At 72.7% G+C, this 57,671-nt stretch carries 51 protein-coding genes (1 of these 51 running past the window's edge); 23 read left to right on the top strand and 28 right to left on the bottom strand.

What is annotated here, in order from left to right; genetic code table 11:
- Positions 1–349 precede the first annotated feature (349 nt).
- From VF202_10030 to VF202_10050, 5 genes are all read left to right on the top strand, one after another.
- Positions 350–1,930 (top strand): hypothetical protein, encoded by a 1,581-nt coding sequence (locus VF202_10030; protein HEX7040441.1) that lies wholly within the window; start codon positions 350–352, stop codon positions 1,928–1,930.
- 250 nt (positions 1,931–2,180) lie between these two features.
- On the top strand, positions 2,181–3,824 hold the full coding sequence (locus VF202_10035; protein HEX7040442.1) for a carboxypeptidase-like regulatory domain-containing protein: 1,644 nt from the start codon (positions 2,181–2,183) through the stop codon (positions 3,822–3,824).
- A gap of 112 nt (positions 3,825–3,936) precedes the next feature.
- Positions 3,937–5,517, top strand: coding sequence for a hypothetical protein (locus tag VF202_10040; protein ID HEX7040443.1), 1,581 nt, complete (start codon positions 3,937–3,939; stop codon positions 5,515–5,517).
- Between the two features lie 105 nt (positions 5,518–5,622).
- Positions 5,623–5,790: a hypothetical protein gene (locus VF202_10045; protein ID HEX7040444.1), complete on the top strand. Its 168-nt coding sequence runs from the start codon at positions 5,623–5,625 to the stop codon at positions 5,788–5,790.
- Between the two features lie 60 nt (positions 5,791–5,850).
- Positions 5,851–6,273, top strand: a complete 423-nt coding sequence (locus tag VF202_10050; GenBank protein HEX7040445.1) for a carboxypeptidase-like regulatory domain-containing protein — start codon at positions 5,851–5,853, stop codon at positions 6,271–6,273.
- Between the two features lie 173 nt (positions 6,274–6,446).
- Here VF202_10050 and clpB read toward each other — a convergent pair whose 3' ends face one another.
- From clpB to VF202_10070, 4 genes are all read right to left on the bottom strand, one after another.
- On the bottom strand, positions 6,447–9,026 hold the full coding sequence (gene clpB / locus VF202_10055; protein HEX7040446.1) for an ATP-dependent chaperone ClpB: 2,580 nt from the start codon (positions 9,024–9,026) through the stop codon (positions 6,447–6,449).
- 74 nt (positions 9,027–9,100) lie between these two features.
- The gene (locus VF202_10060; GenBank protein ID HEX7040447.1) at positions 9,101–10,474 is read right to left on the bottom strand and encodes an NAD(P)(+) transhydrogenase (Re/Si-specific) subunit beta; all 1,374 of its coding nucleotides are present in this window, start codon (positions 10,472–10,474) and stop codon (positions 9,101–9,103) included.
- Between the two features lie 2 nt (positions 10,475–10,476).
- Positions 10,477–10,761 carry an NAD(P) transhydrogenase subunit alpha gene (locus VF202_10065; protein HEX7040448.1) on the bottom strand — a complete coding sequence of 95 codons (285 nt, stop codon included), beginning with the start codon at positions 10,759–10,761 and terminating at the stop codon, positions 10,477–10,479.
- Positions 10,758–11,900, bottom strand: coding sequence for an NAD(P) transhydrogenase subunit alpha (locus VF202_10070; GenBank protein HEX7040449.1), 1,143 nt, complete (start codon positions 11,898–11,900; stop codon positions 10,758–10,760). The genes VF202_10065 and VF202_10070 overlap by 4 nt, the downstream gene beginning before the upstream one ends.
- Before the next feature lie 81 nt (positions 11,901–11,981).
- Between VF202_10070 and pfkA the strand changes: the two genes are divergently transcribed.
- Positions 11,982–12,950 (top strand): 6-phosphofructokinase, encoded by a 969-nt coding sequence (gene pfkA, locus VF202_10075; protein HEX7040450.1) that lies wholly within the window; start codon positions 11,982–11,984, stop codon positions 12,948–12,950.
- Between the two features lie 158 nt (positions 12,951–13,108).
- Here pfkA and tyrS read toward each other — a convergent pair whose 3' ends face one another.
- The 7 genes from tyrS to VF202_10110 all read right to left on the bottom strand — a co-directional run bounded on the left by tyrS (position 13,109) and on the right by VF202_10110 (position 21,123).
- Positions 13,109–14,323: a tyrosine--tRNA ligase gene (tyrS, locus tag VF202_10080; protein ID HEX7040451.1), complete on the bottom strand. Its 1,215-nt coding sequence runs from the start codon at positions 14,321–14,323 to the stop codon at positions 13,109–13,111.
- 13 nt (positions 14,324–14,336) lie between these two features.
- On the bottom strand, positions 14,337–15,353 hold the full coding sequence (locus tag VF202_10085) for a hypothetical protein (GenBank protein ID HEX7040452.1): 1,017 nt from the start codon (positions 15,351–15,353) through the stop codon (positions 14,337–14,339).
- A gap of 103 nt (positions 15,354–15,456) precedes the next feature.
- Positions 15,457–16,437 carry an ABC transporter permease gene (locus tag VF202_10090; protein ID HEX7040453.1) on the bottom strand — a complete coding sequence of 327 codons (981 nt, stop codon included), beginning with the start codon at positions 16,435–16,437 and terminating at the stop codon, positions 15,457–15,459.
- Positions 16,434–17,414, bottom strand: a complete 981-nt coding sequence (locus VF202_10095; protein ID HEX7040454.1) for an ABC transporter permease — start codon at positions 17,412–17,414, stop codon at positions 16,434–16,436. Before VF202_10095 ends, VF202_10090 begins: the two co-directional genes overlap by 4 nt.
- Complete coding sequence (locus VF202_10100; protein HEX7040455.1) at positions 17,411–19,090, bottom strand: sugar ABC transporter ATP-binding protein; 1,680 nt, start codon at positions 19,088–19,090, stop codon at positions 17,411–17,413. The genes VF202_10095 and VF202_10100 overlap by 4 nt, the downstream gene beginning before the upstream one ends.
- Positions 19,091–19,093: 3 nt before the next feature.
- Positions 19,094–20,131, bottom strand: coding sequence for a substrate-binding domain-containing protein (locus VF202_10105; GenBank protein HEX7040456.1), 1,038 nt, complete (start codon positions 20,129–20,131; stop codon positions 19,094–19,096).
- 71 nt (positions 20,132–20,202) lie between these two features.
- Entirely contained in the window at positions 20,203–21,123 is a 921-nt protein-coding gene (locus VF202_10110; protein HEX7040457.1) for a sugar phosphate isomerase/epimerase, read from the bottom strand.
- Positions 21,124–21,352: 229 nt separating this feature from the next.
- Between VF202_10110 and rocF the strand changes: the two genes are divergently transcribed.
- Positions 21,353–22,255, top strand: a complete 903-nt coding sequence (rocF, locus tag VF202_10115) for an arginase (protein ID HEX7040458.1) — start codon at positions 21,353–21,355, stop codon at positions 22,253–22,255.
- A gap of 76 nt (positions 22,256–22,331) precedes the next feature.
- On the opposite strand, the gene VF202_10120 is transcribed toward rocF, so the two are convergent.
- Positions 22,332–23,276, bottom strand: coding sequence for a patatin-like phospholipase family protein (locus VF202_10120; GenBank protein ID HEX7040459.1), 945 nt, complete (start codon positions 23,274–23,276; stop codon positions 22,332–22,334).
- A 60-nt stretch (positions 23,277–23,336) separates the two neighbouring features.
- Here VF202_10120 and VF202_10125 point away from each other — a divergent pair, with 60 nt between their 5' ends.
- The 12 genes from VF202_10125 to VF202_10180 all read left to right on the top strand — a co-directional run bounded on the left by VF202_10125 (position 23,337) and on the right by VF202_10180 (position 34,958).
- Positions 23,337–24,326 (top strand): hypothetical protein, encoded by a 990-nt coding sequence (locus VF202_10125; GenBank protein ID HEX7040460.1) that lies wholly within the window; start codon positions 23,337–23,339, stop codon positions 24,324–24,326.
- Between the two features lie 22 nt (positions 24,327–24,348).
- A complete protein-coding gene (locus VF202_10130; protein HEX7040461.1) occupies positions 24,349–25,305 on the top strand; it encodes a hypothetical protein in 957 nt (318 codons plus the stop codon).
- 79 nt (positions 25,306–25,384) lie between these two features.
- A complete protein-coding gene (gene phoU, locus VF202_10135) occupies positions 25,385–26,032 on the top strand; it encodes a phosphate signaling complex protein PhoU (protein ID HEX7040462.1) in 648 nt (215 codons plus the stop codon).
- Positions 26,029–26,832: an N-acetylmuramoyl-L-alanine amidase gene (locus VF202_10140; GenBank protein ID HEX7040463.1), complete on the top strand. Its 804-nt coding sequence runs from the start codon at positions 26,029–26,031 to the stop codon at positions 26,830–26,832. The genes phoU and VF202_10140 overlap by 4 nt, the downstream gene beginning before the upstream one ends.
- Before the next feature lie 156 nt (positions 26,833–26,988).
- Complete coding sequence (locus VF202_10145) at positions 26,989–27,423, top strand: FixH family protein (GenBank protein ID HEX7040464.1); 435 nt, start codon at positions 26,989–26,991, stop codon at positions 27,421–27,423.
- Entirely contained in the window at positions 27,420–28,988 is a 1,569-nt protein-coding gene (locus VF202_10150) for a hypothetical protein (GenBank protein ID HEX7040465.1), read from the top strand. The genes VF202_10145 and VF202_10150 overlap by 4 nt, the downstream gene beginning before the upstream one ends.
- Positions 28,989–29,041: 53 nt before the next feature.
- Positions 29,042–29,788: a M15 family metallopeptidase gene (locus VF202_10155; protein ID HEX7040466.1), complete on the top strand. Its 747-nt coding sequence runs from the start codon at positions 29,042–29,044 to the stop codon at positions 29,786–29,788.
- Entirely contained in the window at positions 29,785–30,426 is a 642-nt protein-coding gene (locus VF202_10160; GenBank protein HEX7040467.1) for a hypothetical protein, read from the top strand. Before VF202_10155 ends, VF202_10160 begins: the two co-directional genes overlap by 4 nt.
- A complete protein-coding gene (locus VF202_10165) occupies positions 30,423–31,154 on the top strand; it encodes a DUF554 domain-containing protein (protein HEX7040468.1) in 732 nt (243 codons plus the stop codon). The genes VF202_10160 and VF202_10165 overlap by 4 nt, the downstream gene beginning before the upstream one ends.
- A 100-nt stretch (positions 31,155–31,254) precedes the next feature.
- The gene (gene gatC, locus VF202_10170; GenBank protein ID HEX7040469.1) at positions 31,255–31,557 is read left to right on the top strand and encodes an Asp-tRNA(Asn)/Glu-tRNA(Gln) amidotransferase subunit GatC; all 303 of its coding nucleotides are present in this window, start codon (positions 31,255–31,257) and stop codon (positions 31,555–31,557) included.
- An 85-nt stretch (positions 31,558–31,642) separates the two neighbouring features.
- The gene (locus tag VF202_10175) at positions 31,643–32,944 is read left to right on the top strand and encodes a hemolysin family protein (GenBank protein HEX7040470.1); all 1,302 of its coding nucleotides are present in this window, start codon (positions 31,643–31,645) and stop codon (positions 32,942–32,944) included.
- 10 nt (positions 32,945–32,954) lie between these two features.
- Positions 32,955–34,958, top strand: coding sequence for a chloride channel protein (locus VF202_10180; protein ID HEX7040471.1), 2,004 nt, complete (start codon positions 32,955–32,957; stop codon positions 34,956–34,958).
- 70 nt (positions 34,959–35,028) lie between these two features.
- Here the strand turns inward: VF202_10180 and serS are convergent, their stop codons facing one another.
- The gene (gene serS, locus VF202_10185) at positions 35,029–36,306 is read right to left on the bottom strand and encodes a serine--tRNA ligase (protein ID HEX7040472.1); all 1,278 of its coding nucleotides are present in this window, start codon (positions 36,304–36,306) and stop codon (positions 35,029–35,031) included.
- A gap of 97 nt (positions 36,307–36,403) precedes the next feature.
- On the opposite strand from serS, the gene VF202_10190 reads away from it, so the two are divergent.
- Genes VF202_10190 through rimO form a run of 4 tightly spaced genes read left to right on the top strand, consistent with a single transcriptional unit; the run spans position 36,404 to position 40,849 of the window.
- Positions 36,404–37,501, top strand: coding sequence for an HD domain-containing phosphohydrolase (locus tag VF202_10190; protein HEX7040473.1), 1,098 nt, complete (start codon positions 36,404–36,406; stop codon positions 37,499–37,501).
- Between the two features lie 44 nt (positions 37,502–37,545).
- Positions 37,546–38,232 carry a DUF3108 domain-containing protein gene (locus VF202_10195; GenBank protein HEX7040474.1) on the top strand — a complete coding sequence of 229 codons (687 nt, stop codon included), beginning with the start codon at positions 37,546–37,548 and terminating at the stop codon, positions 38,230–38,232.
- A 50-nt stretch (positions 38,233–38,282) separates the two neighbouring features.
- Positions 38,283–39,431 carry a Mur ligase family protein gene (locus VF202_10200; GenBank protein ID HEX7040475.1) on the top strand — a complete coding sequence of 383 codons (1,149 nt, stop codon included), beginning with the start codon at positions 38,283–38,285 and terminating at the stop codon, positions 39,429–39,431.
- Positions 39,419–40,849, top strand: coding sequence for a 30S ribosomal protein S12 methylthiotransferase RimO (gene rimO, locus VF202_10205; GenBank protein ID HEX7040476.1), 1,431 nt, complete (start codon positions 39,419–39,421; stop codon positions 40,847–40,849). The genes VF202_10200 and rimO overlap by 13 nt, the downstream gene beginning before the upstream one ends.
- 91 nt (positions 40,850–40,940) lie before the next feature.
- On the opposite strand, the gene VF202_10210 is transcribed toward rimO, so the two are convergent.
- From VF202_10210 to dnaG, 15 genes are all read right to left on the bottom strand, one after another.
- Positions 40,941–42,101, bottom strand: coding sequence for a PilT/PilU family type 4a pilus ATPase (locus VF202_10210; GenBank protein ID HEX7040477.1), 1,161 nt, complete (start codon positions 42,099–42,101; stop codon positions 40,941–40,943).
- Between the two features lie 141 nt (positions 42,102–42,242).
- Positions 42,243–43,025, bottom strand: a complete 783-nt coding sequence (locus tag VF202_10215; protein HEX7040478.1) for an amino acid ABC transporter ATP-binding protein — start codon at positions 43,023–43,025, stop codon at positions 42,243–42,245.
- A gap of 52 nt (positions 43,026–43,077) precedes the next feature.
- Entirely contained in the window at positions 43,078–44,292 is a 1,215-nt protein-coding gene (locus tag VF202_10220; GenBank protein ID HEX7040479.1) for an amino acid ABC transporter permease, read from the bottom strand.
- 5 nt (positions 44,293–44,297) lie between these two features.
- Positions 44,298–46,127 (bottom strand): ABC transporter permease subunit, encoded by a 1,830-nt coding sequence (locus VF202_10225; GenBank protein ID HEX7040480.1) that lies wholly within the window; start codon positions 46,125–46,127, stop codon positions 44,298–44,300.
- A gap of 149 nt (positions 46,128–46,276) precedes the next feature.
- Positions 46,277–47,290 carry an amino acid ABC transporter substrate-binding protein gene (locus VF202_10230; GenBank protein ID HEX7040481.1) on the bottom strand — a complete coding sequence of 338 codons (1,014 nt, stop codon included), beginning with the start codon at positions 47,288–47,290 and terminating at the stop codon, positions 46,277–46,279.
- Between the two features lie 283 nt (positions 47,291–47,573).
- Positions 47,574–48,245 (bottom strand): V-type ATP synthase subunit D, encoded by a 672-nt coding sequence (locus VF202_10235; GenBank protein ID HEX7040482.1) that lies wholly within the window; start codon positions 48,243–48,245, stop codon positions 47,574–47,576.
- Positions 48,246–48,257: 12 nt separating this feature from the next.
- Complete coding sequence (locus tag VF202_10240) at positions 48,258–49,682, bottom strand: V-type ATP synthase subunit B (protein ID HEX7040483.1); 1,425 nt, start codon at positions 49,680–49,682, stop codon at positions 48,258–48,260.
- Between the two features lie 66 nt (positions 49,683–49,748).
- A complete protein-coding gene (locus tag VF202_10245; protein ID HEX7040484.1) occupies positions 49,749–51,488 on the bottom strand; it encodes a V-type ATP synthase subunit A in 1,740 nt (579 codons plus the stop codon).
- A 15-nt stretch (positions 51,489–51,503) separates the two neighbouring features.
- Entirely contained in the window at positions 51,504–51,821 is a 318-nt protein-coding gene (locus tag VF202_10250) for a V-type ATP synthase subunit F (GenBank protein ID HEX7040485.1), read from the bottom strand.
- A gap of 1 nt (position 51,822) precedes the next feature.
- Positions 51,823–52,833, bottom strand: coding sequence for a V-type ATPase subunit (locus VF202_10255; protein ID HEX7040486.1), 1,011 nt, complete (start codon positions 52,831–52,833; stop codon positions 51,823–51,825).
- Between the two features lie 3 nt (positions 52,834–52,836).
- On the bottom strand, positions 52,837–53,427 hold the full coding sequence (locus tag VF202_10260) for a V-type ATP synthase subunit E (protein ID HEX7040487.1): 591 nt from the start codon (positions 53,425–53,427) through the stop codon (positions 52,837–52,839).
- 2 nt (positions 53,428–53,429) lie between these two features.
- Positions 53,430–53,741 carry a V-type ATP synthase subunit K gene (locus VF202_10265; GenBank protein ID HEX7040488.1) on the bottom strand — a complete coding sequence of 104 codons (312 nt, stop codon included), beginning with the start codon at positions 53,739–53,741 and terminating at the stop codon, positions 53,430–53,432.
- Positions 53,738–55,726, bottom strand: coding sequence for a V-type ATPase 116kDa subunit family protein (locus VF202_10270; protein ID HEX7040489.1), 1,989 nt, complete (start codon positions 55,724–55,726; stop codon positions 53,738–53,740). Before VF202_10270 ends, VF202_10265 begins: the two co-directional genes overlap by 4 nt.
- Positions 55,723–56,043, bottom strand: coding sequence for a V-type ATPase subunit subunit G family protein (locus VF202_10275; protein ID HEX7040490.1), 321 nt, complete (start codon positions 56,041–56,043; stop codon positions 55,723–55,725). Before VF202_10275 ends, VF202_10270 begins: the two co-directional genes overlap by 4 nt.
- A 217-nt stretch (positions 56,044–56,260) precedes the next feature.
- Positions 56,261–57,671: the 3' portion of a DNA primase gene (gene dnaG, locus VF202_10280; GenBank protein ID HEX7040491.1), read on the bottom strand. The gene runs 410 nt beyond the window's last position; only the last 1,411 of its 1,821 coding nucleotides appear in the window; its start codon lies beyond the right edge, outside the window; it ends in the stop codon at positions 56,261–56,263.

Genomic DNA, 57,671 nt, shown 5'->3' on the forward strand with positions numbered 1-57,671 from the left:
TCACGGCGGGAGGACGCCACGACTTCCCCACCACGGAGCAGGCCGTGGCGGCGGCCGTGCGGCTCGCCGAGGAGGAGGCGGAGCGGCAGGCCACGGACGCGGCCTGAGCTGTCGGCCACCTCGCGGCGCCCGAGCCCTCCGCGATGCCGCTGGCGCGGGAGCGCGGTGGAGGGACTGTGGCAAGGTCCGCGCGGCCGCGCCCTCGGCCCGGCCGGGGTCGGCCGGGGCCAGCGCGGTCACCCTTCCCGCGCCCGCGTGTCGCGCGAGTGTGGATTGTGTCGCACCGGCATCATCGACCCTCCCCTAGGGTGGTCGCCGCACCTTCCGAGTGCACGAACCAGGAGGTCCGATGAGTAACCGCCATCGTCCCCTCGCGTCCCTGCGGCGGGCGCCCCCGCTGACCCTGCTCACCGCCCTGCTCCTGGCGGCTTGCGGTCCCTCGCCCACGATCACCGTGCAGCTCGGCGACGCCACCGTGCAGGTGACCCTGGGCAGCTCGGCCTCCACCGAGGTGACCCTCACCCGCGCCGGCGGGGCGAGCGCCGACGTCACCCTCGACGCCGACGGCGCGCCGGACTGGGCGACCGTATCCTTCTCCCCTGCCACTCTGTCGGGCGACACGCTCACCAGCACCATGACCATCGAGACTGACGGCCAGGACCCGGACGCCGCGGCCACGAGCTTCACGCTCACCGTCACCGCCGCCGGCAGCGGCCTGAGTGCCAGCGACGAGCTGACCGTAGAGGTCACACTGCTCACCGTGAGTGGCAAGGTCACCGGGATCTACGGCGAGACGCTGACCGGCTACAGCGTCTCGGTGAACGGCGGCACGCCCGTCCCCGTCGACTCGCTGGGCGTCTTCCAGGGCCCGGACGTGCCCGTTCCCTACGACCTCGTCGTGATCGACACCACCAACGCCGTCGGGCACCGCTACGAGGGCTTGACGACGACCGACCTCGTGCTGACGGAGCCATCCTCGTCCTCGTCGTACACCACTGGCCTCACCGGCGATCTCTCGCAGGCCGTGGGGACCGAGCAGATGGGCATCGTCTGCATGGAGGGGATCGATAGGGTCGTCACCGGCTGCGACACGGTCACGCCCGGGAACACCGCCTTCGCCATCGCCCCCGAGTGGTTCGAGACCTCCACGGTCTCCGCCTACGTGCACGCCTGGGTAGTGGACGTCGACGCTGACGGGGCCACCACGGGGTTCGCACACGAGGGCAGGACGGCGATAAACCTCACCGACAGCGTCCCCGCCGTCGCGGACGTCGCCCTCGAAGGCGGGCCCCCAGCCACCACGGTGGACCTGACCGTCACCGCTCCGCCAGGGGTCCCGCTCGTCGGCAGCCAGCTCTACTACAGGTACAGCGAGCACGGGGCCGTGGCGTTCCCTAGCGGCCCCACGTCGTCGTCCTACACTGCCGTGATGCCCGACGTACCCGGTGCGACCGCCGTCCTCGTGGCGCAGGCGAGCGCCGGTGAGGTGCAGGCCATCGGCTGGGAGGTCGGCGAGTACGGTTCCGGCGCCATGGCGCTGACCATGCCGCCCGTCGTGGCGGCGGTGGCCCCACCGGACGGCGCCACCGGCGTCGACCACAGCACGCAGTTCAGCGTCAACAACCCCTCCGGCTCGGCCGTGACGTTCCTGTTCAGCCAGGCCGGCGACATCTCCTTCTACCTGGTCACGAAGGACGATACCGTCACCACGATCCCGGACCTGTCCGCGCTGGGGCTGGCGCTGCCCTCGGGCGCCGACTTCACGTGGCAGGCGGTGACCACCCCGCATCTCCCGACCGTCGACGACGTGACCCGTGAGGGCTGGATCACGGGCCTCGTCGCGGTCCAGATGCTGATCAACGGCGGACCGGGCCCTTCCGCAAGCGGCAACGTCTCGGTCAACTCCACGAGGACCTTCAAGACCGAGTGACGGCCTCCTGGGCCTAGCAGCCAAGGGGCGGCGGGTCCTGACTCGCCGCCCCTTCCCGTCCGGCGGCCGCCCACCGATTGTGGCCCATCCCCCAAACCAGGCTGCACGGGCACTTTAGAGTCCGACCGTAACTGCATGTCGCAGTGAGCTCGGCTCAGGGCCGCCGTGCCGACCATCCCTGGACGGCCTCCGACCCGCGGTCGCCGCGGCAAGGCGCCGCGGCGACCTGGCTGCGAGTCAGGAGGGCCGCATGGCCGCAAGCATCCCGTCGTCTCGCTGGGCTAGGCCCCGTGCCCTGGCGTTGGCCTCGAGCGTCCTGGCCTGCCTGGCGCTCACCGGCTGCGGACCCACGGCTGCCATCTCCCTCCAGGTCGGCACGACCGCGCTCGTCGTGCCCCTGGGCCAGACGGCCGAGGTGGAGGTCACGGTGACGCGCTCGGGGGGGAGCGGCTCGGTCGGCCTCACCGCCTCGGGCGCGCCGGCGTGGGTGGATGTGTCGTTCGACCCCGCCTCGCTGGGCGCGGGCGAGACCACGAGCACCATGAGCATCGCGACAGACGACCCCGACGGCGAACCGGCGTCGTTCACGCTCACCGTGACCGCGACCGGGTCGGGCGTCAGCGCCGAGGCACGTATCGAGGTCGACGTTCAGGCGACCGACGTCGCGGGCGCCGTCGTGGACCCGTACGGCGACCCGTTGTCCGGCTACACGGTGTACCTGCCCGGTAGCCCACCCCAGCTCACGGGATCCGACGGCGCGTTCACTTTCGACGCCGTGACCGTGCCGTACGACCTCACCGTCGTCGCGCCGACCGTCGGCGGCCAGACCCTGGCCCAGACCTTCGTGGGTCTCACGACCGGGACGCCGTCGGTGGTCCCGTTGGCAGCGGCTCTTGGCCAGGTCGGAGACTCCTACTCCGGGTCGGCGACCGGCGACCTGATCAGCGCCACCTACTCCCCCCTGCCCGCCGAGCACGCCGCCAGGGTCTGCTTGGAAGGCGTCGACAGGCCCCTCGTCTACTCCTGCGGCACGCTGACGGCGGGCGATGGCGACTACTTCATCTCGGGGCAGTGGTTCGGCTCGCCAGACGCTCAGGTCAGGGTCAGGGCCGTCGTCTACCACGTGGGCGCCGACGGCGAGCCCGACGCGATCGTCGCCTCCGGAGCGACGCCGACCTTCACGCTCAGCGACACCGGCAACCAGGCCCAGGACATCACGCTCACGGCCACCAGCAGCCAGGCCACGGCGACTTACGACCTGACGGTCCCCCCGGGACTCACCGTCACCGAGCACGTTCTCGTCGCTCACCACAGCCAGCACGCCTCTTTCGGCCTGGAGAGCGGGGACAGTACCGCGACCACCGGAACCCTCGTGGCCCCCTACTTCGACGGCATCGACTACTCGCTCTACGCGATCGCCTACGAGGATCCGATCTCGGTGGAGCGTGGGTCGCTGGCTTGGGCGACCGGACTGGCGCCCGGCGCGGCCGTCTCCCTGGAGCTCCCCACGCCTCCCTCGCTCGTGGCGCCGTCCGACGGAGCACCCAGCGTCACCGCATCCACCGAGTTCACGGTCAGCAACCCCGAGGGCGGGATCCTCTCGTTCGTCGCGATCCCCGGTGGAACCGGCGTGGCGTTCGTCGTCACCACGGACCAGGCCGCGGTGCGGTTCCCCGACCTCACCGCCATCGGACTGGGCCCCACATCAGGGGCGACTTACCTGTGGTACGTGATCAGTACCCCGGACGTGGGCAGCACGGACGACGCCGTCACGGGGGACGGCTACCTGAGCCAGTTCGCCAAGCTGAACGACGCGACATACGGCGGCGGACCGGGCCCGACGACGGACGGTAGGGTCTCGACCTCTCAACAGTGGAACTTCACCGTCCAGTGAGCCCGCGCCGAACTCCTGCGAGCGGCCTCGTCAGCCGGCTGGCACCGGCGAGGTGCACCGACGACTACGGATGGCGGCAGCGCGTTGAGACCGCTGCCTGCGAGGAGGTCCGATGAGATACCTACGTGAGCCCCGTCCGGCCGCGCCGCGAACGCTGGGCCTCGCCATCCTCGCGGCGGTGGCGCTGGCGTCCTGCGGGCCATCCCCCTCCATCACGGTCCAGCTCGCCGACGGCGCCCTCGACGTCCTGCTCGGCGGCTCGGCCACCACCCAGCTCAGCGTCTCCCGCGCCGGCGGCGCCTCCGCCGACGTGACGCTGGACGCCGCCGGGGCACCGGACTGGGTGACGGTGACCTTCGCGCCGGCGACCCTCTCCGGCGGCGCCACCACGAGCACCGTCACGCTCGCGACCGATGCGGACGACCCCGACGCGGCGCCCACGAGCTTCACGCTCACCGTCACCGCGGTCGGAAGCGGGCTCGAGGCCAGCGACGAGGTGACGGTGAACGTCGAGCTCCTCGCCGTCACGGGCAGGGTGACCGACTACTTCGGTCAGCCGATGACTGGGGTGAGCGTTGCGGTGGACTCCGGCGCGCCCGTGCCTGTGGGCGCCGACGGCACGTTCACGGTGGCGGACGTCGAGGTCCCCTACGACCTCACGCTCCTCGACCTGACCAACCACTACGCGCACGTCTACGAGGGACTCACGACCACTGACCTCGAGATACTGGGCAGCATGACGCCGCCGGCGGCGCGACAGGCCGGGGTGACCGGGGAGCTCTCCGAGCCGGTGGGCACCGACCAGCTGGCGCTCGTCTGCATCGAGGGCACCGAGGTCACGGTCCTCGGCTGTACGTCCGTTCCACCCAGCCAGACCGCGTTCGCCATCACAGCCAACTGGTACGGCGACATACAGGTGTCGGGGAACGTGCGGGCCTGGGTAGTAGACCTCGACCAGAGCGGCTCCACGACCGGGTTCGCTCGCGAGGGGCAGGCCGCTATCGACCTGGTGGACACAGTTGGGGCGACCGCCGACGTGACGCTGGGACCGGGGCCGGCCGCCAAGACCGTCGAGGTGGCGATAACCCCGCCACCGGGGCTGTTCCTGATCCAGAGCTTCGTCTCGTACCGCTACAGCGAGCATGGCTCCATTACGTTCCCCGTCATCTTGCCGCCCGGGAGCGACGTGTACGAGGCGGTGCTGCCGGACGTGCCGGGCGCGACGGCCTCCCTCCTGGGCATCGCGACCAACCTCGTCGGCCAGGTCGGCTACGCCTGGGAAGTCGGCGAGTACTCCTCTGGCACGCTCGACCTGGTCATGCCCAGAGGCTTCACGAAGCTCTCGCCGGAGGCGGGCGCGACGGACGTGAACACCAGCACCGTCTTCAGCGTCAGGAACTACAGCGACGGGCCGGTGACGTTCCTCTTCAGCGGGGACCCCTACATCGCGGTGACGACCAGCGAGCCGGAGACGACCATCCCTGACCTGGCGAGCCTCGGGCTGGGCCTGCCGTCGGGCGCGAACTACACATGGCAGGTCATGGTCATGCCCCGGCTCGCCACCGTCGACGAGGTGGCGCACGGCGGGCTCGTACTGCTCAACTCAGCGCTCTCCACACTGACGGGCGGACCGGGTCCCTCGTCGTCGGGCGCCGTGGTCGTCGACTCCGGCTCGCCTTTCACGACCGAGTAGCCTCACGACCGAAGTGACCGGGCGGGCCCGCTCGACCTCAGGTCGGCGGGCCCGCCTACCGATCGATCGACCGGGCCCGCTGCTGGAGTCGCCGCGCTGTTCATCTTGACGTCGTGCGGAGGGGGCGGCCCCTCCGCGACCGTCACCTTCGACTTCGACGAGCCGGCGCCCGACGTGGTGCTCGGCGCCGGCGGCACGGTGACCGTCACGATCACGAGGTCGCCGTCGGCGACAGCGGCCCGGTCGCTGGAGGCGGACGGCGCGCCAGCGTGAATCGACGTCGACCTCAGCCCCAGCCTGCTGGAGGGCGCGACCACCCGGAGCACGCTGACGGTGTCGACGGACAGCGGGCATCCCGACGCCGAGGAGGCCAGCTTCGACCTGGTCGTCAGGGCCGTAGGGACCGGGATCAGCGCCGAGGCCACCCTGGCCGTCAACGTCGCGCCGCAGGAGGTGAACGGCGTCGTCGTCGACCCCGCGGGCGCGCCCATCTCGGGGGTCGTGGTCCAGGTCTCCGGGCATGCCAGCGTCGTGACGGAGGCCGACGGGACCTTCAGCGTGCCGGACGTCGCGGTGCGGGTCAGGGCCTACCGCTACGCCCTCGGCGCTCACGGCGCGGCCGCACAGATCGTGGCCGCCGGCATGGCCTCGCTACCGCCACCCACCACATCTCCTCGGTCGACGAGGCCGTGTCCGGTGACGGCTACATCGGGGGCGCCCAGAGCGTCGGCCTGGCCGCGCTGGGCGCCGGGCTGAGACCGGAGGGAGACGGGCGAGCCTCCATAAGCGCGCACTACGGCTTCACGACCCAGTAGCGGCAAGCACGGGCGAGGCAGTCCAGCCGTCGTGAGGGCCGCCTCGCCGCCGCGGCGCGGCCGCCTAGTTCGCGGCCACAACGCCCACGGCCGGGCATGGTCGAGGGGACCAGCTCAGTTCGCCGCCACGGGCTCGACGGCCGTCAGGTTGAAGCCGCCGTCCGCGGCCGGCAGCACACGCACCGTGTCGCCGTCGTCGAAGTCGCCGGCGATGATGCCCCTGGCCAGCGGCGTCTCGATGCGCTCGCGGATCATGCGCTTCAGCGGACGCGCGCCGAACACCGGGTCGTAGCCGATGAGGGCGAGCTGCTCCATGGCCTCCGGCGTCATCTCGAGCGTGATGTGCCGCTCGTCGAGGCGACGCTGCAGGCGACCGAGCTGGATGCGCGCGATCTCGGCGACCTGCTGCCTGTCGAGCGCGTGGAAGACGATGACGTCGTCGATGCGGTTGAGGAACTCGGGCCGGAACTGCTGCTGCAGCAGGCCGAAGACCTTCGCCTTCATCTCGTCGTAGCTCGCGCCCGACGCGCCCATCTCGAGGACCTGCGGGCTGCCTATGTTGCTCGTCATGATCACGACCGTGTTCCGGAAGTCGACCGTGCGTCCGTGCGAGTCGGTGAGCCGGCCGTCGTCGAGGAGCTGCAGCAGGGTGTTGAAGACGTCGGGGTGCGCCTTCTCGATCTCGTCGAAGAGCACGACGCTGTAGGGCTTGCGGCGCACCTGCTCGGTGAGCTGGCCGCCCTCCTCGTAGCCCACGTACCCGGGCGGCGCGCCGATCAGCTTCGAGACCGTGTGCTTCTCCATGTACTCCGACATGTCGAGGCGGATCATCCGGTCCTCGCTGTCGAAGAGCTGCTCGGCCAGCGCGCGGGCCGTCTCGGTCTTGCCCACGCCCGTGGGGCCGAGGAAGATGAACGAGCCGATGGGCTTGTTGGGGTCGGAGAGCCCGGCCCGCGAGCGGCGGATCGCGTCGGCGACGGCCGTGATGGCCTCGTCCTGGCCCACGACGCGCTCGTGCAGCGCCTTCTCGAGCCCCAGGAGCTTCTCCCTCTCGCCCTCGACGAGCTTCAAGACGGGGATGCCGGTGGCGCGGGCGACGACCTCGGCGATCTCGTCCTCGCCCACCGACAGGCGCACGTACTTGGCGTCCTCGAGCTTCCGCGCCGTCTCCTTCACCTCGCGCTCGAGGCGCGGCAGCTCGCCGTAGCGCAGGCGCGCTACCGTCTCGAGGTCGTAGTCGCGCTCGGCCATCTCGATCTGCGTGCGCACGCGGTCCAGCTCCTCCTGGTCGCGCCGCCACGTCTCGAACAGCGCCTTCTCGGCCTCGTACTCGGCCTGCGCCTGACCGATGCGGTCGGCGATGGCCTTGAGCTCCTCCTCGATGCGCACCAGGCGCTGCTGGGAGTCGGGGTCCTCCTCCTTCTTCAGCGCCTCGCGCTCGACCTCGAGCTGCAGCCGGCGGCGGCGCAGCGAGTCGATCTCCTCGGGCAGGCTCTCGAGCTGCACCCTGATGCGGCTGGCCGCCTCGTCGACGAGGTCGATCGCCGAGTCGGGGAGCCGGCGGTCGGCGATGTAGCGATGCGCCATCTGAGCGGCGGCGATGAGCGCGGGGTCGGAGATCTCGACGCCGTGGTGGACCTCGTACTTCTCCTTGATGCCCCTGAGGATGCTGATCGTGTCCTCGACGGACGGCTCGTCGATGACGATCGGCTGGAACCGCCTCTCGAGCGCGGCGTCCTTCTCGATCTCGCGGTACTCGTTGAGGGTCGTGGCGCCGATCATGCGCAGCTCGCCGCGCGCCAGCGCCGGCTTGAGCATGTTGCCGGCGTCGACGGCGCCCTCGGCCCTGCCCGCCCCGACGATCGTGTGGAGCTCGTCGATGAACAGGACGATCTGGCCCTCCGACCTCGTCGTCTCCTGGATCACGGCCTTGAGGCGCTCCTCGAACTCGCCGCGGTACTTCGCGCCGGCGAGGAGGCTGCCCATGTCGAGCTGCACGATGCGCTTGCCCTGCAGGCCCTCGGGCACGTCCTTGTTCACGATGCGCTGGGCGAGCCCCTCGGCGATGGCCGTCTTGCCGACGCCCGGCTCGCCGATCAGCACGGGGTTGTTCTTCGTGCGCCGCAGCAGGATCTGGATCGTGCGCCTGATCTCGTCGTCGCGCCCGATCACCGGGTCGAGCTTGCCCTCGCGGGCGCGCTGAGTGAGGTCGATGCCGTAGCGCTCGAGCGCGTCGAACGTGCTCTCGGCCGTCTGCGTGTCCACGGACCTGCCTCCCCTGATCTTCTTGGCCGCCTGCTCGAGAGCGCCGGCGTCGGGCAGCGCCTTGAAGCCGGGCACCGCACGCCGCGCCGCCACCAGCAGCACGTCCTGCGCCACGAACGAGTCGCCCCACGCCTGCGCCACGCCGTTGGCGTCCTGGAGGACCTTGGCGAGGTCGCCCGAGAGGTAGAGCTCGCCCGCGCCGCCCGAGACCTTGGGCAGCCTGGAGAGCTCCTGGTCCAGCGCCTGCCTGGCGTCGTCCGGAGAGCCTCCCGCCGCCTCCACCACGCGCGAGGGCAGCCCCGAGGGGTCGGCCAGGAGCGCGGTGAGGAGGTGGACGGGCGTCACCTGCTGATGCTGGCGCGCCCTGGCCACCTGCTGGGAGCTGGCCACCATCTGCAGCGCGGCCTCGGTGAAGCGGCCCTGGTCCATGCCTCGCATGGTATGGACTTGAGCGAGGTCATGTCAAGTTTCTTGGCAACGGTTGTCTCAGGTGGTCGTGCGCGTCAGGCGGCCGCCTCCTTGAACTCGGCCACGAGCCGACCGAGCACGGCCTTGGCGTCGCCGAAGACCATGCGGGTGTTGGGCTTGTAGAACAGCGGGTTCTCGACCCCCGAGAAGCCCGGGTTCATGGAGCGCTTGAGGACGAACGTCGTGCGCGCCCTGTCGACCTCGATGATCGGCATGCCGTAGAGGGGGCTCGACCTGTCCTCCTTGGCGGCCGGGTTCACGACGTCGTTGGCGCCGATGACCACGGCGACGTCGACGTTCTCCATCGTCGGGTTCACGTCGCCCGGCTCGACGAGCTGCTCGTAGGGCACGTTCGCCTCGGCGAGCAGCACGTTCATGTGGCCGGGCATGCGTCCGGCCACGGGGTGGATCGCGTAGCGGACCTCGGCGCCGTTCGCCTCGAGGATGTCGGCCAGCTCCTTGACCACGTGCTGCGCCTGGGCCACGGCCATGCCGTAGCCGGGCACGAACACCACGCTGCCGGCGGCCTCCAGGACGTAGTAGGCGTCCTCGGGCGTGATGGGCTTGACCTCGCCCTCCACGGCCTGCGTCCCCGCCCGCGTGACGGCGCCGAACCCGCTGAACAGCACGTTGGCGAGCGAGCGGTTCATGGCCTTGCACATGATCTGGGTGAGGATCAGGCCGGAGGCGCCCACCAACGAGCCGGCGACGATGAGCACGGTGTTGTCGATGACGAAGCCGGCGGCGCTGGCCGCGATGCCGGAGTAGCTGTTCAGGAGCGAGATCACGATGGGCATGTCGGCGCCGCCGATGGGCAGCACCGCCAGCACGCCGAGCACCAGCGCCACGACGATCGCCGCGAGCAGGAACGGGTAGCCGGCCGGGGGGTTCACCGCGTAGAGCACGCCGGTGACGACGGCGCCGAGCAGCAGGACGCCGTTCACGACCTGCTGGCCGCCGAAGAGGATCGGCCGGCCGCTCACGCGCTCGGAGAGCTTCGCCCACGCCAGCACGGACCCGGTGAGCGTCACGCCGCCGACGAGCACCGCCAGGACCGTGGCGACCGCCGTCACGGCGCCCTGGCTCGGGTCGCCGAGGTACTCGGCCCAGCCCACGAGCAGCGAGGCGCCGCCGCCCGCCCCGTTGAAGATCGCCACCGTCTCGGGCATCTGGGTCATCTTCACGCGCCGCGCCCAGACGGCGCCGATGCCGCCGCCCACGACGAGGCCGGCGGCCACGAGCGCGTAGTCGATGCCCGACTGGAGCAGCGTGGCGACGACCGCGACGAGCATGCCCACGGCCGACACGGCGTTCCCGCGACGCGCGGTCTCAGCGCGGCCGAGCATCTTGAGGCCGACGATGAAGAGAACCGCGGCGGCTATGTAGGCGAGCTGGAACGCGGACTCCACCCTCAGCCCTCCCTCTTGCCCGTCCTGAACATGCCGAGCATGCGGTCGGTGACGAGGTAGCCCCCGAAGACGTTGACGGCAGCGAGCACGATGGCGACGAAGGCCAGCACGTTCGAGAACGTGCCGCCCACGGCAGTGGACGCGATGGCGCCCACGATCGAGATGCCCGAGATCGCGTTGGAGCCGGACATCAGCGGCGTGTGGAGCTGCGACGGCACCTTCTGGATCAGCTCGAGGCCGAGGAAGATGGCGAGGACGAAGACGAACAGGAGCAGCAGTATCGTCATGCCGTGGCCTCCAGGGCCGCCCGCACGCGCTCGTCGCGGATCGCGCCGTCGTGCGTGAGCAGGGCGCCGCCGACGATCTCGTCGGGCTCGGTGAGCTTCAGCGCCTTCGCCTCGCCGTCCCAGGCGTGCTCGATGAGGTTGTAGAGGTTGTTCGCGTACATCTGGCTGGCGTCGAGCGCCACCGACGATGGCAGGTCGGAGAAGCCGAGGATCGTCACGCCGTTCGCGGTCACGACGACCTCGCCGGAGCGGCTGCCGGCGACGTTGCCGCCGGTCGAGGCCGCCAGGTCCACGATGACGCTGCCCGGCTTCATGCCCGCGACCATCTCCTCCGTCACGATCAGCGGGGCGCGGCGGCCGAACACCTGCGCCGTCGTGACCACGACGTCGGCGTTCGCGCACACCGCGGCCATCTGCTGACGCTGGCGCTCGAGCTGCTCGGGAGTCAGCTCCTTGGCGTAGCCCTGCGCGGTCTGACCCGTCTCGCCCACGTCGAGCTCGACGAACCGCGCGCCGAGCGACTGCACCTGCTCCTTCACGACGGGCCTGGTGTCGTAGGCCTCCACCCTGGCGCCCAGCCTCTTGGCCGTCGCGATCGCCTGCAGGCCGGCCACGCCGGCGCCGACGACGAAGACCCGCGCCGGCGCGATCGTCCCGGCCGGCGTGCTCATCATCGGGAACGCCTTGTGGGAGTGCCGCGCCGCGACGATGACGGCGGCGTAGCCCGCCAGGCTGGCCTGGCTCGACAGCGCGTCCATCTTCTGGGCGTAGGTGGTGCGCGGGATCAGCTCGACGCACAGCGACGAGACCCGCCCGCGCGCCAGCGCGCGCACCAGCTCGTGGTTGAAGAAGGGGTCGACGAACCCGGCGGTCACGGCGCCCGGCCGCAGGCCCGCGACCACGTCGAGGCTCGGCGGCTGCACCGTCAGCAGCACGTCGGCCGCGGGGAGCAGCTCCTCGCGCCCGCCCACGCGCGCGCCCTGGGCCTCGTAGGCCGCGTCGGGCAGGTGCAGCGGCGCTCCCAGGCCCGACTCCACCGCCACCTCCGCCCCCAGGCGCACGAACCTGCCGGCGGTCTGCGGCGTGAGGGGCACCCGCCTCTCGCCCGCGACCGTCTCCTTCACCGCGACGATGAGCATGGAAGACCACTATTACACGACCCCAGACGCACCGGGACCTGAGGACCCGCGCCCTGGAGCGCGAAGCTATACTTGCTCCTCGTGAACCACCTGGCCGTGCTGACGAGCGGCGGCGACGCCCCCGGCATGAACGCCGCTATCCGCGCCGTCGTCCGCACGGCCGTCCACGACGGCGCCCGCGTCTCTGGCGTCTACCGCGGCTTCCAGGGGCTCATCGAGGACGACATCGTCGAGCTGCAGGCCCGCGACGTGGCCAACGTCATCCAGCGCGGCGGCACCGTACTGCGCACCGCCCGCTCCGAGGAGTTCATGCAGCCCGCCGGGCGAGCCAAGGCGGCGGAGGTCCTCAGGGGACGCGGCATCGAGGGGCTCGTCGTGATCGGCGGCGACGGCAGCTTCCGCGGCGCGCTCGCCCTGGCCCGCGAGCACGGCGTGAAGGTCATCGGCATACCGGGCACCATCGACAACGACATCTTCGGCACCGACGTCTCGATCGGCTTCAACACGGCCATCAACGTGGCGCTCGAGGCCGTCGACAGGCTGCGCGACACCGCCGCCAGCCACGACAGGCTCTTCCTCGTCGAGGTCATGGGCCGGCGCTCCGGCCACATCGCCCTGCACGTGGGCGTGGCCGGCGGCGCGGAGGCGATCCTCATACCAGAGGCGCCCCTGAGCGCCGCCGAGGTCGCCCAGATGATCGTGGCGGCCGAGAAGCGCGGGAAGTCGTCTTCGATCATCGTCGTCGCCGAGGGCGCCTACCCCGGCGGGGCCCGCGAGCTGCAGCGCACCGTGGAGGAGGCGTCAGGCTACGAGATCCGCAGCGTGATCCTCGGCCACACGCAGCGCGGCGGCACGCCCACGACGCGCGACCGCGTGCTGGCCTCGCGCCTCGGCTTCCACGCCGTGCGGGCGCTGATGCGGGGCAAGAGCGGCGTCATGGTGGGCACCGACCGGCGCGGCATCGTCTTCCGCGACCTGGCGGAGGTCGTGGCGAACAAGAAGGACGTCGACAGGGAGCTCCTCGAGATCGCGGCGGTGCTGGCGACCTGAGGCCCGCCGGGACCGGGTCCGGTGCCGGGAGCGCCTCCACGCGGTCGCCGCGCCCCGGCGCGGGGAGGCTAGTCGGGCCGCTCGGGCCCCGGCCTCCTGTCGCTCCCGGCCCAGCCGCCTAGGCGCGCCGCAGGCTCACGCCCCAGGTACCGGGCCCCTCAGGCCCGCCTGACCCGGACGAACGCGTCCCGGCCCTTCTGCAGCACGACGGGCCTCTCGAGGGTGAGCCTCAGCAGCGGGTCCTCGACGACCTCGCCGTCGAGCCTCAGCCCGCGGTTCAGCACCAGGCGGCGCGCCTCGCCGTTCGAGGACGTCAGCCCCGCCAGCGTGGCCAGCCGCAGCACGCCCACCTCGCCGCCGGCGAACTCGTCGTCGGGCACCGCGACCTCCGGCACGTCGTCCGGGATGCCGCCGCGGGCCACCTCGTCGTAGCGCTCCTCGGCGGGCGCCACCTCGTCCTCGCCGTGGTAGACGCGCACCAGCTCGCGGGCGTAGACGCGGTGAGCCGCCACCGGGTCCGCGGCGAGCAGCTCCTCGACGCGCCCCACGTCGAGGTCGGAGGTCAGCTCGACGTACTGCGTCAGCAGCGCGTCGGGTACGCGCATCGCCTTCTTGAACATCGTGGCGGCGTCCTCGTGCAGGCCGATGTAGTTGCCCAGCGACTTCGACATCTTCTCGACGCCGTCGAGGCCCACGAGGAGAGGCGTCGTGAGCACGAGCTGCGGCTCCTGACCGTAGGCGCGCTGGATGTCGCGGCCGACGAGGAGGTTGAAGAGCTGGTCGGTGCCGCCGAGCTCGACGTCGGCGCGCACGGCCACCGAGTCGTAGGCCTGCGCCAGCGGGTAGAGGAACTCGTGCACCTGGATCGGCACGCCCGTCTCGAAGCGCTTCGTGAAGTCGTCGCGCTCGAGCATGCGCGCCACCGTGTAGTTCGCGGCCAGCTTGATGAGGTCGGCGAACCTCAGCTCCCCGAGCCACTCGGAGTTGTAGCGCAGCTCGAAGCGTTCGGGGTCGGGGTCGAGGACCGCCGTGGCCTGCTCGACGTAAGTCTGCCCGTTCGCCCTGGTCTCCTCGAAGGTCAGCACCGGCCGGGTCTTAGACCTGCCGGACGGGTCGCCGATCATCGCCGTGAAGTCGCCGATGATCAGCACGACCCTGTGGCCGAGGTCCTGGAACTGCCGCAGCTTGCGCAGCACCACGGAGTGGCCGATGTGCAGGTCGGGCGAGGAGGGGTCGACGCCGAGCTTCACGCGGAGCTGCCGACCCTCGCGCCTGGCCAGTGCCAGCTTCTCCTGGAGCCCGCCCTCGGGCACCACGTGCTCGGCGCCGCGCAGCAGCAGTGCGAGAGCTGACGCGTCGCGCTCGTCGGTCACGCGCGGGAGTCTATCACGGGTCGCCGCGACCTCCGCGCCGCGCGCCCGAGCGGTACACCGCGGCCCCGAGCAGGAGCATGGCGGCGGCGACCGTGCCCACCCACGGCCACGTGGCCCGGCGCAAGAGCAGCACTGCGAGGGCGCTCGCGTCGCCGCGGTAGAGGGCCTTGGCGGCAGCGATCACCAGCGGCTGACGCGACAACAGCGCCCGGGAGCCGCGGCGCACCGCCAGCTCCACGCCCGAGGGACCGCGGGCCAGCGCCGCGGCGTAGAGGGACTCGTCGGTGAGCCGCGCCGCACCCTTGCCGCCCCACCTGAGCCCCAGCAGCGGGCTCGGCGACGACTCCGCGAACCGCGCCACCCTGGCGAGCTCGTCGGCGTCGTCCGCGTACGCCAGCGCCCGCGTCGCCCGCGCCGGTCCGAGCCTCAGGCTCATCCGCCCGGCGCTGCCGAGCAGGTCGGCCAGGGGGCGCCAGGCCCTCTCGCGCACGAGCCTCACGACGGCGCCCGCGAGCCCCTCGCTCAGCGCCCCGGCGCGGCGGGCGGCCTTGAGCAGGTCGTTGCCGGCGCCCACCTGAGGGGCGAACGTCAGCGCCAGGCCCGCGGCCGACAGCGCCACGAGCATCTCGTCCGTCTCCTCCCCCCTGAGCCAGGCGACGCCCTGCCGCGCGAGGTCCCTCACGTCGCCGAGCACGACGAGGTCGCTGGCGATGGCGCAGCCGATCCCCACGCCGTCCTCGGCCCGGCCCGTCCACACGCCGTGCACGCAGCGCCGGAACACGGCGCCGAGGCGGTCCCACTCCGACCTGGCCGCCGCCAGCTCGTCCTCGCAGCCGCCGGCCTCGGCGAGCTCCATGGCGTCGAGCGGTCGGCCGGCCTCCAGCTCGGCCCGAGCCCGCTCGCAGAACGGGTAGGGCGTCAGGGACTCGAGGTACGGACCTGTCGCGTCGAGCCACAGCTTGCCGGCCACGACGGCCAGGCCGGCGAGGACCAGCACGACCCCGAGCAGGCGCCTGAGGAGCCGTCCCACGACCGGAGTGTAAGCGGGCGCGCGCCGCGCCCCCGGCGCCGAGCGCCGGGCTCCTCGCCGGGGTCGCCTCGCCCCTCGCCGCTCCCGCTCCGCCCGACGCCCCTCACTCCACGCGCCGCTGGCGCCCGTAGACCGAGAGCAGGACGACGAGGATCAGCCCGAAGACCATCAGCTGGTAGGCCTCGCCGAGGCGCAGCGCCCGCAGCAGGCTCTCGGCCATCGTCAGGACCAGCGCGCCCGCCATGGTGCCGAAGTAGCTGCCGCGCCCGCCGGCGAGCACGGTGCCGCCGACGACCACGGCGGCGATCGACGGGAAGAGGTAGCTGACGCCGAGGCTCAGGAACACGCGCTGCGTGAAGCCGAGGAGCAGGAGGCCGCCGAGGGCTGCCAGCAGACCGCTGAGCGTGTAGGTGAGCACCACGGTGAGCGGCACGCTGACGCCGGAGAGGTGGGCGGTGCGCCGGTTCGTGCCTATGGCGAAGAGGTTCCGGCCGTACGGGGTGCGCTCGAGCACGAGCCACATGAGGACCGCGAAGGCGAGCCAGAGGTAGACGATGCCGGGCACGCCCACGAGGCGCCCCGTCACCGTCCGCGCCAGGAACGGCGGCACGCCGCCAGGGATGCTGCCCTGCGTGATCGCGAGGATCGCGCCCTGCACGACGCCGGCCATGCCCAGCGTCATGACCAGCGGGGGGATCCGCAGGTAGACGATCCCCAGGCCGTTCAGGCCGCCGATGACCGCGCCGGCGCCGAGCGCGACGAGCGCCGCCGGCGCCAGGCGGCCCGAGTCCCCGGCCGAGACCATGAAGGTGAGGATCGCGCCGAGGGTCACGACGTTGCCGACGCTGAGGTCGATGCCCTCGCCGCCGGCGATGATCACCAGCGTCTGCCCGGCGGCGACGATGCCGAGGAACGCGGCCAGCCTCACGATGTTGACGGCCTGGTCGAGGTTCACGAACCCCGGCTGCACGAGGCCGCCGGCGAGGAACAGCAGCACCGAGAGGGCGAGCGCCACGAGGGGCGGGGCCGCGGCCACGCGCCGGCGCGGCGCCTCCCTCCGCGCGTCGGTCAGGGGCGCGCTCACGCGCCCCTCCTGACGAGGCGCACGAGCCCGGGGCCCGCGAGCGCCAGCAGGATGACCAGCGCGTCGACGAGGGTCTGGTACCAGGTGGGCACGTTGGCGAACGTGATGAGGTTGCGGATCACCGTCAGCAGCGCCACCCCGACGACGGCGCCCGTGACGCCGCCCTGCCCGCCGGAGAGGCGGGTGCCGCCGAGCACGACGGCCACGATCGAGGAGAGCGTCATCGCGTCCCCGAGGCGGGCGTTGCCCGAGCCCGTCGAGAGGGTGAGGGCCATCGCCGCGAAGGCGGCGAACACGCCCATCAGCACGTAGCTGAGGAAGCGCACACGCGTCACCGCCACGCCGCTGGAGCGCGCGGACGCCTCCCTCCCGCCCACGGCGTAGAGGTGCTGCACGAAGCGCGTGCGGCGCAGCAGCAGCCAGACGAGCAGCAGGAGCGCGACACCGTAGGCGGTGGCGGGCAGGCCGAGCGGCGCCGAGCGGTAGAAGCTCGTCAGCGCCCTGGGCAGGGCGCCGCCGGGACGCGGCAGGATCGCCAGCGCGAGGCCGAAGTAGAGGAACGAGGTCGCGTAGGTCGTGACGATGGGCTGCAGCCGCAGGTACGCGACGCAGAACCCGTTCACGGCGCCGGCCAGGGCGCCGGCCGCCAGGCCCGCCAGGGCGCCGAGGAGCACGCCGTCCCACGAGGACTCGGGCGTGACGAGCGTGACGAGGATGACGTTGACCAGCGAGACCGTGGCCCCGACCGAGAGGTCGATCCCGCCGCCCACGATCACCAGCGCCTGGCCGGCGGCGAGGACCATCAGCGGGAGCATGACGCGCAGGTTGCCGTTCACCACGCGGAGCTGGAAGAGGTTGTCCTGCAGCAGGTAGTTGAGGAGCACGGCCACGGCCAGCAAGACCAGCGACACGAGGTAGGGGTGCTCGCGCACCCTGAGCCGCCAGGGCGTCGCCGGCAGCGCGGCCGCGCGGCTCACGCCCGGCCCCCCGTGCCGCCGGATGGGCCGCCCCCGCCTCCTCCGGATGGCCCACCGGACGGTACGCCGGCGTCATCGGCTGGAGCGCCGGCCGGCGCCCCTCCGCCCATGGCCGCGGCGACGAGGTGGTCGCGGTCGAGCGTGTCGCCCGCGAGCTCGGCGGCGACGCGCCCGTCGTGGAGCACCAGTACCCTCTCGCACAGGCCGAGGAGCTCGAGGTCGTCCGACGAGTTGAACAGCACCGTCACGCCGCGCCGCCGCAGCTCCTCGAGGAAGGCGTAGAACTCGGCCTTGGCGCCCACGTCGACGCCCTTGGTGGGGTCGTCGAGGAGCAGGAGGCGCGGCCGCCTCAGCAGCCACTTGGCGATCACGACCTTCTGCGCGTTGCCGCCCGAGAGGGTCCCGACGCTCTCGTCGAGCCCGCCGTGGCGGACGCTCAGCTCGTCGGCCGCGTCGGCGGCGTCGCGTCGCGCGGCGCGCATGCGCAAGGGGACGCCGTAGCGCCCCCAGTTCGGGAGCTGCAGGTTCTCGAGCAAGGGCCTGAAGGGCAGCAGTCCGGCCTCGTTGCGGTCGCCCGGCACGTACGCCACGCCCGCCGCCATGGCCTGTCGCGGGCTGCGGAACGTCACGCGGCGCCCGTCGAGCAGCACCTCGCCGTGGTGCGGTGCCGCGCCGAACAGCGAGAGGAGCAGGCGGCTCTGGCCCTGGCCCTGGAGGCCGCCCAGGCCCAGCAGCTCCCCGCGCGCCACGCGCAGGTCGAGCGGTGCGAGGCCGGGGCTCGAGTAGCCGCGCAGCTCGAGCAGCGGCGGCTCGCCGACCGCCGCCTCGGGCGTCCCCGGGCCGACGGACGCCTCGGCCGCGACCGCGCGGGCCCTCCGCGGCGCGGCGCCGGTGCCGCCCGTGAGCAGCGCCACCAGCTCGGCCTCGTCTGTCTCGGCGATGGGGCGCATGCCCACGGTGGCGCCGTTGCGGAGCACGACCGCGCGGTCAGCGACGCGGAAGATCTCGCCCATGCGGTGCGAGACGAACACCAGCGCCATGCCTTCCTCCCGCCAGCGACCCACGAGCTCGAAGAGCCTGTCGACCTGGCGGCTGTCCAGGGAGGCCGTGGCCTCGTCGAGGATCAGGACCCTCGGCGACCACGAGTACGCCTTCAGCACCTCGATGACCTGGCGTCCGGCCTGCGGCAGGTCGGCGACGACCGTGTCCGGCGTGACGCGCACCGCGAACGTGCCGGCGAAGAGCTCGAGCAGCTCTGCCGTGCGCTCGCGCATCGCCCGCCTGTCGACGCCGCCGCGGCGCGTCGGCTCGTGGCCGAGCCAGACGTTCTCGGCGACCGTCATGTCGGGTACGAGCGAGAGCTCCTGGTAGACGGCGCCGACGCCGAGGCGCCTGGCCGCCATGGGCGAGGGGAGGTCGACCGGCCTCCCCGCGAAGCGGAGCTCTCCCGCGTCCGGCCTGGTGACGCCGGTGAGCACCCTGCCGAGGGTGCTCTTCCCGCTGCCGTTCGCGCCGAGCAGCGCCACGACCTCGCCGGCGCTGACGTCGAGGTCGGCGCCGGCGAGGGCGGTCACGGCGCCGTAGCGCTTGCGGACCCCGCGCGCTGACAGGAGTGGGTCAGCGCCGGGGCCGCCCGCGGCGGGGCGGCCCGGCTCGGTGTCGACGCGCCCGGCCATGCCTCAGCGCATGAACGCCCTGGCCTCCTCCTGCGTGATGATCCCGTCCATCGCGAAGGTGTCAGGCATGTCGGCGTACTGCTCGAGCGCCTCGTCGAGGTCCTCCTCGGTGATCTGGAACGGGATGGGCACGTAGAGCGTGTTGCCGAAGTCGCCGGCGAGCTGCGACTCGTCGACCTCGCCGCCCATGAGGATCTCGACCGCCACGCGCAGCGCGCTGGAGGCGATGCCGGGCGGGTTCACGACGGCGACCGACGTGAAGCCGGGGTGCTCGCGCCGTGTCTGGTCCCACAGCCGCAGGTAGCCAGCGTAGGCCTCGCCGGTCATGATCGGGAACGGGTCGGGGTTCGCGGCGCGGACGGCCGTGAGGATGCCCTGCGCCATGCCGTCCTGCGTGAGGATGCCGTCGATGCCGGTCAGCGACGCGAGCATGTCGGAGGCCACGCGCTGGCCGGTGGCCTGGTCCCAGCCGCCCGACTCGCGCCCTACGACCTCGATGCCCGGGTACTCGGCGAGCACCTCGAGAGCGCCCTCCATGCGGTCCTCGTTCGCGGGGTGGCCCACGAAGCCCTCGATGACGATGATGCGCCCCTCGCCGCCGAGCGCTTCGGCGAGCCAGCGGGCGTTCGCGGCGCCCCACTCCTTCTGATCGATGACGACGTTGTAGACGCCCTGCGCCGAGACCTCCTGGTCGGTCGAGATGACGACGACGCCCTCGTCGACGGCCTCCTCGAGGGCGAGGTTCAGCGCGCTCTGGTCGTTGGGGTTGATGATGATCGCGTCCACGCCGCGGTTGAGCAGGTTCTGGACCTGCTGGATCTGCCCCTGGACGTCGACGTCGGCGTTCTCGAAGACCAGCTCGAGGTCGATGCCCAGCTCCTCCTCGATCGCGGCGGCGGTGCGCTCGAGGTCCTGGACCATGATCGTGCGCCACTCGCTGCCCACGAACCCGTTCGAGACGCCGATCGTGAACGACTGCGCCGCAGCCCAGCCCACGAGCACGAAGGCGGTGGCGGCGATCAACGTGATGCGTCGCTTCATCGCTTCCCTCCTTGGCAACCGTCGTTCACGGCCAGTCTAGGGGCGGCGCGTGAGCCGAGCGCGTGCAGGGCTCAGGTCCCGTACTCCATGACGGTGCGGACGTACTGACCGGCTCGCCGCAGCGCCTCCTGGCGGCCCTCGAGGCTGTCCTCGAAGGTCCTGTCCTCGACCTCGATCACGACGGGACCGGTCCAGCCGGCGCCCTTGAGAGCGGCGAAGAACGCGGGCCAGTCGATGTCGCCGAGGCCGGGGATCTTCGGCACGTGCCAGCCGAGGCCGAGGACGCCGCGCCGGTAGAGGAGCTCCTCGTCCACCTTCTCGTCCTTGAGGTGGACGTGCACGAACCTGTGGGCGTAGTCGGCGATGGCCTGGCCGATGTCGATGCCCTGCCACACCAGGTGGGAGGGGTCGAAGTTGAGGCCCAGCGCCGGGCTGTCGAGGCGCGAGAACATCTCGTCCCAGACCTCCGGCGAGACGGCGAGGTTCTTGCCGCCAGGCCACTCGTCGAGCGTGAACAGCATCGGGCAGTTCTCGATGCCCACCTTCACGCCCGCCTCCTCGGCGCGCTTCAGCAGCGGGCGCCACACGCGCTCCACGCGGTCCCACTGGCGCTCGACCGGCAGCGACGGGTCGCGGCCGATGAACGTGTTCACGACGGGGACGCCCAGGCGCGCGGCGCCGTCTATGACCTTGCCCAGGTGCTCGACGTAGACCCGGCTCTCGCCCTCGTCTGGCGCGAGCGGGTTCGGGTAGTAGCCGAGGCCGGTGATCGTGACGCCGTGGCGCTCGCAGGCCTCCCGCACGGCGCGGGCCCCGGCGTCGTCGAGGCTCGCTACGTCGACGTGCGTGACGCCGGCGTAGCGGCGCCTGTCGGTGGCGTCGGTGGGCCAGCACATGACCTCGAGGCACTCGAAGCCCTCCTGGGCGGCGAAGGCGAGCACCTCCTCGAACCCGAGGTCCGGGAGGATGGCGGTGGCGAAGCCTAGCTTCATGGCGGCTCCTTCCGGGCGCGGCGACAGCCCGCGCGGTCTGCTGGTGCCTCTACCTTGTCACGACGCGGCGACCGCCGGCCGCCGCCCGCGCGGCCGGGGCGCGACCAAGCGCCGTCGAACCGCGGTCCCTGGGTCCCGGGCCGTGGGTCTCCCCGTGGCGCCCTCCCCGCGGCGGCGCTACCCTTCGTGACGAGCGGGGGCCGGCCGGACCGGCCCACGGGAGGCGAGCATGAGCACGCGTGAGGTCCACGTCGTCGGCGTCCCCATGGACCTCGGCGCCGGCAGGCGCGGGGTCGACATGGGGCCCAGCGCGCTGCGACTCGCCCAGCTGGAGCGCACCCTGACGTCGCTGGGCTTCGCCGTCGCGGACCTTGGCAACGTCGAGGTCGCCGTGCCGGAGAGCGCGGCGCGGCTCGGGGGCGGCGCCGGCGAGCCCCTCTACGCCGACGCCATCGCCGCGGCCTGCGCCGCCGCGGCGGAGGCGCTGCGCGACCGGCCAGACGGCGCGTTCGCGATCGCGCTGGGGGGCGACCACTCGGTGAGCATGGGCACTGTCCCGGGCGTCGCCGCGGGCGGCGAGCTCGGCGTGCTCTGGGTCGATGCCCACGCCGACGTGAACACGCCCGAGACCTCGCCGAGCGGCAACGTGCACGGCATGCCGGTGGCCCACCTCCTCGGCCTCGGCGACGCGCGCTTCACGGCGCTGTGGGGCGACCGACCGCCGCTCTCGCCGCGCGACGTCGTCTACGTCGGCCTGCGCAGCGTGGACCCGCCGGAGCGCGAGGCGATCGTGCGCCTCGGCATCGCGGCCTACACGATGAGCGACGTCGACAGGCGCGGCATCGCCGCGGTGGCCACCGAGGCGCTGGGGCGTCTCTCGCACGCGCCCCGGCTGCACGTCTCGTTCGACGCCGACGTCCTCGACCCGACCATCGCGCCCGGCGTGGGCACGCCGGTGCCGGGCGGCCTCACCTACCGGGAGGCGCACCTGCTCATGGAGGTGCTGGCCGAGAGCGGGCGCGTCGTCAGCCTCGACCTCGTCGAGGTGAACCCGATCCTCGACGTCGCCAACCGCACCGCCGCCACCCTCGTGGAGCTGACCGCGAGCCTGCTAGGCAAGCGGATCCTCTGAGGCGAAGGGGGGTAGATGGGCGGCGTCTGCCGCGCGGACCCGTGGTCCGACGCCGCCGAGTGCTCCGCGGCCCGCCTCAGTCGCCGGCGACGGAGACAGCGACCGGGGCCGCGACGCGTCCCTGGAGCACCGCCGCCACGGCGCGGCGCAGGCGCGGGACGACGGGCCTGAGCGCCTCGTCGCCGGCGGCGATGGCCTCGCCCGCCCTGTGGAAGTTCAGCCAGGAGATGGGCGGCCGCGTGTGCACCTCGAAGCGTCCGTCGCCCACCGCGCGGACGTGACCTTCCTCGGCCTCGCTGTCGTCGCGCAGCCAGGTGTCGGCGGCCAGGGCCAGGGCGCGGCCGAGCCTGCCGACGGCGGTGCGCGGGCGGCGCATGAGCGCGCGCCCGTGCAGCTTCCGCACCGGCTCGGCGGCCAGGGCACGCTTGGCCAGCCTGATCGAACGCGAGTCGCGCGCCTGCAGACCCGCCCCGATGCCGAGCGCGACGTCGACTCCCAGCTCGACGACGGTGTCGAGCGGCACCGGCGAGCCGATGCCCCCGTCGATGAGGCGCCGCCCGCCGATCGTCACGGGGGCGAAGACGCCGGGCAGGGAGGCGCTGGCGCGCAGCGCCGGCGCCAGCGGCCCCTCGCGCAGCAGCACGCGCTCGCCGGTGTCGACGTCAGTGGTGACGACGACGAGCTCGCCCCGCAGGTCGGCGAAGGTGCGTCCCTCGAGGAGCCTGTCGAGGTACTCCTCGAGCCTGCGCCCGCGGAAGAGCGCCGCGTGGTGCAGGCCGAAGTCGGCCACGTGGGGGATGACGTCGCGTCGGCGCATGGCGCTGGCGCGCGCGATGAGCGCCTCGATGCTCTCGCCCGTGGCGTAGAGGGCCCCGACGACGGCGCCGAAGCTGGTGCCCACGATCACGTCTGGCCTCAGGCCGTTCCGCTCCAGGCAGGCCAGGGCGCCCAGGTGCGCGTACCCGCGGGCGCTGCCGCCCCCGAGCGCCACACCTATCCTGACGCGCTGCCCCTCAGACACTCCGCGCACTCTAGCGCCGTTCCGCGGAGGAGCTGGTCGGCCCGTGGCATGCTGGCCGACGTGGCGTCGGCACGTGACGAGGAGCCGGCCGCGGGCGCCGGGCCCGGGGCTACCGAGGACCAGCCCTTCGCGGCGGCGACGGAGACGGGCGCCGTCCGCGACGGACCCGCGTCCACCGCCGCGCGCCTCGGCGTCGTGGTCGTTCACCACGCCGCGTCGAGGCAGGTGCTCGACGACGCGATGCGCCGCCTGGCGCTCGCGGCGCCCGGGGCCCGGGTCGTGCTCGTCGCCACAGGGAGCTCCGTCCCCGACCCCGCCCCCGGCTGGCCGCACGGCACCGCCGTGGCGAGGGTCGAGAACCACTCCTACGCGCGGGCCGTGAACCGCGGCCTGGCGCTGCTGCCCGCGCTGCCGTACCTGGCCTTCATGAACGACGACGTGCTCGTGTCGGAGCGCACGTTCGACGACCTCGTCGCGGCCCTCGCGGCGGAGCCGGGCGCCGGCGCGGCCGGGCCGCTGGCCTACGACGCCCGCGGCAGGCTGCAGGCGATGGGCCTCCCCTACCGCCTCGTGCAGCGCCGCGCGCTGCGCGCCGGCCCGAGGGCCGACGGACGTCCGGCCACCGTGCGCGCGCCCTGGCTGACCGGCTGCCTCAAGGTCCTGACGCGTCAGGCGTACGTCGCTACCGGCGGCTACGACGAGCGCTTCAGGTTCACGAACGAGGACCTCGACCACGGGCTGCGCGCCTCCCGGCTCGGCTACGCCAACCTGCTCGTGGCCACGCCGGTGACGCACCTGGGCGGTTCCTCCACGCCGGGCCACCCCGCCTTCCACGTGGAGGGTCGGCGGGGCGGCTACCTGGTCACCGCGCGCCACCTCCCGCCGGCCGCCGGGCTGGCGCACCGCACCTACCTCCTGTTGGAGGGCGGGCTCGGGTCCCTCCTCGCGCCGGGCCCACAGGCCAGGGCCGCGCACCGCGCCGTGGCGCGCATGGCCTGGGAGGGCGCCTGGGGCACCTCGCCCTTCGGCGCGACCCTGGACGACCGCTAGGCCAGGTGCTACCTTCTCCGCCATGCCCGGGCTACTGGCGCCGGCGCTGGAGGCGCTGCTGGCCGACCCCGTCGTCCTCTACTCGTCGGGCGCCGCGGCGCTGCTCCTCGTCGTCTCGCTCGGCAGCGGCATCGGCCGCCGCGACTACCTGGCGCTGACCCGGCCGCGCACCCTGCTGCGCGTCCTCGGCGCCGTCACCGCCGCGTTCCTCCTGCAGGTGGCCGACGCCCTCTGGGGCGCCGACCTGCCCGCGGCGCTGGCGGCCGTCGCCCCCGGCCTGCACCGCCTGCCCCTCTACCTCGTCGCCCTCGCCTACGGTCCGGCCACCGGCGTCTTCGTCGGCGTGCTCTTCGCCGGCTTCCACGCCGGCGACGCCCTGCCCGGCTGGCCGGAGGCCGTGCTGACCCTCGAGCTGGCCGTCCTCGGCTGGCTGGCGATCTACCCGTCGCCGCGCGACACGAGGGTCGCCGGACCGCTCGACGCGCTGCTGGCCTACGCCCTGGCCTGGGGCACCGCCGGCGTCGCGCTGCTCGCCGCCCGGCACGGGTCGGTCACGCTGGACCTCGTCTGGACCGAGCACGCCGCCGTTCTCCCCGGCGTCGTGGCGAGCGCGCTGCTGCTGGTCCTCTTCGGGCCGGGCGCGTACCGCCGCGCGTTCCCCGGCAGCCGCATCTACCCGCCGGTCCCGCCGCGCCGCCAGCCGGGCGACGCGCCCGCCCCGGCCCTGGCCGTGCGGACCGCCCTGGCGGCGGACGGCGTCGAGCACCTGCTTCTCGACCAGCGGGAGCGCCGCCGCGGCGTCACGCTGGGCGTCCTGGCCCAAGAACCGTCGCTGCCGCCCGAGTCGCTGCCCGCCCGCCGGTCGCGCGGCGAGCGCGCGCTGCCCCCCTTCCCGGAAGCCGACCTCGCGTTCCCGCAGCCCGTGAGGCGGCGCCGCCTCGAGCGTCGTCGGCTGCCGGAGGAGCTCAGCCGCTCGTAGCTCCCTCCCGCGCGGACGAGCCGCCGGCCGGAGGCGGTCGGCCGACCGACGGCGCCGGGGCTCGGCTATCATGCCGGCCGTGGACGGCAGCCCGCTCAGCGAGGACATCGCGAACGTCGCCAGCCACGTGCTGCGCATGCTCGGCCTGGTGAGGGAGGCGACGGGGCTGGCGCGTCGGGCGCTCATCGAGCAGGACGAGGAGGCCGCCGAGCGCTGCATGGCGGGCGACGCGCAGATCGACGCCATGCAGGCCGAGCTCGAGATGCGCATCCTCACCGTGATCGCCAGGCGGCAGCCGGCGGCGCGCGACCTGCGCTTCCTCGGCGCCAGCTTCCAGGCCCTGCACGACATCGAGCGCGCCGGCGACTACGCCGAGCACGTGGCGGGCGCCGCGCTCGAGCTCGCCAAGGAGCCGCCGCTGAAGCGCTACCTCGACCTCCAGCGCTGCTTCGAGGTCCTGGCGGAGATGATCGACGCGACGATGACGGCGTACGCCGAGGAGGACGCCGAGGCCGCCCGGCGCGCGCACGCCATGGACCAGGTCATCGACGACCTCTACGAGCAGATCCAGCGCGAGCTTCTCACCTACATGCTGGAGTCGCCCGCCGCCATCGGCCGGGCGAACCGGCTCCTCGAGGTCGCCCGCTACCTCGAGCGCCTCGGCGACCACATCGAGAACGTCAACGAGCACATCGTCTTCTGGCTCACCGGCGAGCGCCGCATGTGACGAGCGGGGGCGCCACGCCCCGCCGCCGTCTGCGCCGTGCCCTCGGCAGGGCGCTGGTCCTGCTGTCCCTGCTGTGGCTGCTGCTGGCCGCCGCCTTCGCGGCGCGCGACCACGTGGCCGTGTACGGCCTCCCCAGCCCCATGCGCCTGGTGTTCGGCGACGAGGTGAGGGTGCCGCGCTGGGAGGTGCTGCGGCGGCTGGTGAACGCCATCCGCGGGCCGGTGAGGGTCGGCCTGCAGGTCGGTCACCTCGGGGCGGCGGAGCAGCCCGACGAGCTCGCCGAGCTGCGCTACAGCACCGGTGCCCACTGGGACGGCCTCGACGAGGTCGAGGCCAACCACGCCATCGTCGCCGCGCTGGCCGAGCGCCTGCGGGCCCACGGGTTCGTGGTCGACGTGCTGCCCGCGACCCTGCCCACCCGCTACCGCGCCGACGTGCTGCTCTCGGTGCACGTGGACGCGAACCCGAACGAGGAGCGCAGCGGCTACAAGTCGGCGCACTTCGTGCCGGCGCGCAACCCGTACGAGCCGCTGCTCAAGCTGCACCTCGACAGGGCCATGCTGGCGCTCACCTCGTTGCCCGACGACGACAGGAACGTGACCGGCAACATGCTGCAGTACTACGCGTTCAACAACCGACGTTACCGGCACGCGGCGCACGCGCGCACGCCCGCCCTGATCGTCGAGCTGGGCTACCTCTCGAACCCGCACGACAGGGAGCTGATCGACGAGCCGGACCGCCTGGCGGCGGCCCTGGAGGCCGGCGTCGTGAGCTACCTGGACGCGGTCGGCAGGCTCTGAGGCCCATGCGTACGCGGGCGTGGCGGCTCGTCGGACCGCCGGCTCGCGCGGCGCCGCGGAGCGGGTCGGGCCGGCGGCGTCCGGGCAGAGCGCGGTCGCGCCGGCCGTCCTCCGCGCACCCCGCCGCCCGGGGGTCGCTGGTAGCATCGCCTAGGCATGACAGTCGCGCCACGCTCCCGCCTCCCGCTCCGCCTGGCCGTCGTCGCGGCGCTCGCCGCGCTGGCGCTCGCCGGCTGCCGCCCGGGCGGCGACGGGGCGTCGACCAGCTCGGCGGGCGGCGGCTCGGGCGACGTGCCCCCGCTCAACGCCGCCGTGGAGGTGACCGACCCGGCGGTCGGCGGGGGCGCCGTCACGGTGACCGTGCGGGAGGGTGAGGAGCCGGTCTCCGGCGCCGTCGTGGCGGTCCAGGCCGACATGACGCACGCCGGCATGGCGCCCGTCATCGCCGACGCCCCCGAGGCCGAGCCCGGCGTCTACCGGACCGACGAGTTCGCGTTCACGATGGCCGGCGACTGGATCGTCACGGCCGAGGTGCGGACGCAGGACGGCCGCACCGCGACGGCCGAGACCTTCGTCACGGTCGCGCGGTGAGCGCCCCGGCCGCCCGCGCGGGCACCGTGGCTCGGGGCGAGGGGCGGGCGGGCCTGGTCGACCAGCCGCGCGGCTTCGACCTCCTCTCGCTGCCTGGCCTCAGGCGGTTCGCGCGCTGGCGGTACGCCCGCCTCGCGCTCCAGCTGCCGCTCCTGCTCCTGGCGCTGTTCGTGGTCGTCGACGGCCTCACCGGCCGCCAGGTCGCGCCCCGCAACGTCGCCACCACGGCCGTGTGGCTGCACTACCGCGGCCTGCTGGTGCTGGGGCTGGCGGTCGTGGGGAACGCCTTCTGCGCCGCGTGCCCGCTGATGCTCACCCGCGGCCTCTCGCGCCGTCTCGAGCGCCTGCTGCCGCGCAAGCTCGCCTGGCCGCGCGCGCTGCGCTCCAAGTGGCTGGTCATCGCGCTCCTGCTGGCGTTCTTCCTCGCCTACGAGGTCTTCGACCTGTGGGCCAGCCCGTGGCTGACCGCCTGGCTGGCCCTCGGCTACTTCGGCGCCGCGCTGGCCGTCGACGTGCTGTTCCCCGCCGGCACGTTCTGCCGCTGGGTCTGCCCGCTCGGCAACTTCAACTTCGCCCTGGCCACCGCCTCGCCCGCGCAGATCACGGCTGTGGACCCCGACGTGTGCCGCCGCTGCGAGCACAAGCCCTGCCTGCACGGCCGGTACACGGCGCCGGAGCGGCCCGCGGGAGGCTTCAGCCTGCCGCTGGCCGGCGCCCACGCGGGCTTCGTGCCCTCGGCGGAGGTCGTGAACCCCAACGGCGACGGGTTCTTCCCCGGCTGCGAGACGGGCCTGTTCGTGCCGACGATCACGTCGAACATGGACTGCACGCTGTGCCTCAACTGCGTGCGCGCCTGCCCCTACGACAACGTCGCCCTCACGGTGCGCGCTCCCGGGCGGGAGCTGCACCGCGCGCCGTGGGCGCGGCGCGGGCGCCTGTCGGTCCTGACCATGGGCGTGCTGCTCGCCTTCTTCGGCCTGATGAACGCGTTGGCGATGGTACCGCCGTTCTTCGACGCGGCCCAGCGCCTCTCCGAGCTCCTCGGCACGCGGAGCGAGGCCGTGGTCCTCGTCGTCCTCTACGCCGGCGTCACGCTGCTCGGCCTCGGGCTCACGCTCGCCGCGGCGTCCGCCGCCGACGCCCTGGGCGGCAGGTGGGAGGGTCTCGTGGCCGCGTACGAGCGCTGGGGCTACGTCGTCGTCGCGCTCGGGTTCGGCCTGTGGGCGGCGCACTACACCTTCCACTTCCTCACGGGCGCGCTGTCGATGGTCCCGGTGTTCCAGCACTTCTTCGCCTACCGCGGCCTGGACGTGGACCCGAACTGGCGCCTGGCGCAGGTCGTGCCGAGCGCCTACCTCTTCGCGGTCCAGGCCGCGATCACCGGCGCCGCCAGCTTCCTCGCCCTCTACACGACGGCGCGCATCGGCCTGCGCGACTTCGGCCGGCGCGGCGCCGTGGCGATGTGGCCCATGTTCCTCTTCGTGCTGGCGTTCACGGCGCTGCAGCTCCTCGTCCTGGCGCAGCCGATGGAGATGCGCGGCACGATCCTCGGACCCAGCTTCTGAGGCGCTCGCCCCGCGTTGGCCCGCCCGCGCCGGCCGGTGGTAGCCTGCTCCGCGTGCCCCGCGGGACACCCTCGCTCCTCGCCGCGCTGGCGGCCCTGCTGCTCGCCTCCACGTCCCTGGCCGAGCCGCTGCCGGCCTGCGCGGTCGACGACAGGCCGGCGCTGGCCACGGGCTACGACGAGTACGCCCTCACCGTCCTCGACACCGTGTTCGCCCTGACGCCGGACTACGAGCCTCCCGACCTCGTCCGGGCCTCCACGGCGTTCCCCGCCTCCTACGACGGGGGCGGGCAGCACCTCGTGCGCGCCGTGGTGATCGACGACCTCGCCGCCATGCTGCGGGACGCCGAGGCGGCGGGCGTGAGGCTGGCGGTGCAGTCGGCCTACCGCAGCTACGCCTACCAGGTCAGCACGTTCCAGTACTGGGTGGACCGCGACGGCTACGACGCGGCCCTGGCGAGCAGCGCGCGCCCCGGCCACTCCGAGCACCAGCTCGGCACCGCCATCGACTTCCGCTCCTACTCCGGACCGCCGGCCTGGGACCTGGCGGACTGGGCCGAGACGCCGGAGGGCGCCTGGCTGGCCGCGAACGCCCACCGCTACGGGTTCGTCATGAGCTACCCGCGGGGCGAGGCCGAGACGACCTGCTACGTCTACGAGCCGTGGCACTACCGCTACGTGGGACGCGAGACGTCCGCCGCCATCCACGGGAGCGGGCTGACGCCGCGCGAGTACCTGTGGCTCGCCCTCCAGGCCGAGCTGGAGCGGCGCGCCGGACCGGCCGGGGACGGCGGCCGTTGAGGCGCCTCGCCGCCGTCTGCCTGGCCGCGGCCCTGGGCGCCGCGTCGGCGCACCCGATGCTCGTGATCGGCGAGGTCACGATCGACCCGGACCCCGCCGTCCCGGGCGCGCCGGCGACGCTCACCCTCACGCTCCAGGACACGTCACTCGCCGAGGTCGAGGACGCCGTCGTGTTCGTCGAGCTGCGCGCCGGACCGCCGCCCGAGGGCGGGTCCGCGCCAGCCGGGGAGCCGGACGTGGCCACCGACAGGCTCGAGGAGGTCTCCCCCGGCGTCTACACGGCGACGATCGCGGTCCCTCCGGCGGGCGCTTACACGCTTACCGTGCGCGACCGCACCTACCGCCAGGAGGAGGCCGTGGCCAACGTGAGCGTGCGGCTCGGCGAGGGCGAGACGGGGGCCGTGTCGTTCGTCCTGCCCCCCACCGCCAGCGGACCGACCTCGCTGGGCTCGTGGCTGATCTGGCTCGTCGGCGTGCCGCTGCTCGCCGGCGTCCTCGTCACGGTGCTGGTGCTGCGCTCCGGCGGACGCGAGGCGGGGCCCGGCGCCGCGGGACCGGGCGAGGACGGCTCGCCCGCGGAGGAGCCGCCCGAGGGCGGGCCGCGCGCGCCCGTGTCGCCGGGCGAGGGGGCGGGATGACCTTCGTCGAGCAGACGTGGGGCACCTGGCTGAACGTCGCCGCGGTGCTGGTCGGCGGCGGCCTCGGGCTGCTCGTGCGCGGACGGCTGGCCGAGAGGGTCACGGTCGTCGTCATGCAGGCCATCGGCCTCGTCACGCTGCTCGTCGGCGTGCTGAACGCCCTCGACCTGAGCCGCGTCGACGCCCCGCCTGGGGTGCTCGTCGGGCTGCTGGCGCTGGCGATCGGCGGCGCCCTCGGCGAGTGGTGGGGCATCGAGGACGGCCTGGAGCGCCTCGGCGAGCGCCTGAAGCGCGCTCTCGGCGGCCAGGGCCGCTTCACCGAGGGCTTCGTCGCCGCCAGCCTGCTCTTCTGCGTCGGTCCGCTGACGCTCCTCGGCAGCTTCCAGAACGGCCTCACGGGCGAGGCGCCGTTCCTCGTCCTCAAGTCCACGCTCGACGGCTTCTCGGCGCTGGCGCTGGCCACCACGTTCGGGTTCGGCGTGCTCGGCTCGATCGCCGTGATCGCCGTCTACCAGGGCGGCCTCTCCCTCGCGGCCGGGCTGTTCGCGAACCTCGTGCCCGACCCCGCCAACGACCCCAACGTGATGCTCGTGAACGGGGTCGGCGGGCTGATGATCGTCGGCCTCGGCCTGGGGCTGCTCGAGGTCAAGCGCCTGCGCGTCGCCTCGCTGCTGCCCGCCATAGCGCTGGCGCCGCTGTTCCACTGGCTCGGCCGCCTCGTCTACTGAGCGTCGGCCCCACCCCCGCCGCCATCCGCGCCCGCCCCTCCCGCGGGGGCCGTGCCGACGGGCGCGCGCCGGCTGGCTCCCCGCGCGTTAGCATCGCGGCGTGACCGACGGCCGGACCCCCGTGATCGACGACGAGACCCTCGCGCGCCTCGAGGAGCTGGCGCGGCTCGAGCTGGCGCCGGAGGAGCGCGAGCGGGTGAAGGCCGACCTCGCGGCGGTGCTCGGCTTCGTGGCGCAGCTCGCCGACCTGCCGGAGGGACCGGGCGCCGAGGACCTGGCGGCGCCGGAGAGGACGCGTCCTGACGTGCCGCGGCCCGGCCTGCCGCGCGACGCGGCGCTGGCCCTGGCCCCCGCTGCCAGGGACGGCTACTTCGAGGTGCCGCGCACGGTCGACGAGGGCTGAGGGCCGGCCGCAGCGGAGGCCGCCCCGCTCCCGACGCGGGCCCCGCCGAGCGGCACAGCGGGGCCCAGGGCGAGGGTCAGGTGCCATGATCGCCTCCATGTACCTGGCCATCGTGCTCGCGCTCGTGCTCGTGAACGGGCTGTTCGCGATGTCCGAGATCGCCGTGGTCTCCGCGAACCGCTTCAGGCTGCAGCAGCGCGCCGAGGAGGGCGACCGCGCCGCGGGGAGGGCGCTGGCGCTGGCCGAGGACCCGAACCGCTTCCTCTCCACGGTGCAGGTGGGCATCACGCTCGTGGGCGTGTTCTCGGGGGCCTTCGGCGGCGCGACGCTGGCCGGGCCGGTCGCCGCGTCGCTGCGGCGCGTGGCGTGGCTGGCCCCCTACGCCGGCCCGCTGGCGTTCGGTCTGGTCGTGGCCGGCATCAGTTACCTGTCGCTCGTGGTCGGCGAGCTGGTGCCCAAGCGCCTCGGCCTGGCCAACCCCGAGGGGATCGCCGTCAGGGTCGCCGGGCTCATGCACGCCGTCTCCCGGGCCGCCGGCCCGGTCGTGTGGCTGCTCGGGGCCTCGACGAGCCTGGTGCTGCGGCTGCTGCGCGTCAGGACGCAGGGGGAGGACATCGACGAGGAGGACATCGAGCTCGTCATCGCCCAGGGGCGCGAGGCGGGCGTGGTGGAGCCAGAGGAGCAGGCGATCATCGAGAAGGCCTTCTGGCTCGGCGAGAGGCGCGTCAACGACATCATGACCCCGCGCCACGAGGTCGCCTGGCTCGACCTGGGCGGGGGCACCGAGCAGGTCGTCGAGGTCTTGGCGCGCGCGCCGCACGCGCGCTACGTCGTGGCGGATGGCGAGCTCGACAGCGTCGCCGGCTACGTGCGGGCCGCCGACCTGCTCTCCGCCGCCCTCCGCGGCGAGCCCTTCGACCTGCGCCGCCACCTGCGGGAACCGCTCTTCGTCCCGGAGACCATGCCCATACTGGCGATGCTCAACACGTTCAGGGAGTCGGGCGAGCGCCTCGCCGTCGTCGTGGACGAGCACGGCGGCTTCGATGGCCTGCTCACCCTCGGCGACATCCTCGAGGAGCTCGTCGGCGACCTGGCGGCCGTCGGCCCCGAGGAGCCGCTGGTCGTCGCGGTGGGTCCCGGCGCCTGGCGCGTCGACGGCGCCGTGCACGTCGACGCGCTCGTCGACGCTCTCGGCCTCGGGGGCGCGGTCGACTTGGAGCACGCCGGTTTCCAGACGGCCGGGGGGCTGGCCGCGTTCGTGCTGGGGCGGGTGCCGGTGGAGGGCGACGCCTTCGAGTGGCACGGGCACAGGTTCACCGTCGCGCGCATGGACGGGCAGCGCGTCGCCGAGCTGCTGGTAGGGCGCGAGCCCGTCGAGGAGGGTTAAGCTGCGGCGCGTGAGCCGCCTGCTGGAGCTCCTGCGCCGGTACCTGCCCAGACGCGACGGCTCCGAGGGCCAGGGCTTCCTGGCGAAGTGGGCGCTGCTCGGCACGCTGATCGGCGCCGTGGCCGGGCTCGGGTCGGCCCTGTTCTTCTACGCCCTCGAAACGGCGACGGACCTCTTCCTGGGGCGCCTCGCCGGCTACCGGCCCCCGCTGCCCCTCGGCGAGGGAGGCACCGGCGCCGCGCCGGGGGCGGCTGTGCCCTGGCTGGTGCCTCTCGTCGTGGCGGGCGGCGGAGTGCTGTCCGGGCTCATCGTCGCGAGGCTCGCTCCCGAGGCCGAGGGACACGGCACCGACGCGGCGATAAGGGCGGTCCACAGGGACGCGGGGCGGGTGAGGCGCCGGATACCCCTCGTGAAGCTCGTCGCCTCCGCCATCACGATCGGCTCGGGCGGCTCCGGCGGTCGCGAGGGCCCGTCCGCGCAGATCTCGGCGGGCTTCGGCTCGGCGCTGGCCGACTGGCTGCGCCTGAGCGCGCAGGACCGCCGCATCGCCGTGGCGGCCGGGATGGGCGCCGGCATCGGCGCGATCTTCAGGGCGCCCCTCGGCGGCGCGCTGATGGCCGCGGAGATCCTCTACCTGCACGACCTCGAGACCGACGCCATCATCCCGGGACTCATCGCGTCGATCGTCGGCTACAGCGTGTTCGGCGCGATCTACGGCTTCGAGCCGATCTTCGGGGCGCAGCCGCAGATCGCCCTCGACTCGCCGCTGCAGCTCCCCTACTACGCGCTGCTCGGCCTCGCCTGCGGGCTGGTGGGCATCGTGTACGCCGAGACGTTCTACGGCGTGTCCGCGGCCTTCCGGCGCCTGCGCTGGCCGGCCTGGCTCAAGCCCGCCCTGGGCGGTCTGGCGGTGGGGCTGCTCGGGCTCGCGCTCCCGCAGGTGCTGCACACCGGCTACGGCTGGGTGCAGCTCGGCATGAGCACGGCCGTCCTCGAGCTGCCGCTCGCCGTCGTCCTCGTCGTCCCCTTCGCGAAGATCCTGGCGACGGCGCTGTCGATAGGCTCGGGCGGCTCCGGCGGCATCTTCGGCCCCGGCATGGTGATCGGCGGGCTGCTGGGGGCGGCCCTGTGGCGGCTGGGCCACGGCGTGCTCCCCCACCTGCCGGACCAGCCCGCGCCCTTCGTGATCGTGGGGATGATGGCGCTCTTCGGCGGCATCGCGCACGCGCCCCTGGCGATGATGCTGATGGTCGCCGAGATGACCGGCAACCTGTCGCTGCTGGCGCCGGCGATGATCGCCGTCGCCCTCGCGACGGCGCTCGTCGGCGAGCGCACGATCTACCGCGCGCAGCTCCCGAACAGGGCGGCGTCGCCGGCGCACCGGGTGAGGATGGCCTTCCCCCTCCTCTCCTCGCTCTCCGTGCGGGACGCGATGCGATCGGCCGACGTCGTCGCGGAGGACGCGTCCCTCGACGAGGCGCGCGCCGCCCTGGGCACGGACGGCGCCGTGGTGCTGCGGGACGGCCGGCCCGTCGGCGTCCTCACGTCCGCCTCGCTGGCCGACGCCCCCGGCGGCGCCAGGGCGGGAGACGCGATGCGGCCCTGCGCTCCCCTGGCGGCCGACCTGCCTCTCGACGAGGCCCTGCAGGCCCTCGACGACGCCGGCCTGGGGTGGCTGCCCGTGGTGGACGACGGTCGGCTCGTCGGCCGCGTCGGCACGCGCGGCATCATCCGGACCTACAAGGAGACGCTGGGGCGGGGCGTGCGCCGCGTGTCCGCGCTGCCGCCCGAGACCGCGCTGCTCGAGGCCACGGTGTCGGCGGCCTCGCCCGTCGCCGGCAGGTCGCTGGCGGAGGCGCGGCTGCCGGCCGCGACCCTGGTCGTGTCGCTGGTGCGGGACGGCGCCGTGACCTACCCGAGGGGCGACACCGTGGTCGCGGCGGGCGACAGGCTCACGGTGCTCACGGCCGCCGGCGCGGAGGACGAGGTGAAGCGCTACCTGGTGGGCGAGTGAGCGCCGCGGCGGCCGCGCGGCGTCGGGCTCGTCGCTCGCCGGTCCGCGCGCTGGCGCCGCTCCGGCCCCGTCAGAGGACCTTCGTGCCGAGGTACCCGGCCAGCGCGTCCGGCACCTCGACGGTGCCGTCCCGGCGTTGGTTGTTCTCGACCAGCGCGGCGATCGTGCGCGGGAACGCCAGCGCGCTGCCGTTCAGCGTGTGCACGGGCTCCGGCCTGCCCTTGCCGTTCACCCCGCCGGGGCGGGCCCTGGTGCGCAGCCGGTTCGCCTGGAACGCCTCGAGGTTGCTGACGCTCGAGACCTCGAGCCAGCGGCCCTGCCCGGCGCTCCACACCTCGAGGTCGTACTTCTTCGCCTGCGTGAAGCCCAGGTCACCGGTGCACATGAGCAGGCGGCGGTAGGGCAGGCCGAGCTCCTCCAGCAGCGACTCGGAGACCGCGACCATCTCCTCCAGCGCCTCGTAGCTGCGCTCCGGGGTCGTGAACTGGACCATCTCGACCTTGTCGAACTGGTGCACGCGGTTCAGCCCCCGCACGTCCTTGCCGTGGCTGCCGGCCTCGCGGCGGAAGCAGGCGGTGAAGGCGCAGTAGCGGAGCGGCAGGCTGGCGGTGTCGAGGATCTCGTCGCGGTGCAGGTTCGTCAGGGGCACCTCGGAGGTGGGGACGAGGTAGAGCCCGCCCGTCACCTCGTACATCTGCCCCTCCTTGTCGGGGAGCTGGCCCGTGGCCGTCGCCGACTCGGCGTTCACCAGCACCGGCGGCACCACCTCCTCGTAGCCGTGGGCCGCCAGCCTGTCGAGGAAGTACGCCTGCAGCGCCCGCACGAGCTTGCTGCCCTCGCGCCTGAACACGGGGAAGCCGGCGCCCGCCAGCTTCACGCCGGCCTCGAGGTCGAGCCAACCGCGCGCGGTCATCAGGTCCCAGTGGGCCCTCGGCTCGAAGTCGAGCGCGGGCCCCTCGCCCCACTCCTTCACGACGACGTTGTCGTGCTCGCTCTCCCCGTAGGGGACGCTCTCGTGGGGGAGGTTCGGGACGGCGAGGAGGAGCTGGCCGATCTGCTGGTGCAGGCTGCGCTCGAGGTCCTCGAGGCGCTTGACCTCGCCGGAGAGCTCGGCCAGGCGCGCCATCAGCTCGGGGTCGTCCTGCCCGCGGCGCTTCATCTCGCCGACCGTGCGGCTGTCCGCGTTGCGCTGGGCCTGCTTCTCCTCGAGGTCCCGCTTGACGAGCCTGTGCTCCTCGTCGAGGCGCAGCAGCTGCTCGAGCTTGGGGAGCTCGTCTGCCATCATCTTCGCGCGCATCGCGCGTCTCACGGCGTCGGGGTTGTCGCGGACGAAGCGCAGGTCGAGCATGGCAGCCAGTGTACGAGCTTACTCAACGCTCCGGACCGGGCGCACGTATCCTCGTTCGTGACGGGTCCAGGCGCGCCCGGACCCGGGAGGGTGGGACGTGTTCAGACGCCTCTTGAGCAGGCCGGAGAACGCACCGGAGACCGACCAGCTGGACGTCGCGGTGCGCGTCCTGCGCGCCGCCAGGCCGCAGGAGCGCAGCGAGGAGGCACTCAAGGGCCTGCGCGGCGCCCTGGGCGGCGACGCGCGCGGCTACGTCGTCCGGGGCGACGACGCCTCGGGCTACGCCTTCGACGCCCAGGTGGGCTACGGCGCCGCGCTGCTCGAGATCGCCCCGGGCCACGGGCCCTGGCGCTCGCCGGGACCGCGGGTCGTCGCCAACCACATCGCCGAGATGTTCACGCCGAACGACGCCGCCAAGCGCGCGCAGTACTCCGACCTCGGCCTGCGCGACGCCACGTCCACGCTGGTCGTGCCGGTCGCCGGCGGCTACGCCGCCTACGGCGCGCTGGTCATGCACCGCCACGGCGGACCGGCGTTCGGGGACGAGGAGCTGAGGCTGGCGACGAGGTGGGGCGCCCTCCTCGGCGAGGCCCAGGCGCAGGCGCTCGAGCTGAGGCGGTCGAAGCTCAGCCTCGTGGAGTTCACGCGCGCGTTCACGCAGGCGTTCGAGGCGCAGGACTTCGCGCAGCTCGGCCACGCCGAGCGGGTGACCGCCTACGCGCTCGCCCTGGGACGCGCCCTGGGCCTCCCCGCGAAGCAGCAGGCCGACCTCTACTTCGCTGCCATGCTGCACGACATCGGCAAGCTCGGCTCGGGCCTCGACCTCAGGCTCGAGGACCTCGAGCACCCGCAGCGCGGCGCGAACATGGTGGCGTCGGCGGCGATGCTCAAGGAGGCCGCCGAGGGCATCAGGCACCACCACGAGGCCTGGGACGGCTCCGGCTTCCCCAGCGGCCTGCGCAAGGACGCCATCCCGCTGCTGGCGCGCATCGTCGCCGTGGCCGACACGTTCGACGTGCTCTCCAGCGAGCGCGGCCAGGCGCTGCCGCTGCGCGAGGTCGAGAAGGCGCTCGAGGCTCGGTCGGGCGGCGAGCTCGACCCTTCCCTCGTCTCGCTGTTCGTGGGCAACATCCTCAGGCAGGGCAAGGACACGGCGGAGCTCGGCACGCTGCAGGCCACCGACCTGCCGTTCTAGGCGGGCCCCGCGTCCCCGGCGGACGCGGTGGTAGGCTTCGCGCGATGAGCGTCGAGGTCGTGAGCTACCGGCTCACCTACCGCGGACGGCCCGCGGGCACACAGGTCCTCAAGACAGAGGTGACGGGCACGGTCAGGCGCATGGAGGCGAGGGCGGCCTTCCAGGGTCTCCTCGGCAACGCCACGGTCGTCCAGCGCAGCCGCTCCAGCGCCCAGCACCACCACAGCCTCCGCTTCTCCGAGGAGACGCAGGAGCGCGAGGGCAGGCGCGTCTTCGACGTCGAGTTCGACGCCGCCAGCGGCCTCGTGCGCGCCACGACCGGCCCGAAGGACGTGGCGACGGCGCCCTACATCAGGCCGTACCGCGACCCGCTGTCGCTGCTCGGCCAGGTGCGCGCGCTGGCCGGCGAGAGCGCCCACGGCGTGGCCATGCTCGGCAAGGACGTCACCGTGCTCCTCGCCGGCGAGGTCGAGCTCGCGACAGCGCTGGGCGACCGGCGCGCCTGGGCCTACGTCGTCCACCCCGGCGGCTCCATCGTCTACGTCGACATGGAGGCGCCGCACACGATCCTCAAGCTCACCCAGCGCCTGCCCGACGGTCACCTCGACTCGCTGATCGTCAGCGTCGCCACCGAGCCCACCCTGGACGGCTTCGGCGACGAGGGCGGCAAGCGCGGTCAGCAGCAGCGCCGCCGCGGTCGCCGCCGCCCCCGCCGGCGCCGGCGCGGCTGAGGCCGCCCACTACGACCCACGACCCGACCCACGCCGAGGCCCTCGACTGGCTGTACGCGCAGACGCGCGCGGGCGGCAGGCGCCACCCGGGTCGCGCGGCGCGTCTCCTGGACGAGCTCGGGCTGGAGCCGCCGCCCCGCCTCGTGCGCGTGGTGGGCACGAACGGCAAGGGGACCGTGTCGCACCTCATCGCCGCCGGCCTCACCGCCGCCGGCCACAGGACGGGGCTCTTCCTCTCGCCGCACGTCGAGCGCTTCGAGGAGCGCGTGTCGGTGGACGGCGCGCGCGTCACCGCGGCGGAGGTCGTGGGGTTCGTGGCCCGCGCTCGCGAGGCCCTCGCGCGCTACGCGCCCGACGGCGACTCGCGCCCCGCCTTCTTCGAGCTGACGCTGGCCCTGGCCCTCGACGCGTTCGCCCGCCGCGGGACCGAGTGGGCGGTGCTGGAGGCCGGCGTCGGCGGCGCCACCGACGCCACGACCGCGGCCGCGGCGCCGGGCCGCGTGAGGCTCGTCGTGCTCACGAACGTCGACCTCGACCACGTCGCGACGATAGGCCCCGGCCTGGCGGACATCGCCCGCGAGAAGGCCGGCGCCTTCGCCGCCGGCGTGCCGGCGGTCACCGCCGCCTGCGGGCCGTCCCTGGAGGTCGTGCGCGCGGTCGCCGCCGCGGTGGGCGCGCCGCTGCACGAGGTCGAGCCCCTGCGGCCCGGCGAGAGCACGCGGTCCGCGAACGAGCGCCTCGCCGCCAGGGCGCTGGAGCTGCTGGGCGTGCCGGAGGACGCCCGCGCCGCGGCGCTGGCCGCCCCTCCCCTGCCGGGACGCGGCGAGCGCTTCGTGGCGAGGGCGCGCGAAGTCCTCCTCGACGGGGCCCACGACCCGGCCGCCGCGGCCAGGCTGGCGCAGGAGGCCGGCGAGGGCTTCACGCTGCTGTTCGGGGCGCTGACCCGCAAGCAGGGCACGGCCACGTTGGCCGCGCTCGAGCCGCACGCCGCAGCTGTCGTGATCACCGAGGCCGCTCCCGGCGAGGGCGTCGACCACCTCCTCGGTCCCGGCCGCGAGGTCGTGCCGGACCCAGCGGCCGCCCTGCGGCGGGCGTTGGCGCTCACGCCGGAGGGCGGACGCGTCGTCGTGGCCGGCTCCCTCTACCTGGCCGGCAGGCTGAGGCCCCTGCTAGACTCGCCGGCGGCATGGAGCCGGTAGGCGCCAGCACTCCGCGAGACGACGCGGCCAGGACGAGCGGCCGGGTGGGGTTCGTCTCCCTCGGCTGCCCCAAGGCGCTTGTCGACAGCGAGCGCATCCTCAGCCAGCTCAGGGCCGACGGCTACGAGCTCGTGAGCAGCTACGAGGACGCCGAGCTCGTCGTCGTGAACACCTGCGGGTTCATCACCCCCGCCGTCGAGGAGTCGCTCGACGCCATCGGGGAGGCGCTGCGCGAGACGGGCCGGGTCGTCGTCACCGGCTGCCTCGGCGAGCGGCCCGAGAAGGTCATGGAGCGCCACCCGCAGGTGCTCGCCGTCACCGGCCAGGCCGACGTGGACGGCGTGATGCGCGCGGTGCGCCAGGCGCTGCCGCTGGCGCGCGACCCCTTCACGAGCCTGCTGCCGATGGCCGCCGTCGGCGGGCGCGCAGCCGTCCCGGACCGCGTGAGACTGACCCCGCGCCACTACGCCTACCTGAAGGTCGCCGAGGGCTGCGACCACCGCTGCAGCTTCTGCATCATCCCGCAGCTGCGCGGGAACCTGGCGTCGCGTCCGGCCGCCGACGTCGTCTACGAGGCCAGGCGCCTCGTCGCCTCCGGCGCCAAGGAGCTGCTGCTAATCGCCCAGGACCTCTCGGCCTACGGCAACGACCTGAGGCACGCGACCTCCACCCTCGACGGACGCGAGGTCAGGGCGCACCTCGTCGACCTCGTCACCGAGCTGAGCGAGCTGGGCGTCTGGCTGCGGCTCCACTACGTCTACCCCTACCCGCACGTGGTCAGGCTCGTCGAGCTGATGGCCGAGGGCAAGGTGCTCCCCTACCTCGACGTGCCGCTGCAGCACGCCTCGACGCGCGTCCTGCGCGCGATGCGCCGGCCGGGCGGGTCCGTGAGCCACCTCGAGACGATCCGCCGCTGGCGCGAGGTCTGCCCCGAGATCACCCTGCGCTCGACCTTCATCGTCGGCTTCCCCGGCGAGACCGAGGAGGACTTCCAGGAGCTGCTCGACTTCCTGGCCGCAGCCCGCCTCGACCGCGTGGGGGCGTTCACCTACAGCGAGGTCGAGGGCGCCGACGCCAACGCCCTGCCCGGCGCCGTGCCGGAGGAGGTCAAGCGGGAGCGCTACGCGCGCCTCATGGAGCTGCAGGCGTCCGTGAGCCGGGCGAAGCTGGCGGCGAAGGTGGGCGAGGAGCTGAGCGTGATCGTCGACGACTACGGCGAGCTGCCCGGCGAGGTCGTCGGCCGCAGCGAGGGCGACGCGCCCGACATCGACGGCGTCGTGCGCGCGCTGGGCGACGGCACCGTGAAGATCGGCGACGTCGTGCGGGTCAGGGTCACGGACGCCGGCGACCACGACCTCGAGGGCGAGGTCGTCGGGCGGGTCGACCTGCGGCCCGCCGTGCCGGTCCTGGCCCGCTGAGACACCTGCCCCGCGCCCGGCGCGGGCGCCACCCGGTCCCTCGCGAGGGCGGTCGCCGCGTCGTTCGACCCCGCCGGCGCGGCCGCCGCGCTCAGCCCAGCGGCCCCCGCGGCTGCACGAGGCGCTCGAACTCGCGCTCCTCCTCGATCCCCAGCCCGCCGCGCTGCTGCGTGACCATGAGCCGGAACTCGTGCGGGGAGGTGGCCGTGAACGTCGCGTCCTCCAGCGTGATGCGCCCCTGCAGGTAGAGCTCGACCAGGTGCTGGTCGAACGTCTGCATCCCGCGCAGGTTGTCCTGCATGAGCGCCTCCTTGATCAGGGGCGTCTTCTCCTCGTCCTTGATGTAGTCGCGGATCAGGGGCGTGTTCACCAGCACCTCGACCGCCAGCGCGCGCCCGGGACCGTCGGCGCGCGGCAGCAGGCGCTGGCTGAGGATGCCGAGGAGCGAGTCGGCGAGCAGGATGCGGATCTGGTCGCGCTCGTGCGGCGGGAAGAAGTCGATGATGCGGTTGACGGTGCGTATCGCGTCGAGCGTGTGCAGCGTGCTGAAGACGAGGTGGCCGGTCTGGGCCGCGGACAGCGCGGCCTCGACGGTCTCCTTGTCGCGCATCTCGCCGACCATGATCACGTCGGGGTCCTGGCGCATCGCGTACTTCAGCGCCCCCACGAAGTCGGACGTGTCCAGGCCGATCTCGCGCTGCACGACGAGGCTCTTCTGGTTGCGGTGGAGGATCTCGATGGGGTCCTCGATCGTGATGACGTTCTTCGCGAAGCGGCGGTTGATGAAGTCGATCATCGCCGCCAGCGTCGTCGTCTTGCCCGACCCGGTGGGGCCGGTGACGAGCACGAGGCCGCGCGGCTGGCTCGCCAGCTCGGTGACGACGGCGTTGGGGAGGCCGAGCGCCTCGAAGCTGGGGATCGCGTCGCGGATCACGCGCATGACGATGCCCACCGAACCGCGCTGCCTGAGCACGTTGCAGCGGAAGCGGGCGATGTTGGGGATGTTGAAGGCGAAGTCGATCTCGTGCCTGTGCCTGAACAGGTCGCGCTGCGACTCGGTCATCATGGCCAGCGCGATCTGCTCGGTCTGCTCCGGCGTGAGCGGTGGCACCCCCTCGTAGGGCTGCAGCTCGCCGTCGATGCGCGTGTGCGGCGGCGCTCCCGCCTGCAGGTGGATGTCGGATGCGCCGCGCGCGACCATGGTCTTCAGCAGGTCGGCGATGCGCACGCCGCGTGAGGGTGCGTCACTCATCGTGCGGCCAGTCTAGGGAACGCGCGGTCACGGCGTTGTGACATTCCGCGGGCGGCGCCGGGGCGCCTGGGGCCCGCCGTGCGCCGCGCCCCGGCGCAGCGGAGACCGGCGGGAACCGCGCCCCGGCGCCTCCGAGCCTGACTAGAGGATCTTCGAGAGGAACGCGCGCGTCCTCTGCTCGCGCGGGTTCTGGAAGAAGTGCTCGGGCGTGCCGACCTCGACGATCTGGCCGGCGTCCATGAACACGACGCGGTCGCCGACCTCGCGAGCGAAGCCCATCTCGTGCGTCACGACGATCATCGTCATGCCCTCCTTGGCCAGCGCGACCATGACGTCGAGGACCTCGCCGATCACCTCGGGGTCCAGCGCCGAGGTGGGCTCGTCGAACAGCATCACCTTCGGCCCCATCGTCAGGGACCGTGCGATGGCGACGCGCTGCTGCTGGCCGCCCGAGAGCTGGCCGGGGTACTTGCGGGCCTGCTCGGGGATGCCCACCTTCTCGAGGTAGAACATCGCCCGCTCCTCGGCCTCGCTCCTCTTCCACTTGCGGACCCTGATGGGCGCGAGCGTGATGTTCTCGAGCACCGTGAGGTGCGGGAAGAGGTTGAACTGCTGGAACACCATGCCGGTCTCGCGGCGGATGCGGTCGATGGCCCTGACGTCGTCGGTGAGCTCGACCCCGTCGACGACGATGCGGCCCTCCTGGTGGTCCTCGAGCCTGTTGATACAGCGGATCAGCGTCGACTTCCCGGAGCCGGACGGCCCGATGACCACCACGACCTCGCCCTTGTTCACCGACATGTTGATGTCGCGCAGGACGTGGAAGTCACCGAACCACTTGTTGAGGCCCTCGATCTCGATGATCCTCTCGCCCCCAGGCGGGGCGTCGGCCCTGACGACGTTGCTGGCGACGGCGTCGCTCATGTGCTTCCTCTCTCGGGACGCGCGCGGCGTCCCCGCGGCGCGGGCGACCGGCTCACCTGACGCCCACGCCCAGCTGGGTCTCGAGCTGCCGCGAGGCCGCGCTCATGCGGTAGGCGAAGAACCAGTAGACGACGGCCAGGAACAGCGACAGCTCCAGGCGGATGCCGCCCGGCACGAGCAGCGAGGCCGGCTGGTTCGCGACCACGTCGGCGACGTTGAAGAAGTCGAACAGGCCGACGATGAACACCAGCGACGTGTCCTTGAACAGGCCGATCGCCTGACCGACGATCGCCGGTATCACCGCCCGCAGCGCCTGCGGCAGGACGATGAGGAGCGTCGTCTGCCAGCCGGAGAGCCCCAGCGCCCGCGCCGCCTCGACCTGGCCGCGCGGCACCGCCTGCAGCCCGCCGCGCACGTTCTCGGCCATGTAGGCGGCGCTGAAGAGCGTGACGGCGACCATCGACCGCGCGAGGGCGCTGATGCTGTCCGGGTCCGAGAGCCCCAGGAGCAGCGGCACGAGGAGCGAGGCGATGAACAGCCAGGTGATGAGCGGCGCGCCGCGCACGACCTCGATGAACGCGGTGCAGGCGACCTTGATGACGGGGAGGTCGCTGCGTCGGCCCAGCGCCAGCAGGATGCCGAGCGGGAAGCTGACGACGATGCCCACCACCGACAGCACCAGGGTGAGCAGGAAGCCGCCCCACAGGCGCGTGCTCACGCGCACGAGCGGGCCGTCCTCGAAGACGCCGTAGAGGAGCAGGAAGGCGACGACGACCGACGCCCCCCACAGCCAGGGGAGGAGGCGCCGCACGCTGGGGACCACGGTCCCGAGGCCGAGGCCCGCCATGCCGGCCAGCGCCACGGCCAGCCAGCCGAAGCGCACCGACGGCCAGAAGACCAGGCCGACGACGGCGAGCGCGCCGGCGGCGTACATGAACCACCTGAACACGCCCCTGACGATCAGGCTCTCGTACTTGTCGCCCGCGGCGCCGATGCCGAGCAGGAACATGACGAGGGCGACCATCGTGAAGGGGCGCCACAGCAGATGGGTCGGGAACCGGTAGACGGCGAAGAGCTTGAGGTTGTTCCAGACCTGCTCCCAGTGCGCCCCGGTGAAGACCCAGGTCAGGAGGGAGTAGAGGGCCCACACGAGCAGGGCGCCCCCGACGAGCGTCACGATCGTGTCGGCGATCCCGCCGAACAGGTTCCGGCGGGCCCAGGCCACGGGACCCGTCTGCCTGATGGGGGGCTTCCTGGCCTCGATCACCTAGCTCACCTCTCCACCAGCGCCATGCGGGCGTTGACGATGTTCAGGACCAGGGCGAAGAGCAGGCTGATGGTCAGGTAGGCGGCGATGATCATCAGCGTGACGGGCACCGTCGCCCCGGTCTGGTTCGCGATGATGATGCTGATCGCGAACAGCTCCGAGTAGGCGGCCAGCGGCGCCAGTGAGCTGTTCTTGGTGAGGTTGAGGAACTGGCTGATGAGCGGCGGGAGGATCACCCGCATGGCCTGCGGGAAGATCACGAAGCGGAAGGCCTGGGAGTCGGAGAGCCCCAGCGCCTTGGCGGCCTCGCGCTGCCCGTTCGGCACCGCCAGCAGGCCCGCCCGCACGATCTCAGCGATGAACGAGGCGGTGTAGACGACCAGGGCGATGAGCAGCGCCAGGTAGTTCGTCGACAGCCTGACGCCGCCGTCGTAGTTCGAGATCGGGATCGTGGGCTTCGACCACACGAGCGGGCGGCTCGTCTGGATCGTGAACTCCGCCTGCAGCGGCTCCTCCTCGTCCTCGCCTCCGCCCGCGGCCGCGGGCGGCGCGAAGAGCTGCGCCGGCGAGACGTTCGCCCCCCGGGACTCGCTGGCCGCGAAGGTCGTGGCGAACCGCGGGATCCGGGCCTCGCCGTTGCGGTTGGCGACCAGGGTGCGCTCGAAGCCGGTGAAGCTGAGCCTGACGGCGGCGCTGAAGCCGCGGGGCGAGGGCGCGTCCGGGTCGAGCTCCTCCCCCTGGTCCCAGGCGCCGTCGCCGTCTCGGTCGCGGTAGACGACGCCGCGCGACGGGAACTGGAAGAAGTGGATGGCGAGGTCGCTCTCCGCCGCCGCCTCCGGGTCGGCGAAGGTCACCTCCACCTCCTCGAACTCGGACTCCTGGAACGGCGGGAAGTAGAACCGGCCGTACACGTAGCGGCGCGACTCGACGAGGTTCTGCGTCTGCACCTCGAGCCCGCCCTCGGCGACGCGCGCAGTGACGGCCGCGAACGGGATGAAGGGCTCGAGGAACTGCTTGACGCCGTCGCCGTTGAGGTCGCGGAAGACGGTGACGACGCCAGAGGTCTCGCGGAACGCCGTGGCCGCGCCCGACGGCAAGGACCCCTTGCCGACCAGGAGGTAGCCGGCCACCGCGACGACGAGCGCCGCGAGCAGGCCAGGGCCGAACGCGTTGCCGGGGCGGTCGGCGAGCCTGAGCTGGCGCCGCCTGAGCCACCAGACCGCGGCGCCAATGGCCACGGCGGCCACCAGGTACGGCACCCAGGCCCCGAAGTGGTAGCTGGGGTATGGCCAGGGGAGCGCCACGCCCTGGTTGCTGAAGAGCGCGCCGCCGGGGAGCCTGACGGCGTTGAGGATCCGCGGCGGCAGCGGCGTGAGGAAGGCCGTGTACCAGAAGATGATCTGCACCGCCAGCGGCGTGTTCCGCAGCGTCTCGACGTAGACGGTCGCGAAGCCGCGCATGAGGAAGTTGCGCGACAGGCGCATCACGCCGATGACGACGCCGAGCACCGTCGCGAACGCGACGCCGACGAGGGCGACCTTGAGCGTGTTGAGCACGCCGATGAGGAACGCCCGCCCGTAGCTGTTCTCCCCCGTGTAGCGGATAGGCGTCTCGGCGAGCGGGATGCCGGCGCGCTGGTCGAGGAAGCCGAAGTCGCTCGGCAGGTTCGCGCTCCGCAGCGCGGTCGTGACGTTGTGGTAGACCACGTACGCCGCCGCCACCAGGACGACGGCGAACACGACCTGCGCCAGCACGCCGATCGTCCTGACGTTCCTGTAGAAGGGGATCCTCTGCTGGGACCCGAGTGCGGTGCGTTGGATCGTCTCTGCGCTCATCCGTTGCCCTCAAGATGCGCGGGGCGCGGGTCAGATACGTGGGAGGACCTCACTCCAGATAGCTGTAGCCAGCGCGCGGCAGGGACGAGCCAGGGGGTGGTCGCCTGGCGGCGCCACCCCCTGAGCAGGTCCCCACCTTCGGTCACGTCCTACCGGAAGGGCGGGGCGAACAGCAGACCACCCTCGGTGTAGAGCGAGTTGAGGCCGCGCGGGATGTCGAACGGGGTGTCGGGGCCGAGGTTCCTGTTGTAGATCTCCTCGTAGTTGCCGACCTGGCGGATCGCCTGGAGCATGCCGTCGGCCGGGATGCCGAAGTCGGAGACGTTTGTGCCCTCGACGCCGAGCATGCGCCGCACGTCGGGGATCGTCGTGGTGGCGGCGACCTCCTCGACGTTGTCGGCGGTGATGCCGTACTCCTCCGCCGTGAACAGCGCGAAGACTACCCACTTGACGACGTCGAAGAGGCGCTGCTCGCCGTTGAGTACGGCCGGGCCGAGCGGCTCCTTCGAGATCGTCGCGTCGAGGATCACGTGATCGGCGGGGTTCTGCAGCGTGATGAGGCGGCTGGCCAGGCCCGACTTGTCGGTCGTCCAGGCGTCGCAGGCGCCCTGGTCGTAGGCCGCGGTGAGCTGGTCGGCGTTCTCGTAGATCACGGGCTCGAAGCTGATGTTGAGGGCGCCGAGCACGTCGTTGAGGTTCAGCTCCGTGGTGGTGCCTGACTGTACGCAGATCCGGCGGCCCTCGAGGTCCTGCAGGGTCGTGATGCCGGAGTCGCGGCGCGCCATGAAGCCCTGGCCGTCGTAGAAGGTCGTGGGGGCGAACTCGAGGCCGACGCTGGTGTCGCGCGAGCTGGTCCACGTGGTGTTGCGGATCAGCACGTCGACCTCGCCGGTCTGCACGGCCGTGAAGCGCTCCTGGGCCGAGAGGGCGCGGAACTGGACGGCGTTGGCGTCGCCGAGGATCGCGGCGGCGATGGCGCGGCAGAAGTCGACGTCGAAGCCCTCGAACTCGCCCTGGGCGTTGATCGTGCCGAAGCCGGGGAGCTGGTCGTTGACGCCGCAGACGAGGTTGCCGCGGGCGATGATGTCGTCGAGCTTGTCGGCGTAGGCGGCACCGCCGAAGACGAGAGCCGCCACTAGGATGGTGAATACGAGTCTGCGCATCCGTGGTCCCTTCTTTCCGAGAGGAAGCTTGCAGCCTTCAGGTTGTCTGGCCGCCCGCACTATAACCGCGCTCTCACGAAGTTGTAAAGGAAACGCCGGTCTAGACGCGGTTCTTGCCCCTGCATGAGAGCGCCCCGGCCGCTGGGCGGCCGGGGCGCCGGGTCTCGTCGGGCTGGGAGCCCTGGCGGGGAGGTCCTGCGAGGCCGTCGGACCGCCGGCTCGGGATGCCCCTCGGAAGGGCGTCGGTCTCCGGCCGGCGGCTCCGGCGGGCCGGTCGAGGACCTCAGGCGGACGGCGCGGCCGCGGCGGACGCCTCCGCCTGCTTCTCCGCCTCCTCCTTGGCCTCGAGCTTGGCCTTGATGCGCTTGAGGACCGTGGTCTCCTCCAGCGCGCGCTGGTCGAGGACGCTGCGGATGTACCTGATCTCGTAGTTGATGCCGGGGATCACGAGCTGCTCGAGCGCGTTGACCCGGCGGTTCGTCTTCTTGATCTCCTCGCCTATGCGCCGCAGGCGCGTCTCCGTGGCCGCCACGTTGATGATGGCCTCGACGAGCTTGCGGAACTGCGAGGCCGCCTCGAGCGTCGTGGCGCCCGCCCCGACCGGCGAGAAGGGCAGCTTGTCGTCGAACCTCGGCGCCTGCACCTGCGGGACCTTGACCCCGAAGATGTTCTCCATCCTCAGCTCGACCTCGACCTGCTGCGACTCGGCCAGAGCCAGGCTGGAGACGTTCTCCGGCCCGTCCCAGGCGTTGGCGAGGAACAGCGCGAAGTAGGCCTCGCGGCTCGCCTGGGCTAGCTGCCGGCGCGCCTCCAGGGAGGACCGCACCAGGGCGAAGAACTCGCCGACCAGCGCGTCGCGCTTGCGCTTGAGGAGGTCCGCCCCGCGCACGGCCAGCTTGACCTGGTCGCGCCGCTGCAGGAGGTTCGAGCGGGTGGGGGCGATGCTCTCGGCCACGTCAGCCTCCGATCAGAGCCGGTCCTGCTTCGCCGCGCCCCAGAGCTCGTCCATCTTGGCGCCGTAGTACTTGTCGATCTGGTCGTTCGAGAGCCTGGTGAGCTCGCTCTTGGGCAGCATCGAGAGGATCGACCACGCGATGGTCAGGGAGTCCTCGATCGACCTGTTCTCCGAGCCCTGGTTGATGAAGCGCTTCTCGAACTCGTCGGCGAACTTCAGGTAGAGCTTGTCGGTCTCGGACAGCGCGTCCTCGCCCGTGATGGCCACGAGGCGCCGCAGGTCGAGGCCGTTGGCGTACGCGGCCTGGAGCTGGTCGGACACGTTCTTGTGGTCCTTGCGGGTCTTGCCCTCGCCGATGCCGTTGTTCATGAGGCGCGAGAGCGACGGGCCCGGGTTGATGGGCGGGTAGATGCCCTTGTTGTGCAGCGCGCGCGCCATGTAGATCTGACCCTCGGTGATGTAGCCCGTGAGGTCGGGGATCGGGTGCGTCACGTCGTCGTCGGGCATCGACAGGATCGGGATCTGCGTGACCGAGCCCGGCAGGCCCTCCACCACGCCGGCGCGCTCGTAGATGCTCGCCAGGTCCGTGTACATGTAGCCGGGGTAGCCGCGGCGTCCGGGGATCTCCTCGCGGGCGCCGCCGATCTCGCGCAGCGCCTCGCAGTAGTTCGTCATGTCGGTGAGGATGACCAGCACGTGGAAGCCGTGCTCGAACGCCAGGTACTCGGCGGCGGTCAGCGCCATCCGCGGCGTGAGGAGGCGCTCGACGGCGGGGTCGTCGGCCTTGTTGAGGAACAGCACCGACCGCGCCAGCGCGCCCGTGCGCTCGAACTCCTGCGTGAAGAACGTCAGCTCGCGTTGGGTGACGCCCATCGCCGCGAACACGACGGCGAACTCGCTGTCCTCGCCGATGACCGTCGCCTGGCGGGCGATCTGCGCGGCGAGCTCGTTCGCGGGCAGGCCGGAGCCGGAGAAGATCGGCAGCTTCTGGCCGCGCACCAGGCTGATCAGCGTGTCGATCGTGCTGATGCCGGTCTGGATGAACTCCTCTGGCTTGCGGCGCGACACGGGGTTGATCGGCGCCCCGCTGATGGGCAGGCGCTTGTCGGCGACGACCGGCGGGAGGCCGTCGATCGGGTTGCCGGAGCCGTCGAAGCGGCGGCCGATCATCTCGCGGGCCACGCCGAGCCGCGCGACGTTCTCGACGAGGCTGACCGTGGTGCTCGAGAGGTCGATGCCCGAGGTCTCCTCGAAGACCTGCAGCACCGTGTACTCCTTCGAGACCTCGATGACCTGGCCGCCGCGCTCGCGTCCCTGCCCGTCGACGATGCGGACGATCGCGTTGTAGCTCAGGTCCGGCGCGTTCTGGAGGTACAGCAGGGGGCCAGAGACGTAGCTGACCTCCGAGTACTCCTTCTTCAGTAGGTTGCTGCTCATCTGTCTCCTAGCTCCTCGCGGCGGGGCGCGCCTCGAGCTCCTCGCTGAGGTCCGGGGCCACCGCGCTCACGCCGCCACGGCGAAGCCCTTGGCGAGCTCCTCCATGACGCCCTGCTGGTAGGCGGGGAACTCGTCCTCGGGCACGTAGCGCGACCTGTTGATCTTCTCGATGACGGGGCTCTTGAGCACGTCGTCGACGGTCGCGCCGGCCTCGAGGGCGGCGCGGGCCTCGTCGTAGAGCTTGATCATCATCTGCAGCATGCCGTACGCCTTGCTCATCGAGCAGCTCGCGTCGACGGGGTCGAAGCCGTTCTGCTGCAGGAAGTCCTGCCTGAGGATGCGGCCGATCTCGATGACGAGGCGCTCCTGGTCCTGCAGGGCGTCAGGGCCGACGAGCTGGACGACCTCCTGGAGGTCGGACTCGCGCTGCAGCAGCTCGACGGCGCGGTCGCGCAGCGCCGAGTAGTCGGGCGCGACGTTGTCGCGGTACCACTCCTCGAGGATCGGCGTGAACAGCGAGTAGGAGCGGTTCCAGTTGATGGCCGGGAAGTGGCGCCGCCTGGCCAGCGCCGCGTCGAGCGCCCAGAAGCAGCCGGTGATGCGCAGGGTCGCCTGCGTGACGGGCTCCGAGAAGTCGCCGCCGGCGGGGCTGACGGCGCCGATGATCGAGACCGCGGCCTGCTCGCCGCTGAGGGTCACCACGCGTCCGCCGCGCTCGTAGAACGCCGCGAGGCGCGAGGCGAGGTAGGGCGGGTAGCCCTCCTCCGCCGGCATCTCCTCGAGGCGCGAGGAGATCTCGCGCAGCGCCTCGGCCCAGCGGCTGGTGGAGTCGGCCATGATCGACACGGCGTAGCCCTGGTCGCGGAAGTACTCGGCCAGCGTGATGCCCGTGTAGATCGACGCCTCGCGCGCGGCCACGGGCATGTTCGAGGTGTTCGCGATCAGCACCGTGCGGTGCATGAGCGGGTTGCCGGTCTGCGGGTCCTCGAGCTCCGGGAACTCGACGAGCACGTCGGTCATCTCGTTGCCGCGCTCGCCGCAGCCGACGTAGACGACGATGTCGGCGTTGCCGTACTTGGCGATCGACTGCTGCGTGACGGTCTTGCCCGAGCCGAAGGGGCCCGGGATCGCCGCCGTGCCGCCCATCGCCAGCGGGAAGAGCACGTCGAGGATGCGCATGCCGGTGAGGAACGGCACCACGGGGTCGAGCTTCCGCTGGACCGGACGCGGCTGGCGCACCGGCCAGGCGTGGTAGAGCCGTAGCTCGGTGCCGTCCTCGAGTGTCGCGACGACGTCCTCGACCGTGTACTCGCCCTCGCCGGCCACGCTCTTGATCACGCCGCCCTTGCCGGGTGGCACGAGGATCTTGTGCGTGAACGCGAACTCCGGCACGGTGCCCAGCACCTGGCCGGCCTGCACCGTGTCGCCGACCTTCACGGACGGCGTGAAGCGCCACTTCGTCTCGCGCGAGAGCGCGTTGACGGTGATGCCGCGCTCGATGTAGGTGCCGGAGGTCTCGCGGATCTTGTCGAGGGGCCGCTGGATGCCGTCGAAGATGCCGTTGAGCATCCCCGGGCCCAGCTCGACGGCGAGCGGCAGGCCCGTGGAGACGACGGGCTCGCCGACGGTGAGGCCGCCGGTGTCCTCGTAGACCTGGACGAAGGCGGTGTCGCCGTCGAGGCGGATGATCTCGCCGACGAGCCTCTCCTCGCCCACGCGGACGATGTCGAACATCCGGGCGCCCATCATCTCCTCGGCGATGACGGCCGGACCCGAGATGCTCCTGATCTTGCCTGCGATGGCCATTCTCGTTAGCTCCTGTCAGTCAAGCTTGATGTCGAAGCCGATGGCGCTGCGCACCAGGTCCTTCATGTACTGGGTGGCGTCGTCCTTCTCGCCGAAGGCCGCGCCGAGCGAGGGGACGCTGAGGAGGACCGGCAGGTCGCGGCCGCGCATCGCGCGCTCGGTGGCGCGCACCGGGTCGGGGACGAGGCCCTCGTCGACGGCGACGAGCGCGTAGTCGTCCGAGCCTATGAGCTCCTCGAGCGCCTGCACGGCGTCGTCCCGCGTGGCCTCGCGCACCTCGACGCCCGCCAGGCGGTAGCCGGTGGCGGTCTCGGCGTCGGTAAGCACGACCATCCTAGGCACCTTGCAGCTCCTTCTCGAGGGCGGCGCGCGGCACGCCGTAGTACTTGCCCCGCGCCAGCAGGCGCACCTTGGCGGCCTCCGCCTCCTTGCGCCTGAGGAAGTCGACGACCACCCCGATGTCGAGCGGGTCGGCGGCGAGACGCCGCGCGCTGCGGTCGAGGACCGCCCGCACCGCGGCCTCCGCCGCGCTGAGGTCGCCCGCCTCGGCCACCGCCGCGAAGCCGGTGTTGGCGAGCGCCTGCAGGGCGCCCTCGCTGCCGTCGAGCATGATCGCGTCGAACAGCGTGGCCGGGACCTCCTGCCCGCCGGGCACGAACAGGTCGCGGTCGGCGCCGCGTCCCCGGAGCTTGAGCGCGGTGAGGAGGTTGGTGGCGTCGATCTCGCGCTGGAAGTGGCGCTTGAGGTCGGCCGGGGCGCCGACCTTCTCGGCCCGGCTCAGCAGCGCCCGGTAGTAGGCCTTGTCTAGCGCGAGCTCGAGCGCGTAGAGGTCCTTGTCGTTCTGGTAGCGCCGCGACGCCGCGAGGAAGGCGCGCCCGAGCTCGTTCCTGCTGAAAGCTAGCACCTGGGCCGCGGCGGCGATGTCCGCGGACGCGGCGGCCTCCTCGAGCAGGGCCGGCTTGAGCTCGCCGGCCGGGAAGAGCGAGCCGCGGATCTCGTCGGCGTCCTTGCCGGCGTGCTTGCCGCGCGCTATGGCCTTGACGTTGGCGAGGTCGTAGCGGAGCAGCAGGAGCCCGATGAGCTCGCGCGGCTTGCCGTCGGAGAACGAGAGCAGGCTGCGGGCCGTACCGTAGAAGTTCCGCGCCACGGCGCCGTCGACGGCCGCCAGGCCCTCGTGGCGGGCCTGCGCCTCCTCGAGCTCGCGCATGTAGGGCGACTGCGAGAGCGTCGAGAGGAAGGCCCGGAAGTCCGTGTCCTCGAGCGCCGCCTGGGTGAAGGCCGGCCCGAGGAGCTTGGACTTCATCCCGCGGACGCGGGCGTTGATGTAGCCGAGGTCGCGCGGCATGGCCTACTCCGCCTTGGCGCCGAACAGGGCCTTGGAGACCTCCGCGGCCAGCTCGCCGGCCATGGCGTCCAACCTGTCGTAGAGGGTGTTCTCGACGGCGCTGCGGCGGGTGGTGCGCACGCGCACCCCGCCCCGGACGTCGTCGGCGGCGCGGACCTCGGCGCTCACGCCGCGGCTCGCCAGCGCGCTCCTCGCCAGCTCGACGTCGGCGGGAGCGACCTCGACGGACGCGACCCCCACCTCGCGCGCGGCGGCCAGCGCCTCGTCGAGCAGCTTCTCGAAGACGCCGGGGTAGCGTCCCTGGTCGGTGACGAGCGCGTCGAGCTGGCGCCGCACCTCCTCGAACACGCTCCTCACGCCCTCGTGCTGCGCCCGCAGCCGGATCGCTGAGGCCTCGAGCTGCGCGGCCGAGCGGGCCCGCACCAGGCCGGCCTCGCGCTGCGCCTTGGCGCGGCGCTCCCTCTCGGCGACGATGGACTCGGCTTCGGAGCGAGCCGCCTCGGTGATCTTGGCGGCGCGCTCGTTCGCTTCCGACAGGATGGCCTCGATCTCGGTGCTCGCCTCCTTGGCGAGCAGGGTCGAGAGGTCGGCCATGGTTAGCCGCCGATCTGGTTGTTCAGGAAGAACGCGATGACGAAGCCGAAGATGATCAGCGTCTCGGGGATGACCAGGTAGATCAGGATCTGACCGAAGGCCTCGGGGCGCTCGGCCAGGGTGCCGGCGCCGGCCGAGCCGATGGCCGACTGCGCGATGCCCACGCCGATGGCCGCCAGGCCGATCGCCAGGCCCGCACCGACGCCGATGAGGCCGGCGCCGACGCCGGGGCCGCCGGCTTCCTGGGCGAGCGCGATACCGCCGAGGAACGCGAACACCGCGAGGCCGAGTAGAACGCGTGCGACTTGCTTCATGACTTTCCTCCTACCAACCGCAGGGGGTTGTATGGCGTGCCGGCCTCGTCGTAGAAGCCGAACTTGGTGAAGAACTCGACATACTGGAGCCTCAAGGGCTGCAGCGTATGCCCGATGATCGTGAGGGCGATCGCCAGGGCGTGGACGACGAGCGCCACGGCGATGCCGAGGATGGGACCGATCACGGGCAGCACGCCGGCGAGGCCGAAGCCCAGGTCGGTCGAGAGGTTCGCGACCAGCGCGGCCGAGAGGCCGACGGCGAAGAGTCGCAGGAAGCTCAGGATGTGCCCCGAGTTCGAGATGATCTCGAGGAGCATGAGCGGCATCTTCGCCAGCACCGCGCACGCCACGAAGACGAGCAGGCCCAGGCCGGCGATCGTCATCGTGAGGGCGCCGAGGTTGCCGGAGAGGTAGGCCCAGGCGAACACGATGATGCCGGACAGGCCGGCGAACATGCCCACGCCCTCGTAGACGTGGCCCATGTCGTGGTGCTTGAGCCCTTCCCTGACCCTGATGGCCCAGCCGAACAGCACCTGGAAGATGCCGAAGCCGAGCGTGATGAGCAGCAGCGGCGTGAACTCCTCGACGCGGAACAGGAGGATCTCGATGAGGCCGTGCGCCTCGCCGTGACCTCCCGCGTAGAACACCGGCCGGGCGGGCGGGAAGTGCTCGAGGAAGTTGCCGAAGAACTCGCCGAAGACGAAGCCCCAGGCTACGGCCCAGGCCGAGCACCAGAGGATCACGGTGCTTATGGGCGCCAGCAGCTGCGGCGGGATCGTGATGCCGAGGGGCCCCAGGCCGAGGGGCTTGCCCTGGGCGCCCCGGCGCCTCAGGAGGAGGGCCAGCACCGCGAAGACGAGGCCGAAGCCGATGTCGCCGAGGACGATGCCGAAGTAGAGCGGGAAGAAGACCGCCAGCGTCCAGCTGGGGTCGAAGCTGCCGTAGCGCGGCGGGGCGAAGAGGGCCAGGAGGCCCTGGAACGGCCGCACCCAGGCGGGGTTGTCGAGCTTCACGGGCACGCCGGTGTCGTGGTGCTCGTCGGCGGGCCGCCACGCGACCGCGACGTCGCCGCCGAACTGGCCCTCGAGGCTGCGCAGCACGTGCTCGCGGGCGTCGGAGGGGACCCAGCCCCGCAGCGCGAACCCGTAGCGTCCCTCGAGGAGGTTCTCGGTCGCCGCCAGGCGCGCCGTGACGTTGCGGGCGTGGAGGTTGAGCTGGGCGAGGCGCTCGGCGTGCTTGGCCGCCAGCTTGCGCAGCTCCTCCTCGACGGTGGCGAGGCGCCGCGGCACGACCTGGGAGCGCTCCTCCATGGAGTGCGTGGCCTTGGCGACCCCCTGGTCCTGGTAGCGCTCGGGCAGCTGCAGCTCCGAGACGCCGGCGCGGGCCAGCGCCGAGCGGAAGTTCGCGGCGTCGCCGCGCATCACCGCCGCGACGACGAGCGCCTGGCCGCCGCGCGGCCGGCGCGCCAGCACGAAGCCCTCGCCGAACTCGGAGCGCAGGCGCCGCTCCAGGTCCTCCAGGTCCGACTCGTCGGCCAGGAACGCGGCGCCGGCCAGGTACCGCGACGACTCGACCTGCGCCAGCATGGGGGCCAGGTCGCGCATCAGCGGCAGGTAGGTCTCGATGAGCTCGAGCTCGTCGCGGAGCTCGGAGCGCTCGGCGACGAGGCGGTCGATCTGCTCCCCGGCCTCGCGCACCTCGGCCTCCGCCGCGGAGGCGTTCGTCACCGCCGGGCCGCGCGCGGCCGCGGCGGCGTCGATGCCGAGCACGTCGAGCAGCGCGGTGGAACGCGACAGCACCCTCTCCCAGGCCTCGCGCTCGGCGAGGTCGCCGCCGCGCAGCCTCATGGCCTGGAGGGCCTCCTCCTCGGCCTCGGGCGCCAGCCGCGTGACCTGCATGACGCCGAGCCCCTGCAGGGCGGCGAGGACGTCCTTGGCGACGGAGCGGCGACCGACGACGGTCACCTGGTCCATCCGGGCGATCACGGCAAGATCTTCTCCAGGACCAGTGCGGCCGCCGCCGCGCGGTTGGCCGCGGCCTTGGCCGCGAGAGCCTCGGCGGCCTCCTTGGCGGCGGAGAGGACGCTCTGCTTGACGGCCTCCTCCTCCTTGCGGCCGGCTTCCAGCTCCGACTGGGCGAGGGCCTCGGCCTTGGCGCGCGCTGCCTCGAGGATCGCTGCGGCCTCCGCGTTCGCCTTGTCGACGGTGGCCTTGGCCTTGGCCTTGGCCTCGTCGACCTTGCTGACGAGCTTCTTCTCCTGGGCCAACAGGTCCTGCAGCAGTCGTTCACCCTGTGCTTCCAAGCGGCCCTCCCTCCTCACGCGTCCTGTCGTGACCCAAGCGGGCGCACGCCTCGAGTCTGTGGCTGGCGGACATAGAAAAGGGCGTTCATCTCGCCCTGAACGCCCCAGACGTTTCTCGTGACGAAGATAACAAGCGTACTAGGGGGTGTCAACGAGACATTAGTCCCTTGACAGCACGGCCAGGACGTGCCGGAGGCGACCTGGGAGAGCTCCCCTCTCATCTCCGCCTCACGCGCGACCGGCGCTCCGCCTCGCGCGCCGCCAGCACGCCCTGGATCTCCTTCAGCTCGGCGTAGAGGTCCTCCAGCCTCTCGCCCCCGGGCGCTTCGCCGGCCGCGAGGATCCGCGCGATCTCGTCGCGCCGCCTCAGCAGCCGGGCGCGCGTGTCCTCCTTGAGGCCCTCGAGCCGCAGCTCCCGCAGGCGCGAGAGGGCGCGGCCGAGCCTGACGTCGACGTCGCCGAGGTCCTCGCCGTCGTCGGCCTCGCCGACGAGGCGCTCGAGCACGTAGGCGCCCTCCGGCCGCGCGGTCACGGCGGCCAGCACGGCGTCGGCGTCGTAGTCGAGGCGGCGGCCGACCTCGACGAGGTGGGCCAGGGGCGAGCCGTCCTCGTCGGCGGCGCCGGGCACGGCGGCCTCGACCTCGGCGAGCCGCTCGCGCAGGTAGTCGGGCTCGAGCAGCACCAGCGAGACGACCTCGGCCTCGACGCGCCTGACCTGGTCGAGCTCGACGCGCTGGCTGCGCATCCCGCGCACCTCGGCCTGGCTCACGCGGCGCCGGTCCCGCGCGCCCAGCCACTCGTCGAGGCGGCGGGGCTCCACGCCGAGCCTGTCGACGACGAGCCGGCGCATCTCGTCGGCCACGGGGTCGAAGAGCGTGCGCGGCCGCAGCACGTCCTGCAGCTCCTCGAGGATGGCGGCCTGGCCCTCGAGCGTGGCGGGGTCGTGGCGGCCGATGACGCGCTCGAAGCGGAACTCCACCTCCGACACGCCCTCGTCCAGGGCCCGCCTGAACTCCTCGAGGTGGCCCCCCAGCACCGCCTCGGCCGGGTCCTTGCCGTGCGGCACGCTCACGGCCTTGACCACGAGGCGCCTGCCGACGGCCTGGTCGAGGCCGGACAGGATGGCCCGCTGGCCGGCCTCGTCGGCGTCGAACGCTAGATAGACCGTTCTAGCATCGAGCCGCTCCAGCGCGTCTGCCTGCTCGGCGGTGAGCGTGGCGCCGAGGGCCGCCACGGCGTTCGTCAGGCCCGCCTGGTGCAGCGCCATCACGTCCGTGTAGCCCTCGACGACGATGACCTGGCCCGTCTCGCGTATCGCGGCGCGCGCCCTGTCGAGCCCGTAGAGCAGCTCCGACTTCCTGAAGACCTCGGACTCGGGGCTGTTGAGGTACTTCGGGCTCCCCTCGCCGAGCACGCGGCCGGAGAAGCCCACCACGCGGCCCAGGGCGTCCTTGATCGGGAAGACGATCCTGTCCCTGAACCTGTCGTAGCGACGCCCGCGCTCGTTCTCCACGACGAGGCCGAGGGCCACGAGGTCGTCCTCGCGCACGCCCTTGCCGAGCATGTGCCTGAGCAGGGCGTCCCACGAGTCCGGCGCGTAGCCGACCTCGAAGGCCTCCACGGTCTCC

The organism is Trueperaceae bacterium (assembly GCA_036381035.1).
In the GTDB taxonomy this organism is placed as follows: Bacteria; Deinococcota; Deinococci; order Deinococcales; family Trueperaceae; genus DASRWD01.

Coding starts and splice junctions, on each gene's coding strand:
- rimO (HEX7040476.1), top strand. CDS start 39,419: ATGGAGCCGGTAGGCGCCAGCACTCCGCGAGACGACGCGGCCAGGACG.
- VF202_10265 (HEX7040488.1), bottom strand. CDS start 53,741: ATGAAGCAAGTCGCACGCGTTCTACTCGGCCTCGCGGTGTTCGCGTTC.
- VF202_10110 (HEX7040457.1), bottom strand. CDS start 21,123: ATGAAGCTAGGCTTCGCCACCGCCATCCTCCCGGACCTCGGGTTCGAG.
- VF202_10065 (HEX7040448.1), bottom strand. CDS start 10,761: ATGACGATACTGCTGCTCCTGTTCGTCTTCGTCCTCGCCATCTTCCTC.
- VF202_10225 (HEX7040480.1), bottom strand. CDS start 46,127: ATGAGCGCAGAGACGATCCAACGCACCGCACTCGGGTCCCAGCAGAGG.
- VF202_10035 (HEX7040442.1), top strand. CDS start 2,181: ATGGCCGCAAGCATCCCGTCGTCTCGCTGGGCTAGGCCCCGTGCCCTG.
- VF202_10105 (HEX7040456.1), bottom strand. CDS start 20,131: ATGAAGCGACGCATCACGTTGATCGCCGCCACCGCCTTCGTGCTCGTG.
- VF202_10250 (HEX7040485.1), bottom strand. CDS start 51,821: ATGGTCGTGCTTACCGACGCCGAGACCGCCACCGGCTACCGCCTGGCG.
- VF202_10245 (HEX7040484.1), bottom strand. CDS start 51,488: ATGGCCATCGCAGGCAAGATCAGGAGCATCTCGGGTCCGGCCGTCATC.
- VF202_10210 (HEX7040477.1), bottom strand. CDS start 42,101: ATGAGTGACGCACCCTCACGCGGCGTGCGCATCGCCGACCTGCTGAAG.
- VF202_10195 (HEX7040474.1), top strand. CDS start 37,546: ATGAGCGTCGAGGTCGTGAGCTACCGGCTCACCTACCGCGGACGGCCC.
- VF202_10100 (HEX7040455.1), bottom strand. CDS start 19,090: ATGGCCGGGCGCGTCGACACCGAGCCGGGCCGCCCCGCCGCGGGCGGC.
- rocF (HEX7040458.1), top strand. CDS start 21,353: ATGAGCACGCGTGAGGTCCACGTCGTCGGCGTCCCCATGGACCTCGGC.
- VF202_10230 (HEX7040481.1), bottom strand. CDS start 47,290: ATGCGCAGACTCGTATTCACCATCCTAGTGGCGGCTCTCGTCTTCGGC.
- VF202_10260 (HEX7040487.1), bottom strand. CDS start 53,427: ATGGCCGACCTCTCGACCCTGCTCGCCAAGGAGGCGAGCACCGAGATC.
- VF202_10240 (HEX7040483.1), bottom strand. CDS start 49,682: ATGAGCAGCAACCTACTGAAGAAGGAGTACTCGGAGGTCAGCTACGTC.
- VF202_10255 (HEX7040486.1), bottom strand. CDS start 52,833: ATGCCGCGCGACCTCGGCTACATCAACGCCCGCGTCCGCGGGATGAAG.
- serS (HEX7040472.1), bottom strand. CDS start 36,306: ATGCTCGACCTGCGCTTCGTCCGCGACAACCCCGACGCCGTGAGACGC.
- VF202_10130 (HEX7040461.1), top strand. CDS start 24,349: ATGCCCGGGCTACTGGCGCCGGCGCTGGAGGCGCTGCTGGCCGACCCC.
- VF202_10040 (HEX7040443.1), top strand. CDS start 3,937: ATGAGATACCTACGTGAGCCCCGTCCGGCCGCGCCGCGAACGCTGGGC.
- clpB (HEX7040446.1), bottom strand. CDS start 9,026: ATGGACCAGGGCCGCTTCACCGAGGCCGCGCTGCAGATGGTGGCCAGC.
- VF202_10145 (HEX7040464.1), top strand. CDS start 26,989: ATGACAGTCGCGCCACGCTCCCGCCTCCCGCTCCGCCTGGCCGTCGTC.
- VF202_10215 (HEX7040478.1), bottom strand. CDS start 43,025: ATGAGCGACGCCGTCGCCAGCAACGTCGTCAGGGCCGACGCCCCGCCT.
- VF202_10165 (HEX7040468.1), top strand. CDS start 30,423: ATGACCTTCGTCGAGCAGACGTGGGGCACCTGGCTGAACGTCGCCGCG.
- VF202_10070 (HEX7040449.1), bottom strand. CDS start 11,900: ATGCTCATCGTCGCGGTGAAGGAGACGGTCGCGGGCGAGAGGCGGGTG.
- VF202_10030 (HEX7040441.1), top strand. CDS start 350: ATGAGTAACCGCCATCGTCCCCTCGCGTCCCTGCGGCGGGCGCCCCCG.
- VF202_10175 (HEX7040470.1), top strand. CDS start 31,643: ATGATCGCCTCCATGTACCTGGCCATCGTGCTCGCGCTCGTGCTCGTG.